A 42186-nucleotide genomic window follows, 5' to 3' on the forward strand; every position below is an offset into this window, starting at 1 on the left:
CCGGCCTGGGAGCCGGGGTGGCAGCGGCCACGAAGGCACCCCGCGGGTTGTCCAGGTCCATCAGCTGCGTAGTGTCGCGGCCGGCGAAGAAGGCGATGATCCAGTTCAGGACCACGCGGAACTTGCGCTCGAACGTGGGCATCGCCATGCCGTGGTAGCCACGGTGGGCCAACCAGGCCAGCGGGCCCTTGAGCCCGATGCGGCCCAGGAGGTTGATGTTGGCGACACCCTTCCATTCGCCGAAGCCGGCCACTGCGCCAAGGTTCTTGTGCTTGTAGTCCTTCATCGGCTTGTCCCAGCGGGATGCCCACAGGTTCTTGGCAAGGCGCTTGGCCTGGCGCAGCGCATGCTGGGCGTTGGGAACGCAGGTGCCGTCCGGGAGGCCCTTGCCCGTGAGGTCGGGAACGGCGGCGATGTCGCCGGCTGCCCAGGCGTTCTCCACGATGCCTTCATCGCCGCCGATGCGCAGGTCCGGAAGGACGCGGACGCGGCCGCGGGGCTCCAGCGGGAAGTCGGTGGAACGGACCATCGGGTTGGCCTGCACGCCGGCAGTCCAGACGAGGGTGTCCGCTTCGAATTCCTGCGCGGGGGTCTTGTCCGGCAGGTTGATGAGCTTGAGGGAGCCCTCGGCGCTGTCCAGGGAGGTGTTCAGCAGCACCTCGATGCCGCGGCTGCGCAGGTGCTCCACCACCCAGTCGGCCTGGGAAGCGGTGACCTCAGGCATGATGCGGCCCATGGCCTCGACCAGTACGAAACGGACTTCCTCCTGCTTGATGCGGGGGTTGTTGCGGACCGCGGCGCGGGCCAGGTCCTCCATCTCGGTGATGCACTCGATGCCGGCGAAGCCGCCACCTACCACCACGAAGGTGAGCGCCTTGGCGCGCGCGGCGGCGTCGGTCATGGTGGACGCAACCTCAATGCGCTCCAGCACCTTGTTGCGCAGCGCAACGGCTTCCTCGATGGTCTTCAGGCCAATGCCCTTGTCCGCGAGGCCCTTGATGGGGAAGGTACGGGTGATGGCGCCGGCTGCAAGGACGACGTCGAAGTACGGAACCTCGAAGTGCCCGCCGCCGTCAGCGGGGGCCACGACGGCGGTGCGGTTCGCGTGGTCGATCGAGGTCACGCGGCCCTGGATCAGTTCGGTCTGCTTGAGGTGCTGGCGGTGGGAGACCACGGCGTGGCGGGCCTCGATGTTGCCGCCTGCAACCTCGGGGAGGAAGGGCTGGTAGGTCATGTAGGGCAGTGGATCCACGAGGGTGACGATGCCACCGGCATTCGCGATCTTCTTCTGCAGTTTGAGTGCTACGTACAGGCCGACGTACCCGCCGCCTACGACGAGTACCCTGGGACGGTCCTGGAGCTCTGGGGTGGTTGCCATGCGTCTAACGATACAGCAGTTTGTGAAAATCTTCACTAGCGTGCATCGCGCCTGGGACAGGGCCGGGACCACCTACGGTTTGCCCGGTGAATCCACCTTCTCCACGGCTCCGGTCAAAGGTTCCTCGCGCGCCAGCGACGGGTCCCTGGCCGCGCGGCGGAGCTTGACGGCCGCTGCCGCGATGATCGCCGCGAACAGCACCGAAAAACCGATTACGACGGCGGCGCCCACGGCCGAGTCCCGCGGCGAGGGTGCCTTGGCGGCAGGCACCGTCGCCTCAGGCAGGGTGGGGACGGCGCTGGGCACTTCGGCGGTGGGCAGCGGGACGGGTGTGGAAAGGTTGCCCCGCCGGTGTACCCGGATCCACTCGGCGATGCTTCCCAGCGGGTTGGCAGAAACCTCGGGAACGTCATCCTTCAGTGCCGCGGCCGCGTCCAGCACGCCAAAGCCATAGAGCGGGTCCTTGCCGGCCGGGCCGGCGTCGTCGGCAGTGGAAACGATCCTGTTGATGACCTGCTCCGCGCTCATCTCCGGCCACTTGGACCTGATGAGGGCGGCCACTCCGGCCACCATGGGAGCGGAGCCGGAGGTGCCGGCCCATTCAGCGTAGTCACCGCCCGGGACTCCGCCCACCAAATCCTCCGCCGGAGCAGCCACGCCGATGCTGATCCCCTGTGAGGAGGCGTCCACGCTTGCGACACCCTTGCGGTCCACCCCGGCCACGGTCAGCACGCCCGGAATCGTGGCGGGCGCGCCCACCTGGATGTTTCCGCCCACGCGGTTTCCGGCCGCGGCCACGATGACCACGTCCTTCTGCTCGGCGTAAAGGAACGCGGCATCCCAGCTTTGCGGCCATTGCGGCGTGGTGCTGCCCAGCGAGATATTGATGACGGTGGCACCGTTGTCCACGGCCCAGCGCACGGCCTCCGGGATCTGGTCCTGGTCGCTCTTGCCCGACGGGTTGGGCGACCCCAGCCAGGTGGAGACCGACAGTATCTCGGCTTCAGGAGCAACCCCTGCCATGCCGTCCGGGCCGGTCGCGCCGGTGCTTTTCGGGACGGGGCTGGGCGAGGCATCCTTGGGCTGGTGGCCGCGCCCGGCAAGGATGGTGGCCACCAGCGTGCCGTGTTCCGGCTTGGCCCCGATGCTCTTTTGGCCGTTTGCGTCGCCGGAGCCGGACGCATCGAATCCGCCTGCCACAGCACCTTTGAGATCCGGATGCCCGGCGTCCACGCCGCTGTCGATCACAGCCACCTTCACCCCGGCGCCCTTGGACACATTCCAGGCCTCGGTGATGCCGGATTCCTTGAGCCAGTACTGCTTGTCCCGCCAGTCGTCCGCCTGTGCTGCCGGTGCGTTGATAACACCGGCGGCCACGAAAAGGCCGGACAGCAGCAGCACCGGCAGCGTTGCGGCCGCCTGGCCAAACGCGGCGGTCACGCCCTTGAAAGCTCCCATGGTTCAGCCGATGCTCAGCGCAATGCCGTCGAGAATGTCGTGCTCGCTGGCTGTTGCGGTGGTGATCCGGCCCCCGGTCAGGGCACCAAGCTGTTCCAGGATGCGCCGCCACACCAGTCCCCCGGCGCCGATAACGTCAACCCGGCCCGGATGCATGTAGGGCAGGGCGGCCCTGGCGGCGCGGGGCATCCGCAGCAGCTCCGCGGCAGCTTCCTGTACAGCGGCTATGGGGAGTTCGGCACCGTGGATGGCGTCCGGGGAGTATTCCGCCAGCCGCAGGGCGTGCGCGGTGATGGTGGTAACTGAGCCGGCAACGCCTACGACGGCGGTGGCCTGGTCCAGTGGGACGTCTTCGCGTGCGCGGGCAATGGCGGTGTCCACGTCGGCTTCCGCGGCGGCGATCTGTTCCGCGGTGGGCGGATCGCCGGCCAGGTGCCGCTCGGTCAGCCGCACGCAGCCGATGTCCACGGACTTCGCCGCGGTGACGCCGGCAGCGGTTCCCAGCACGAATTCCGTGCTGCCGCCACCGAGATCCACAACCAGGACCTGATGTCCGTCCAGGATGGGCAGCACGCTGCTGGCCCCGGCGAAGGACAGGGCGGCTTCCTCGGCCCCCGAGATCACCTCGGGCTCCACGCCCAGAAGATCACGGATGCCGTCCACGAAGACCTGCCGGTTGCGGGCGTCACGGCTTGCCGACGTTGCGGTGAAGCGGACTTTCTCCGCGCCGTGATCCTTGATCAGCTGCGCATAGGAGGCGGTGGCGGCGAAAGTACGCTCCAGCGCCTCGGGGGCAAGTTCGCCGGTGGCATCCACGCCCTGGCCCAGCCGGACCACCCGCATCTCGCGGACCACGTCGGTGAGGACTGGCGTGCCGCTGCTGCGGTCGATGTCCGCGATAAGCAGGCGGATGGAGTTGGTGCCGCAGTCGATCGCGGCAACGCGGGTCATTCGGCGGCTCCGCCGGGGCCGGCCGCTTTGCGGACCGGCGCGGGCCGGCCCACAATGTCCGGCAGTCCCTGGGGGCCGTGGCGGCTTAGATCCCGGGAGGGGGCTTCGCCCGTGGTGTCCCAGGCGCCGTCGCAATAGCAGCGTTCTTTGCTCCACCATTCGCTGATGAGGTGCAGGGCTTCGTCGCCCAGCGGGTTTACGCCCGGGCCGGCAGCGAGTGAATGGCCCACCAGGACATGGAGGCATTTGACACGGGTGGGCATTCCGCCGGCGGAGATGCCGTCGATCTCTGGAACGTCTCCTGTACCGCAGCGATCGCCGATGGCCTGCCGCGCGGCCAGGTAGGCGTCGTGGGCGGCGCGGTAGGCCGCTGACAGTTCCCCGTCTTCGGCAAGGCGTCCGTTCATCTCGTTCATGACGCCTGCGGCTTCAAGCCGGGACACGGCGGAGGTGATCACGGGATGGGTGAGGTAGAAGGTGGTGGGGAACGGGGTGCCGTTGCCGAGCCGCGGTGCCGTAGCGGCCACGAGAGGGTTGCCGCAGACGCAGCGTGCCGGAATCTCCACCACATCCCGCACCGGCCGTCCGAGCTGCCGGCTCAGGACTTCAAGATCGCGTGCAGATGGTTGGCGGGAGTCTTCCCGGGCGGCTGCCGTGGTGGGTTCCATCGTCGCGGGCCGTCCTTCCTGTTGCGGTTCAGTCTGTGGCCGCGCGCCGGATGGACTCCCACAGGGAATCCACCCACGGCAGGTCGGCGGGGTCTTGTGCTGCTGCTGCGCCGGGCTGGCTACTGCTTTCTCCGGCAGGCAGGTCGCTGCCGAAAACCCAGTAACCGGTTTCTCCCGGCATAACCATGTTAATGCGGTCGCGGGCCTGCTGTTTCACGTAGTTGGGGTCCTGCCACCGCGAAACCTGCCGGCGCAGGGCGTCGCCCTCGGCCTCGCGGGCCGCGATGTCCGCGTTCAGGGCCTCGATTTCGGCCCGTTTATCGAAGAACACCTTCACGGTGGGCGCCAGCATGATGGTGATCGCAATCATCACGACGGCGAGGGCCAGCATGCGTCCGGAGAACGCCTTGGCGGGCACGGGCTGCGTAACTTCCTCAGGCGGGGCGGGCTGCGTGGCACGGCTGCTGCCGCTGCTCCCCTCATGAGCCCTCTCCTGCGTCTCCTCCGGCGCTTTCCCTGCCCCGAAGTCTGCCCGGATGACGTCGGCGCCGTCCGGGGAGCCCCCGGCGGGACGGGCCGGGGCGACCTTGGGGACTTTGGGACGGCGGGTAGCCATGACACTCCTGAAACACGCGGCTGGAACACGCGGCCCTGCGGTGGCAGCCACAGGCCGGGCCGGAACTGGGTGGAACTCGTTGGCGGACGGGACTTGTTGGGCAGTGCTGCCGGAAAACGGCAACGGTGGCTATGGTCTTTCAACCATAGCCACCGTTGCGGTGCAGGTGCGGCTACTAGCCCTTGAAACGCGGGAAGGCGCTGCGGCCGGCGTAGCGTGCGGCGTCGTCGAGCTCTTCTTCGATGCGCAGCAGCTGGTTGTACTTGGCTACGCGTTCGGAGCGTGCCGGGGCACCGGTCTTGATCTGGCCGGCGTTGGTGGCAACCGAGATGTCGGCGATGGTGGTGTCCTCGGTCTCGCCGGAGCGGTGCGAGGTGATGGTGGTGTAGCCGGCGCGCTGGGCCAGGCTGACGGCGTCGAGGGTTTCCGTGAGCGAGCCGATCTGGTTCACCTTGACCAGCAGGGAGTTGGCGGTCTTGGTGTCGATCCCGCGCTGCAGGATCGACGGGTTGGTGACGAAGAGGTCGTCACCCACCAGCTGGACCTTGTCGCCGATGGTGTCGGTGAGGGTCTTCCAGCCTTCCCAGTCGTTCTCGTCCAGCGGGTCCTCGATGGACACCAGCGGGTAGTCTGCCACGAGCCCGGCGTAGTAGGCGCTCATCTCGCTCGCGGACAGGGACTTGCCTTCGAACTGGTAGGCGCCGTCCTTGAAGAACTCGGAGGAGGCAACGTCCAGCGCCAGGGCGATGTCCTTGCCGGGGGTGTAGCCGGCGTTCTTGATGGCTTCCTGGATCAGGTCCAGTGCCGCACGGTTGGAGGGCAGGTTCGGGGCGAAGCCGCCCTCGTCGCCCAGGCCGGTGGACAGGCCCTTTTCCTTCAGGACGGACTTGAGGTTGTGGTAGACCTCAACGCCCCAGCGCAGGCCTTCGGAGAAGGTCTCGGCGCCGATGGGGGCGATCATGAATTCCTGGATGTCAACGTCGGAGTCCGCGTGCGATCCGCCGTTGAGGATGTTCATCAGGGGCACGGGCAGAACGTGCGCGTTGGGGCCGCCGAGGTACTTGTACAGCGGCAGGTCCGCGGAGGCGGCAGCGGCGTTGGCCACGGCCAGGGACACGCCCAGGATGGCGTTGGCGCCCAGCTTGCCCTTGTTGGGGGTGCCGTCCAGGTCCAGCATGGCCTGGTCGATGCTGCGCTGGTCGGTGGCGTCGAAGCCGGTGAGGGCCGGAGCGATCTGGTCGATGATGGCGTCAACGGCTTTCTGGACGCCCTTGCCGAGGTAGCGGCCCTTGTCGCCGTCGCGCAGTTCCACGGCTTCGTGCTCGCCGGTGGAGGCGCCGGAGGGGACGGCTGCGCGGCCGATCTGGCCGTCAGAGAGCAGGACCTCGACTTCTACGGTGGGGTTGCCGCGGGAATCGAGGATCTCGCGGGCGTGGATGGCATCGATAAGCGCCATGAATTTTGCTCCTTATGGGCGATTAACCAGGGGGACTGTGGCAGAAAAATTCGACGTCCTCGTCAGGGACCAGCGTAGTCGAGAGTGGTTCAGGTTACGGAAACCTATCCAGCCTCCGGACGTCATGATGGCGCGTGTCCGGCCTTCGCGGCGTCCTCCTGGTACCGCCGCACCGCCCCGCGCAGTGCACGCTCGGCATCCAGTCCGGCAGCCTGCGCCGAACGCACGACGCCGAACAGCAGCTCCCCGAGCGCTTCCTCCGTTGCGGGGGCAGGGTCTGCGGGCGGCAGCCCCAGGCCGGCGCGGGCGGCCCGGTCCAGCGACTTCTGTGCCCTGGCCAGGGCCGGCAGGGCGAGCGGAATACCGTCGAAGGGGCCGCGGCCGGCCGGCCGTTCGGCGCGTTTGACCGCGTCCCACTTCTGCTCGATCTCCGCCACGGTGGCCGGGAAGGTGTCCTGCAGTGAGCCGTCGGGGCGGAACACGTGAGGGTTGCGCCGGACCATTTTGGCATCCAGGCCGCGGGCCACGTCGTCGAACGTGAACGCGCCGCGTTCCTCCGCGAGGCGGGCATGCAGCACTACCTGGAGCAGGACGTCGCCCAGCTCCCCCCGGAGCTCGGCGTCGGGGTGTCCCGCCTCGATGGTCTCTGCCACCTCGTAGGCCTCCTCGAGGAGGTACTCCACCAGGGAGGCATGCGTCAGCGCGCCCATCCACGGGCAGTGCTCCCGCAGCCTGGCAATGACCGTCAGGAGCCTTTCGACGGGCGCTTCCTCAGCCAAGATTGGCGTAGGCGTCGTTGATGTACTCCACCAGCGCTTCCTTTTCCTCAAGGGGCAGGAAGGAGGCCTCGGCGGCGTTGAGCGTCAGCTCCAGCAGGTCGTCCAGGTCGTAGTCGAACGTCTCCACCAGGAGGTCGAACTCGTCGGTGAGGGTTACACCGCTCATTAGCCGGTTGTCCGTGTTGATGGTGACGTTGAAGCCCAGCTGGTAGAGCATGTCCAGCGGGTGGCTCTCGATGCCTTCGCCGAAGCCGGCAATGGCACCCGTCTGGAGGTTGGAGGACGGGCAGATTTCCAGCGCTATGCCGCGGTCCCGCACCCAGCTGGAGAGGTCCCCGAGGGTAACCAGGCCGATGCTGCCCTCGCCGTCGCCCTCGTCGGTGGCGTCGTCGTCGAACTCCACCATGATGTCTTCGGCGATACGGACGCCGTGGCCCAGGCGCAGCGCGCGGCCGTCCACCAGGGCGGACTGGATGCTTTCGAGGCCGGCCGCCTCGCCCGCGTGGACGGTGGCCGGGAAGTTGTGCTGGGCGAGGTAGGTGAAGGCATCCCGGAAGCGGGCAGGCAGGAAGCCGTCCTCGGCCCCGGCGATATCGAAGCCCACGGCACCCCTGTTGCGGTGGCGGACGGCGAGCTCGGCGATTTCCTGGCCGCGGTCCGCGTGGCGCATGGCGGTGATGAGCTGGCCCACCTGGATTTCCCGGCCGGAGTCGCTGACGGCTTCAACGCCGGCTTCCAGTCCCTCCTGGACGGCCTCGACGGCCTCGTCCAGGGTCAGGCCCTTCTGCAGGTGCTGCTCCGGGGCCCAGCGGACTTCGCCGTAGACCACGCCGTCGTCTGCCAGGTCCTCCACGAACTCCTTCGCTACCCTGTACAGGCCCTCGTGGGTCTGCATGACGGCGATGGTGTGGTCGAACGTCTCGAGGTAGCGGACCAGGGAGCCGGAATCCGCGGATTCGCGGAACCACTCGCCAAGGGCCACGGGATCGGTGGACGGCAGGGTGTGTCCCACGGCGGCTGCCAGTTCAATGATGGTGGCCGGGCGGAGTCCCCCGTCCAGGTGGTCGTGCAGGGAAACCTTCGGCAGGGTCTTCAGGTCGAACTCGATGGCGGGGGCGGGGTCAGCAATAGGCTCAGTCACGTACCCACCTTAGGGTGGGTGCAGGCGCAATGCCAGCGCCTATTCCGGTGCCGGCCTGCTCTCGCGCGGAACCCGGGCCAGGAAATCGTCGGGTTCCGGATTCAGCGTGCCTGAAGGGCCGCCGTCGAGCCATTGGTCCACCTCTGCCGCATCCTTGCGGGACAGGTGGCGGTGCCACCACCGCAGCAGGTGGTCCATGACGATGCCCAGGACAACGGCGAACACCACGGCGATTCCGGCGCTGAGCAGCGGGCTGTCGTGCAGCCAGTGGAACGAGCTTGCCAGCAGGCCGATGCCGATGGAGTAGCCCACCCACGTCAGGCAGGCGAACGCGTCCAGCAGGAAGAACCTGCGGTGCCCGAACCCGGTGCTTCCTGCCACGTAGTTGACGGCCACCCTGCCCCAGGGGATGTAGCGCGCGGTGAAGATCAGCACCGCTCCGCGCTTGTCCAGCTCACCGCGGGCCCAGTCGAAGGCCCGGCGCACCTTGGGCCTTCGCATCCACCGCCAGCGGTCCAGGCCGATCCGCCGGCCCAGCATGAAAGCCATGTTGTCGCCCGCAATGGCACCGACCAGCGCCGTGCCGCCCAGGATCCAGAGGTTCGGCTCCCCGCTCTGCCGGGAAAAGGCCGCCAGAGCCACGATGAGTGTTTCGCTGGGGACCACCATGGCGAAGCCGTCCACGAAAAAGAACAGCAGGAGGACCGGATAGATCCACCATTGGCCCGCCGCATGGAGCACGGCCTCACTTATAAAATCCACGCGGTCCTGCTTCTCGGAAAAACGCCGTCAACGTGACGGAAATCGCTCCCTAAGTGTCCCACGGGCTCGGCGGATTCGCTACGCTTCCGGTTCCTTCATGCGTTCCACGATGGGCGGCTTGTGCCGGAAACGGTTGACGGCCACGTCCACCACGATGCCCAGGGCCACGGCGCACACAATGGCGATGGCAGCGCCAAGGAGGTGGTTATCCTCGAACCACTGGCCAAAAAACAGGCCGATGCCCACCGAGTATGCCGCCCACAGCGTGGCGGACAACACCGTGAGCCCTACGAACCTGGCGTGCGGATAGCCGGTGACACCGGCGGTGAGGTTGACGGCGACGCGCCCGATGGGGACGAACCTGGCCACGAGGATCAGGGCTGCCGGGCGCTTGCGCAACTCCCGGCCGGCCCAGCGGAACGCCCCCTGCATTCGGGGACCGCGCATCCATGACCAGCGGGTGGTGCCCACCCGGCGGCCGATCAGGTAGGCGATGTTGTCCCCGGAAAACGCCCCCGCCGCGGCCACCAGCATCAGGACCCCGGGGTTGGGAACCTGCGCGGTGGCCGCAACGGCGGCCAGGCCCACCACCACCGACTCGCTCGGGATGGGCGGGAAGAAGCCGTCAATGATGCAGCACGCCAGGACCAGGACCAGCACCCAGGGCTGGCCGGCTGCTGCGAGAATGAAGTCATTGACGGCCTGCATCGGTTTCCTAGGCGATGCGGTCGATGATCAACTGCTGGGCGGGACGTGAGCCTTCGGGGGCGATAACCACGGCGCCCTCCAGGGCTTCCCTGGCCCGCTCAAACCGCTCCGGCGTGTCGGTGAGCAGGGTCATCAGGGGTTCCCCTGCACGGACCACGGCGCCGGGCTTGGCGTGCATCCTAACCCCTGCCCCGGCCTGCACCGCGTCCTCCTTGCGGGCACGGCCGGCGCCAAGGCGCCACGCAGCCACACCGACGGAGAGGGCGTCGAGCTCCACCAGCACGCCGTCAGCCGGGGCGTAGACCACCTCTGACTCGCGGGCGACGGGAAGCGTGGCGCGCGGATCGCCGCCCTGGGCCTCGATCATGCGGTTCCACACGTCCATGGCACGGCCGTCCCGCAGCGCTGCGGCGGGATCGGCGTCGTGCACACCTGCGCACGCGAGCATCTCCTCGGCGAGCCGGACCGTCAGCTCCACCACGTCTGCAGGCCCGCCGCCGGCCAGCACCTCGACGGATTCCTCCACCTCGATGGCATTGCCCGCGGTGAGGCCCAACGGAGTGTCCATGTTGGTGAGCAGGGCAACAGTGTTGACCCCGGCGTCCTTGCCCAGCGCCACCATGGTCTCGGCCAGCTCCCGCGCCTTGGCCTGGTCTTTCATGAATGCACCGCTGCCCACCTTCACGTCAAGGACCAGGGAACCGGTGCCTTCGGCGATCTTCTTGCTCATGATGGAGGAGGCGATCAGCGGGATGGCCTCCACGGTTCCTGTGACATCGCGGAGGGCATAGAGCTTCTTGTCCGCGGGTGCCAGCCCCGCGCCGGCGGCACAGATCACGGCTCCCACGTCCTGGAGCTGGGCCAGCATTTCCTCGTTGGTCAGGGACGCGCGCCAGCCCGGAATGGACTCAAGCTTGTCCAGCGTGCCGCCGGTGTGGCCCAGGCCGCGGCCGGACAGCTGGGGCACGGCCACTCCGAACACGGCCACCAGGGGCGCCAGCGGCAAGGTGATCTTGTCTCCCACGCCACCGGTGGAGTGCTTGTCCGAGGTGTACTTCAGGCCGCCGTCCGGCCGGCGGAGGCTGGTGAAGTCCATGGTCTCGCCGGAGGCGATCATCGCTGCGGTCCACCGGGCAATCTCCGCGCGGTCCATGCCGTTGAGCAGGATGGCCATGTTCAGGGCCGCCATCTGTTCATCGGCGATCGCCCCGCGGGTATAGGCGTCGATGGTCCAGTCGATCTGTTCCGGGCTCAGCGCGCCCTTGTCGCGCTTGATCCGGATGATGTCCACGGCGTCGAACGCCTCAGCATGGGTCTGGGTCATCGGGTTCCCTCCAGGTGTTCGGGACCGAAGGCGTCCGGGAGGACCTGGTCCATGGTCTTGATTCCTTGGGTGGTCATGAGTTCCATGTCCGGGGCGCGGAATTCGTACAGCAGCTGCCGGCAACGGCCGCAGGGCATGAGGATGTTACCCCCGCCGTCCACGCAGTAGAAGGCACGCAACCGGCCGCCGCCGGTCATGTGGAGGTTGCCCACCAGGGCGCACTCTGCGCAGAGGGTCAGACCGTAGCTGGCATTTTCCACATTGCAGCCGCTGACGATCCGGCCGTCGGCGGTGAGGGCAGCGGCCCCCACCGGAAAACGGGAATAAGGTGCGTACGCGTTGCGCATGGCGGCGGTGGCCGCCTCTGCCAACGCGGACCAATCCACCGCCTGCGGCGCTGTTTCCACGGCGCTCATCCCTTGACGTACGGAATGCCGCTGGCCGCGGGACCCCGGGACCTGCCCACCAGCCCCGCCACCGCCAGCACGGTGACCAGGTACGGCAGCATGGCCATGAACTGGCTGGGTACGGGGGTTCCGATGATGGTCACGATGCTCTGCAGGTTGTCGGCGAAACCGAACAGCAGCGCGGCAAAGAACGCGCCGATGGGGTTCCAGCGGCCAAAGATCAGTGCGGCGAGGGCGATGAAGCCGCGCCCGCCGGAGATCTCCTTGGTGAAGCTGTCAATGGCCACGAGCGTGAAGAAGGAACCGCCGATGCCGGCCACGGCACCACCCAGGGTGACGTTCCAGAAGCGGGTGAGGTTCACATTGATGCCCAGGGTGTCAGCCGCCTGCGGGTGCTCGCCCACGGCGCGGACCCGGAGGCCCCATCGGGTCTTGAACAGTCCGATCCAGACAGCGATCACGGCCACGTACATCAGGTAGCCCACCAGGGACTGCCGGAACAGGATGGGTCCGATGATCGGAATGCCGGACAGGACGGGGATCGCAATGACTTCCAGGCCGGGGGGCGCGTTGAACTTTGCCTTGTCCGCCTGCATCACTGTGCTGAAGAGGAAGCCCGTCACGCCGGATACCAGGACGTTCAGGACCACGCCCACAATGATCTGGTTCACCAGGTACTTGATGCTGAACACGGCCAGCACCATGGATACCAGCGCACCGGCCACCGCCGCCGCGAGCAGTCCAATGAAGGGGTTCTGCGTCACGGTGGCCACGATGGCCGCAGTGAAGGCACCGCCGAGCAACTGGCCTTCGATGGCGATGTTGACCACCCCGACCCGCTCACAGAGCACGCCGGACAGGGAGCCGAACACCAAGGGAACGGCCAGGGTCACGGAACCGGCGATGAGGCCGGCCAGGGAGATGTTCGGGGTGCGGGCGCCGCCCACCACCCAGATGAGGAACGCGGCCACGAACAGGACCGTGAACACGATTGCCGCCCAGCCCGGGGTGGGACGGCCCTTGGTCTTCAGGTATACCGAGTAGGCGGCCAGGCCCGCCATGATGGTGGCCAGAACCAGCCCGGCAACGAAGGCGTCCACCTGCAGCGCGGGCAACTGGAAGAAATCGCTGCCGGTGGAAATGCCGAAGCTTGCCGTCTGGCGCGGCCCCATGAAACCGAAGAAAACCAGCGCCACAAGCGCCAGAGCGGACAGCATCACCGGGGTCTTCCAGGTGACCGGCTTGCCCGAAAGGGGTACGGGACCGCCGGCGGGGCCCTCCGGCTGGGGCTTTCCGGCGCGGGGCGGGGAAACTGTCGTGCTCATGCTGCACCTCCGGTGGAAGCTGCCTGACGGGACTTGGTGGCGCGGACGGGCTTGCGGCGGCGGGGATTAAGCCCGAACACCGCACGGACCAGCGGCGGGGCCGCAATCAACAGGACGATCAGCGACTGGACCACCAGGACGATGTCGATGGGGGTGCCTGTCTGGATCTGCATTTGGACCGCCCCGGCGCGGAAGGCACCGAACAGCAGGCCGGCTGCAAAAGTTCCCCACGGCGTCGAACGTCCCAGCAGCGCGACGGTGATCGCATCAAAACCGTAAGTGGCGGCCACCCCGTCTGTCAGGACCTTTTCGGTGCCGGCCACCTGCGCCACGCCGGACATGCCCGCGAGGGCGCCGGCGATGGCCATGACCAGGATGGTGGATCTGGATACGTTGATGCCGGCCGTGCGGGCGGCGCTGGGGTTGGCGCCCACCGCGCGGAACTCGAAGCCCACGGTGGAGCGGTTGAGCAGCCACCACACCAGCAGCGTGGCACCGATGGCCAGGATGAAGCCCAGGTGCAGCCGGTACTGGCTGCCCAGGATCTGCGGGTATACCGCCGTGGGGTCCAGGACAGGGGAAATGGGGTTGGTCTCACCCGGGCGCTGGAAGGCGGGTGTACTCATCAGGAAGCGCAGGAAATACAGCGCGATGTAGTTGAACATGATGGTCAGGATGACCTCGTGGGCGCCGGTGCGGGCCTTAAGTACGCCCACCAGCCCGCCCCACAGGGCACCGCCGGCGATGCCGGCCACCAGGACCAGCAGCAGGTGCAGGCCAAGAGGCAGGTGGAGCGCGAACCCCACCCAGGCAGCCAGGATGCCGCCCATGATGATCTGGCCCTGGGCACCAATGTTGAACAGGCCCGCACGGAACGCCAGCGCGACGCCCAGGCCCGCGGTGATCAGCGGGGTGGCGATGGTCAGCGTCTCCATGAACGGCGCGAACTGCGCCGCGGCGCTGGCGCCGCGCGGGTTGAAAACCGCCCCCTGGAACAGCGCGATATAGGAGCCCGTGGCCGCGTTCCAGACCGCCGCCAGGAAGTCCGTGGGGCGGGCAAGGAAGTATCCGCCGGTGGTTGCGACCTGCTTGTCCGTGCTGGCAATCAGCAGGCCGCCGATAATCAGCGCCAGGAGTACGGCCAGAACGGAGACCATCCCGCTGCCGGTGAAGATCCGCCGCAGGAGTGTGTCAGGCTGGCCGGGCAGGAGGCCGCTTTGCGCGGTGGCGGGGACGGCCGACGGTTCCATGGCGCCGCCGGCAGTATCGACGGAGACGACGGCGGCGGTCTCCTCCTCCGCCGGGCTCGGATGGTGCGGGGCGGCGGGTTCTCCGCCGGCCACGTGCTTGGGTTCGTGCTTGTCAGTCATGGTCGCCTCCTTCGGCGTCCTCGGAGGTTGCGGGGCGCTGGACCGGGGGGTGGTCTTCGGGGCGGATGCCGGCCATCATGAGGCCCAGCACGTCGCGGCCGGTGCCGGCGGGGACGATGCCCACAAGCTTGCCCTTGTAGATCACCGCGATCCGGTCCGCGAGTTCCATGACCTCGTCCAGCTCCGTGGAGATGATCATGACGGGTGTGCCCTGGTCCCGCTCGGCCACGATCCGGCGGTGCAGGAACTCGATGGACCCCACGTCCACGCCGCGGGTGGGCTGGCTGGCAATGAAGAGGCGCAGCGGGCGGGACAGCTCGCGGGCCATCACCACTTTCTGCTGGTTGCCGCCGGACAGCGTTCCGGCCGCCGCGGCGGCGGATGGGGTGCGGACGTCGAACTCGTCGATCCGGGCCTTGGCATTATCCAAGACCTTTGCCGGGCTCATGCTGATGCCCTTGGCGTACGGGGGTTTGTCGTACAGGTCCAGCACCAGGTTCTCGGCCACGGAGAAGGTCCCCACCAGCCCGTCCACCTTGCGGTCTTCGGGAACAAACCCAACGCCGGCGTTCAGCACTTCCTTGACGGAACGGCCCAGGAGCTCCCTGCCGTCCAGCCGAATGGATCCGGTGACCCGGTCCTGGAGGCCCAGGATGGCCTCCGTCAGCTCGGTCTGGCCGTTGCCCTGGACCCCCGCCACTGCGAGGATCTCGCCCCGGGCGATGTGGAAGCTGAGCCCGTCCACCACGTGCTGGCCGTTCGGGGCCACCACCGTGAGGTCCTCGATTTGGAAGGTTGTCTCCTGCGGGCGTGCGGGCGCCTTGTCAAGAGTCAGGCTGACCGCGCGGCCCACCATCATGGAGGCCAGGTCTGTGGTGGACGCCGTCGGCTCGGCCGTGCCCACCACCTTCCCGCGCCGGATCACGGTGATGGTGTCCGACACTTCCTTGACCTCGCGCAGCTTGTGCGAGATGAAGACGATGGAGGTGCCGCCGGCCTTCAGCTGGCGCATGATGTCCAGCAGCTGGTCAGTCTCCTGCGGGGTGAGCACGGCAGTGGGCTCATCCAGGATCAGGACCTTCGCGTTGCGGACCAGGGCCTTGATGATTTCCACCCGCTGCTGGACACCGACGGGCAGGTCTTCCACCAGTGCGTCCGGATCCACGTCAAAGCCGTACTGGTCAGAGATCTCCCTGATCCTGCGGCGGGTCTCGTCCAGGTTGAGGAAGCCTGCGGCCTTGGTCGGCTCCGCCCCCAGGGCCACGTTTTCGGCCACGGTAAAGACGGGGACCAGCATGAAGTGCTGGTGCACCATGCCGATGCCTGCGGCCATGGCATCGCCGGGTCCGCGGAACGATACGGCCTTCCCGTCCACCAGGATCTCGCCCTCGGTGGGCTCGTACAACCCGTACAGCACGTTCATCAGCGTGGATTTGCCGGCACCGTTTTCACCCAGGAGGCAGTGGATCTGCCCGGGTTCCACCACAACGTCAATGTGATCGTTGGCGAGCAGGGTACCGAAGCGTTTTGTGATCCCTCTGAGTTCAAGTTTCAAAACTCTGACCAATCTCGAAGCGTCCAGTGATCGACCGGACGGGGTAAGCGGCTGCACCACCAGCCTAGTGGGTGCAGCCGTTGGATGAGCCGGCGCGCCCCCGGAAAGGCGGGCAGCCAGCAAAAAGCGCCACCGCCCGGCCAGTCTGTAACCAGCCGGGGGTGGCGCTCAGGGCAGGGATCAGGCCTTGGGGCTCGCTGCGGATTCGACCTTCAGCTTGCCGTCCACAATGTCCTTCTTGATCTGGTCAAGCTCGGACTTGAGCTCGGCCGGAACCTCGGAGTCGAAATCGTGGAACGGAGCCAGCTGGACGCCTTCGTTCTCCAGGGTGCCCACGTAAGGAGTGTTATCGAAGTTGCCCTCGACATCGTCCTTGATCACGGTCTCCACGGCGTCGCCCATCAGCTTCATGACCGAGGACAGCATGATGTCCTTGTAATCCGGGGCGGTGAGGTAGCCATCGGAGTCGACCCAGATGAGCTTGACGTCCTTGCCGGCAGCCTTCGCTTCCTTCAGCGCCGCTCCGGCGCCCTTGCCCACGGGGCCTGCAACGGGCATGACGATGTCAGCGCCCTGGTCAAGGAAGTTCCGGGTGAGCTGCTTGCCCACGTCCTGCTTCTCGAAGTCGCCGGTGAAGCTGCCGTCCTGGGCTTCTTTGTTCCAGCCCAGGAGCTTGACGCTCTTGTTCTTCTGTTCGTTGTAGTACTTCACGCCGTCCGCGAAGCCGTCCATGAAGATGGTGACGGTGGGGATCTTGATCCCGCCGAAGGTGGCCACCGTACCGGTCTTGCTGGTGCCGGCCGCCAGATAGCCGGCGAGGAACGCCGCCTGGGCCGTGTCGTAGATGATCGGCTTGACGTTCTCGATGGGGGTTTCGTAGCCGAAGTCGACGATCGCGAAGTGGCTGTCCGGGTTGGCTTCGGCCTGCGCCTTGGTGGCGTCGCCCAGCAGGAAGCCCACCGTGACGGTCAGGTCGCAGCCTGCCGTCACCATGGCGCGAAGGTTGGGCTCGAAGTCGTTGTTCGTCTTTGACTCCACCTGGTTGACCTTGATGCCCAGGTCAGCTTCCGCCTTCTTGAGGCCCTCATAGGAGGACTGGTTGAAGGACTGGTCGTCGAACCCGCCGGAGTCCGAGACGATGCAGCCGGTGTAGTCGCTGGCGGCTTCGGTGGATCCGCCGCCGGCTTCCGGGGCCGCACCGCAGGCCGTCAGCAGGAGCGCCGAAGCGCCAACGGCAGCCACGCCGGCCATTGAACCGCGCTTAAGGCGTGCACGCAGTGATGTCTTCAATATTCCTCCAGGAGAGAGTGGCGCTACGGCTCGAATTCAGTGAGTGTCCGTTTCTACACTGAAATTCTGTTTTCACTGAGGGCACGCAGCACTGCGCCGGAGCGCACTGATGCCAACTACTGTAGTGGCCTGCGCCACCGGCCCCTAGCACACGCCGGTTGCCGGAGGGAGATTGTTTACAAGTTGTTACCAAGTGGTAGCGCAGGACGGCGCCAGCAGCTTTGCGTCAGAGGTCGCGGATGGTGCGCAGTGCCGCTCCGGTGAGTACCCGGATGCCCAGGCCCAGGGCCCGCTCGTCCAGGATGTAATCGCCGCGGTGCAGGTCGTATTCCTCACCGCCCGGAGTCTTGGTGCCCAGCCGCATCATGGCTCCTGGGAGATCTGCCAGGAACCATGCGAAGTCCTCCCCGCCCATGGACTGCGGAGTCAGCACCACTGCGCCCTCCCCGATTTCCGCGCGGGCGGAGGCTTCAATGAGCGCGGTTTCGTGTTCGGAGTTCACTACCGGCGGCACTCCCCTGGTGTGCTCCAGGCGGACGTCCACTCCGTAGGGCGCGGCAACCTGGTGGACCACCTCGTCCAGCAGCTCGCCGGCAGCGTGCCAGGCATCGCGGTCCAGGCAGCGCATAGTGCCTGCCATATAACCCACACCGGGAATGGCGTTGGGCGCGGACCCTGCTGAAATCTGCCCCCACACCACGGATACACCGCTGCGGACATCCACACGACGGGACAGGACAGCGGGCACGTTCACGGCGATCTGCGCCAGGGCGAACACCAGGTCCTCAGTGAGGTGCGGGCGGGAGGTGTGTCCGCCGCGGCCGGAGAGTTCAATGCGGATGGTGTCCGAGGCGGAGGTGATGGCCCCGATGCGGGTACCGATCCTGCCCACCTCGATGCGGGGGTCGCAGTGCAGCGCCAGGATCCGCGGCACTCCTTCGAGGACCCCCTGTTCGATGCAGGCGTGCGCGCCGCCGGGCATCGTTTCCTCGGCCGGCTGGAAGATCAGCCGGACGGTGCCGCCCAGCGGCTGCTCCAGGTGCATCCGCTGGAGCACCAGGGCGATGCCCAGCATGGTGGTGGTGTGCACGTCATGCCCGCAGGCGTGGGTCACGCCGTGGTTCCTAGAAGCGAACGGAAGGCCGGTTTCCTCGATGATGGGCAGCGCGTCAATGTCGCCGCGGAGTGCCGTGGCGATGGGTCCTTCGCCCACGTCCACCGTCAGGCCGGTGCCTTCGAGGCGGCGCGGGGCCAGCCCGGCAGCTTCGAGCCGCTCGGCGAGTTTGTCTGTGGTGCGGAACTCTTTGAAGGACAGTTCGGGATGCGCGTGGAGGTCCCGGCGGAATTCGATCAGTTCCGGCAGGAGCGGGTCCAGCCAAGGGGCCACCAGGGCTGTGGGCTGGGCTTCTGTAGTGTAATTGCGCACTGTTTCACTCTAGCCATGGTGGCCGAAAATGGGGGTCATCCCGGTCGCTGCGTTACATCCCGGGCCCTTTGGGGCGCCGGAACGCAACGCGGCGCAGGGCGTCACAGGACGTCCGTGTCCCCACTGGCCTTGAGGGCGTCCACGGCCGCCTTGACCCGCTGCGAATTGGCCTTGGTGGTCACCAGCAGCGCGTCCGGTGTATCCACGATGACCACGTCCTCGATGCCGATCAGGGCGATGACGCGCTTGGTGTCGGAGACCACCACGCCGCTGGAGTTCTCGGTGAAGACGCGCGCGCCTTCACCCAGCACCGTGACGTCATCCACTTCCCGGGCGCTGTTAAGCCTGCCTACCGAGGCGAAGTCCCCGACGTCGTCCCACCGGAAAGTACCGGGTACGACGGCGACGTCCCCGGCTTCGGCGGCAGGTTCCGCTACCGCGTAGTCGATGGCGATCTTCGGCAGCGTGGGCCATACGCGGGCCGTGACTTCGTCACGCTGCGGGGTGTCCCAGGCCGCCGCGATCTCCTGCAGGCCCTGGAAAAGTCCGGGCTGGTTTGCTTCGAGGTGCTTGAGCATCAGGGCCACCGGGGCCACGAACATGCCGGCGTTCCAGACGTAGTTGCCGCTTTCCACGTATTGCCGGGCCACCGCCTCGTCCGGCTTTTCGACGAACTCCACGACGTCCTGCGCACTCGGAGCGCCCTCAATCCGGAGGTCCTGGCCGGAGCGGATGTAGCCGAAGCCGGTGGACGGGTGGGTGGGCTTGATGCCGATCGTGACAATCTTCCCTGCGGCGGCAGTGTGGATGGCCTCGCGGACCGCCTCCTGGAAGAGGCCGTCGGGGCTGATCACGTGGTCAGCCGCGAAGGATCCCATGATGGCGTCCGGGTCCCGCTGGTGCAGGATCGCCGCGGCCAGGCCGATGGCGGCAGCGGAGTCCTTCGGCTCGGACTCGAGGACCAGGTCCGAATCCTGCAGTTCCGGGAGCTGCCGGCACACGGCATCCCGGTGAGCCATGCCGGTGACCACCAGGATCCGGCTGCCGGCCAGCGGGTGCAGCCGGTCGTAGGTGGCACGCAGCAGCGTGCTTCCCGAACCCGTGAGGTCGTGGAGGAATTTGGGAGCTGCGGCGCGTGACAGGGGCCAAAGCCGGGTCCCCACGCCGCCAGCCGGGATTACGGCAATAAAGCGGTCAAGTGGTGATGCCGGGCTCGTCACTTTATCTGTAGTCATCACGGCTTACTTTAGCCGAACGGCCTTGGCGCACCTCCGGGACGGCCGCAGGCCGCGCAACACAACCGCAGGCGGTCCGCCGGGCTTGTGGCGTTCGTCTCAAAAAACAGCGAATTCCGCGCCGGTGCTGGTCACCAAGTCTTCCCTAAATTGAATAAGCTGTAAGCGAAGCCTAGATTTAGGCCTGAGCTACGAGTGCTCTCGCAGCAGGCGTTCCCCCCGCGTGGATCTCATGCCAGCGCCGCTGTGTTGCAGGGAGGTTTATCAGTGCCGACAAAACCAGCTGGCACCTTGTACCGCGGCCGTGAAGGCATGTGGTCCTGGGTAGGACACCGTATTACCGGTGTAGTGATCTTTTTCTTCTTGTTGGTCCACGTCCTGGACACCTCATTGGTGCGTGTGTCCCCCGAGGCCTACACGGAAGTGATCGGTGCCTACAAAAATCCGCTCATGGCGCTGGGCGAGACCGGTCTGGTTGCCGCCATCGTTTTCCACGCCTTCAACGGCCTGCGGATCATCGCCGTGGACTTCTGGAAGAAGGGCCCCAAGTACCAGCGGCAGATGCTGTGGGCGGTCCTTGGCCTTTGGGCTGTCACCATGATCGGCTTCTCCATCCGCCACCTGTCCCTCGCCTTCGGAGGTCACTGACCCATGTCTGCAACCATCGAAAGCCCCCGCAGCGGGCGGATCGCTCCCGAGTACCGCCGCCACGGCGGCAGCAAGGGCAACTTCGAGATGATCGCATGGCTCTTCATGCGGCTTTCCGGCGTGGTCCTGGTGGTCCTTATCTTTGGCCACCTCTTTGTGAACCTCCTGGTGGGCGAGGGCATCCACGCCATCGACTTCGGCTTCGTGGCCGGCAAGTGGGCGGATCCGTTCTGGCAGTTCTGGGACCTGGCCATGCTGTGGCTGGCTATGCTGCACGGCACCAACGGCGTACGCACCATCATCAACGACTACGCGGAGAAGGACTCCACCCGCCGCTGGCTGAAGACCGTGCTGTACGCGGCCACGGTGGTCATCGTGGTCCTGGGCACCCTGGTGATCTTCACCTTCGATCCCTGCCCGGTGGTGGACGGTGTCCAGCTGCCCGGCGGATTCTGCCCTGCCTAGCATCAGCACCATCCCGGGCCCGCGGGCTTTACCGCGGGCCCTGTTTTGCGGAGCAGGCAACGCCGCCCCGTTGTTTTATTGCGAATTTTGAGAGAAAGAGCGTCTGGTATGCAGGTCCATAAGTACGACGTCGTCATCGTCGGTGCCGGTGGCGCTGGCATGCGCGCCGCGATCGAATCCGGTCAGCGCGCGCGCACAGCAGTACTGACCAAGCTCTACCCCACCCGCTCGCACACCGGTGCAGCGCAGGGTGGTATGTGTGCGGCCCTTGCCAATGTCGAGGAAGACAACTGGGAATGGCACACCTTCGACACCGTCAAGGGCGGCGACTACCTGGTGGACCAGGACGCCGCGGAGGTCATGGCCAAGGAAGCGATCGACGCCGTCCTGGACCTGGAAAAGATGGGCCTGCCGTTCAACCGCACGCCCGAAGGCCGGATCGACCAGCGCCGCTTCGGCGGACACACGCGCGATCACGGCAAGGCTCCGGTCCGCCGTGCCTGCTACGCCGCGGACCGCACCGGCCACATGATCCTGCAGACGCTGTACCAAAACTGCGTCAAGCACAACGTGGAGTTCTACAACGAGTACTACGTCCTGGACCTGCTGACGGTCGAGGAAGACGCTGTCCGCGAAGACGGCACCCCGTACAAGCAGAAGCGTGTCGCCGGCGTGGTCTCCTACGACCTCGCCTCCGGCGAGCTGCACGTGTTCCAGGCCAAGTCCGTCGTGTTTGCCTCCGGCGGCGCCGGCAAGGTCTTCAAGACCACCTCGAACGCGCACACCCTCACCGGTGACGGCATGGGCATCGCGTTCCGCCGCGGCATCCCGCTGGAGGACATGGAGTTCTTCCAGTTCCACCCGACCGGCCTGGCCGGCCTGGGCATCCTCCTCTCCGAGGCCGCCCGCGGTGAAGGCGCCATCCTCCGGAACTCAGAGGGTGAGCGGTTCATGGAGCGCTACGCCCCCACCATCAAGGACCTCGCCCCGCGTGACATCGTGGCACGTTCCATGGCCAACGAAGTCCGTGAAGGCCGCGGCTGCGGCCCCAACAAGGACTATGTGCTCCTGGACCTGACCCACCTGGAGCCGGCGCACATCGACGCCAAGCTTCCGGACATCACCGAGTTCGCCCGGACCTACCTGGGCGTCGAGCCCTACACCGAGCCCGTCCCGGTGTTCCCTACGGCGCACTACGCCATGGGCGGCATCCCCACGAACATCGAGACCGAGGTCCTCCAGGACAACGACACCGTGGTTCCCGGCCTGTACGCAGCCGGTGAGGTTGCCTGCGTGTCGGTCCACGGATCCAACCGCCTGGGCACCAACTCCCTGCTGGACATCAACGTGTTCGGCAAGCGCGCCGGCATCGCCGCGGCGGAATACGCCAAGACGGCCGACTTCGTGGAACTGCCGGAGAACCCGCTGGCCTACACCACGGAACTGCTGGACATTGCCCGCAACGGCACCGGTGACGAGAAGGTGGCCCAGATCCGCAAGGAACTGCAGGACACGATGGACGCCAACATGCAGGTGTTCCGTACCGCGGACACCCTGAACCAGGTCCTGCGCGACATCGCCTCCTTCGAGGAGCGCTACAAGCGGATCAACGTCCAGGACAAGGGCAAGCGCTTCAACCTGGACCTGCTCGAGGCCGTAGAGCTCGGCTTCCTGCTGGAACTGGCCAAGGTCATGACCGTGGCCGCCCTGCACCGCGAGGAATCCCGCGGCGGACACTTCCGCGAGGACTTCCCGGACCGCGACGACGAGAAATTCATGAAGCACTCCATGGCGTACAAGGACGACCACGCCCCGGCAGACGGATCGGCGGAATCCATCGCCGGCGTCCGCCTGGCCACCAAGCCGGTTGTCTTTACCCGCTACGAGCCGATGGTGAGGAAGTACTAAGATGACCGCTGAAATCGCTGAGCCAGCCTCAAAGATTGAACTGCCTGCCGGCGTCGGCGGGGGCGGCGAGATCCCCACGTTCGACGTGCACCTGCGCGTCCGCCGGTACAATCCGGAGGTCTCCGCGGAAGCCACCTGGGATGACTACCACCTCACCATGTACGGCACGGACCGTGTGCTGGATGCCCTGCACAAGGTCAAGTGGGAGATGGACGGCAGCCTGTCCTTCCGCCGCTCCTGCGCCCACGGCGTCTGCGGTTCGGATGCCATGCGCATCAACGGCCGCAACCGCCTCGCCTGCAAGACGCTCCTGAAGGACCTGGACACGTCCAAGCCCATCACGGTGGAACCCATCAAGGGCCTCCCGGTGGAGAAGGACCTCATCGTGGACATGGAACCGTTCTTCCAGTCCTACCGCGAGGTCATGCCCTTCCTGATCAACAAGGGCCACGAGCCCACCCGGGAGCGCCTGCAGTCCGCCGAGGACCGCGAGCGTTTCGACGACACCACCAAGTGCATCCTGTGCGCCGCGTGCACCTCGTCCTGCCCGGTCTTCTGGACGGACGGGCAGTACTTCGGCCCGGCCGCGATCGTGAACGCCCACCGCTTCATCTTCGACTCCCGTGATGACGCCGGCGACATGCGCCTGGAGATCCTGAACGACAAGGAAGGCGTGTGGCGTTGCCGCACCACCTTCAACTGCTCGGAAGCGTGCCCCCGCGGCATCCAGGTCACCCAGGCCATCGCCGAGGTCAAGCAGGCCATCCTGTCCCGCAGGATCTAGCAGCACCAGAACTAAAGAAGTACGACGACGGCGCCTCTCACCTTCAAGGTGGGGGCGCCGTCGTCGATTCAGCAGCCCACCCTGGACGAACGGAAGGTCCCCCATGTCCCGCTCCGAAAAAGTCACCTTCGAAGGCTCCACCGGGGAGACGCTCTCCGGCATCATCGACACTCCGGAAGGCCACGTGAAGGGTTGGGGCGTCTTTTCGCACGGCTTCACCCTGGGCAAGGACAGCCCGTCCGCCTCGAGGATATGCAAGGCGCTGGCGGACTCCGGCGTGGGCATGCTGCGCTTCGACAACCTCGGCCTGGGCGAATCGGCCGGCGAATGGTCCGCCGGGTCGTTCAGTCACAAAGTGGCCGACACCGTGAAGGCGGCAGAGTTCATGCGCCGCGGGGGAAAGCAGATTTCCCTGCTCGTGGGGCATTCCTTCGGGGGTGCCGCGGTCCTCGCCGCGGCCCGGGAAATACCGGAGCTCGACGCCGTGGCAACAGTCGGAGCGCCGTTCTCACCCAGGCATGTGGCCCACGTCTTCGACGCGGCACTGGACAAGATCCTCAGCGAGGGAAGCGCCGAGGTGGACCTGGGCGGAAAGCGGGTGGAGATCAGGAAGCACTTCGTGGAGGATCTGGAAAACGCTGACCTCACGGACTGCATCAAGCAGCTGCACAAACCCCTCATGGTGCTGCACTCCCCCACGGACAACACGGTGGGGATCGAGAACGCCAGCAGCATCTTCCAGGCCGCCCGGCATCCGCGGAACTTTGTTTCGCTGGAGGGAAGCGATCACCTGCTCACGGGCAAGGGCCAGGCTGCCCGCGCTGCCCGGATTATTGCTGCCTGGGCCGACCAGTACCTCGACGCCGCGCCGTAGCGGTGGCGGCCGCGCCGCCGTGCCCCGGAACCTTGCCCGGCTGCACCTGCCTCGAACCCCATGCTGCCCTTGCCTGTGTGCTGTGGAGGGCGTGAAGGTCAGCTTCTCGGACGGCTGACCATCCTGCGGAGACCAGGTAGACCTGGCTGACCAGGTTGAACCAGATCAGCAGCCCGATAATGATGGCGAACGGCGCCAGGATGGGGTTCCTCCCGGCCCCCGCCAGCAGTTCGGTGCTGAAGATCTGCAGGACCGCGGTCCCCACGGCCGCCAGCACCGTTCCCTCCAGCAGGGCGCGCCGGGACAGCTTCAGCCCGCCTGCCAGCCGGAACATGACAAGAGCGGTGAACCAGTTCAATACCAGCGGAACACCTATTTTTATGGAAGTGGTCAGGGGGCCGGCTACAACGGGATCGAGCTTCAGGAAGTCCGCTACCCAGCCGGCGGCGGTGCCGAAGATCAGCGACGCACCCGCGCTGATCACCAATGCCACGCCGAGCAGCAGCAGGGTTCCGGCGTCCCGCAGCTTCATCAGGACGGGGTTCAGTTCCAGCGGCGGCAACTCAAGCACGCCGCGGAGGCCGTCCCGCAGGCCGGCTATCCAGCCCAGCGAAGTGATGACGGTGACGACTGCGGCCACCAGTGCCGTCCAGCCCAGGCCTCCGGGGTCCAGCAGGTCATCCGGGTCCACCAGCCCCTGGCCCCCATTCACCTTGAGCAGGCCGGGGGCGCTTTGCGCAACGCTTTCGATCACCACGTCCAGAAGCGCGGGTTGGCCGCGGAGCACTAATCCGGCCACCGAAAACCCGGTGGTCAGGAGGCCTGTGATGGAGAAGAACATATTGAAGCCAATGCCGGCGCTCATCAGCGGGCCGTGCTGGAGGCTGTAGTGCTTGAAGGCCCGCATGGGGCGGAAGGCGTTCAGCCGCGCCAGCAGCCACTGCACCATGCCCATGGCGTTTGCCACCAGGCCGCCTCCGGCCCGGCGCGACTTGCCCCACTCCATCCGTTTCCGGATCACGGCAAGCTTGAGCCGGGCCTGCTCGGTGGGAAGGGGCGGCCGCTCAGGCCCTCCGGGACGGGCTGCCTGGGACAGCGCTGTCTGTGGCCCGCTCCGCCCGGGAGGCGCCGCCGTCGTCGTCGATTTCTCTGCCAAAGTCCAGCTCTTCCCGTAGCTGCCAGATGCCGTCCGCACCATGCTCGTAGAGTCCCATGCTAACCACGGGGAAGGTGGCCCTATAGTCGCGCAACACGGCTTCGGCCTCATCGAGGCTTTCGGGTGCGACATCGTGCGCGATGGTCACGTGAGGGTGGTACGCGAACGGGAGGTTGCGCTCCAGCGGGCCCTGCTGCAGCTTTCGGTGCAGCTCGACGCACTCTCCGAAGCCCTCCTCCACATTGATGAAGACCACCGGCGACACGGGCCGGAAGGTCCCCGTGCCGGCGATGGTGATCGTGAAAGGACTCTGGCGGCGGGCCACCTCGCGCACGTGCTCTCGGGTGGCCTCCCAGTCGTCGGTGGGGGTGGTGGTCACCAGCGTGATATGGGCGGGGACCACCGTTGCCAGCGGATCCCCAAAGGAGGCCCGCCAGCGCTGCAGCTCCTCCGCGATGTCACGCGGGAACCCCAGGATGACGCCTACGCTGGTGCCCATTGCGCTAGCGGACTCCGGCGAGGCTGAGGGACGGCAGGAAGCCCATGCGCTCATACACCTGGCCGAGGGTTACTGTGGCGATCTCCCGCGCCCGTTCGGCCCCCTTGGCAAGGAGGCGGTCCAGTTCCGCGGGGTCTGTCATCAGCGCGTTGGTCCGGTCCCGCAGCGGAGTGATGAAGTCAACCACGACCTCTGCCAGGTCCACCTTGAGGTGGCCGTACATCTTGCCCTGGTACTCCGCCTCCAGGTCGGCCACGGACTTGCCGGTGAGGGACGAGTAGATGGTGAGCAGGTTGGAGACGCCCGGCTTTTCCTCGGCGTCGAAGCGGATGTCCGTACCGGCGTCGGTTACGGCGGACTTGATGCGCTTGGCCGCCACCTTGGGGTCCTCCAGCAGCTGGATCGCGCCGTTGGGCGACTCCCCCGTCTTGGACATCTTGGCGCTGGGGTTCTGCAGGTCGTAGATCTTCGCGCGTTCCTTGACGATGGTGGCCTCGGGAACCGTGAAGGTCTGCCCGAACCGGGTGTTGAACCGCTGCGCCAGGTTGCGGGTCAGTTCCAGGTGCTGGCGCTGGTCCTCGCCCACCGGGACCAGGTCCGTCTGGTAGAGCAGGATGTCAGCCGCCATCAGGGTGGGGTACGCGAAGAGGCCAAGAGTTGCCGCATCCGCCCCGGATTTCTGCGTCTTGTCCTTGAACTGGGTCATGCGGGACGCTTCGCCGAAGCCGGTGATGCAGTTCAGCGCCCAGGCGAGCTGTGCGTGTTCAGGCACGTGGGACTGGACAAAGAAGATGCTTCGGTCCGGGTCGATGCCGGCCGCGATGTACTGCGCGGCAACGATCCGGGTGCGCTTGGCCAGCTCCGCGGGGTCGAAGTCCACCGTGACTGCGTGCAGGTCCGGAATGAAGAAGACGGCGTCGTACTCAGCCTGCATGTCCACCCAGTTGCGCACCGCACCGATGTAGTTGCCCAGGTGGAGGGAGTCCGCGGTGGGCTTGGCGCCCGAGAGGATACGCTTCTTGGCAGTAGGGGAAGTCTGGCTAGTCATGGGGGAGGAAACCTTTGGGGATGGTTTGGAGCTGGGGGAGGTTAGAGCAGGTAGTCCACTACCAGCGGGGCGTGGTCTGAGAATCGGGTGTCCCACGAGGCAGCGCGGTCCACCACGGCCGAGATTGCGGCGGAGGCCAGGGCCGGGGTGGCCAGGTGGTAGTCAATGCGCCAGCCGGTGTCGTTGTCGAACGCCTTGCCGCGCTGGGACCACCAGGTGTAGGGGCCGTCCATCTCCCCGGAAAGGTTGCGGTGGACGTCCTGCCAGCCGATCTCCCCGCCGAGGAACCGGTCGAAGTAGGCCCGTTCTTCGGGCAGGAAGCCTGCCTTCTTGACGTTGCCCTTGGCGTTGCGGATGTCCCGGGCAGTGTGGGCCACGTTCAGGTCCCCCACCACCAGGGCATGGTCGCTGTGTTTGGCCAGTTCGGGAAGACGGGTGCTCATGACATCAAGGAACCGGAACTTGTCATCCTGCTTGGGAGTGCCGGCCTCACCGGAGTGCACATAGGCGCTTGCCACGGTGAGCTGGACCGGGTTTCCCGCGGCGTCGCGCAGCCGGAAATCAGCTTCCACCCAGCGGCCTGCGGTGGCGAAGTAATCGTCGCCGATGCCGTTCCTGGTTTCCAGCGGCTCTTCCCGGGAGGCGATGGCGACGCCGGCCCGGCCTTTCGCTTCCGCCTCGGCGTGCAGGATATGCCAGCCGTCGCCGAGCAGCTGCCGCACGATGGCGTCCGGGGCCCGGACTTCCTGGAGGCAGAGGATGTCCACTTCGCGGGGCTCCAGCCATGCAGCCATTCCATTGCGGAACGCAGCCCGCAGGCCGTTGACGTTCACGGATGCGACGCGCAGGTGGTCCTTGTTCAATGCCGAGCTCACCCGTTCCACTCTAGTCGATGACGGTTCCGGTGACCGGCTCGCCGCTGCCGCCGGAGGACTTGATCATGTCGCGGGCATTAGTGGCGGTGATTTCGATGGTTTCAAGGGCGCGGTTGATGGTGTCCTGGTTCGCGGCAGCACCCTTGGCGCGCTCGTCCTCCACCACCCGGACCTGCACCTGGACGATCTTGAAAGAATGGTCCAGCTTGAGGTCGCGGACCTCATCGGCCTCGGTGCGTTCGTAGATAACCCGGGTCCCGCCTTGGTCGGCGGCGGCGTGGGGGCCGCGGCCGGCAGCCGTGCTGAAGGCGTTCTGGGCTTCCGTCAGTTTCGCTCCGGCCTTTTTGGCCGCCTTCTGGATGCTGAACACTACAAAGGAAGCAAGGGCGAGCCAGAAGAAGGCGATGACGGCCACCACCCATCCCACCACGTCGTTCTGGTTGGCCGCGAAGATCACGGCCACCACGAACGCGGTCACCAGGACCATCAGGCCCGGACCGCTGATCCGGAACATGGAAAATCCGGGCTTGCCGGACTTGGAGGATGAGGAGGGGTTGCCCAAAGATCGCATGACCCCATTCTCTCAAATTCCTGCGGGTGCTCCGGCCGCCTTCCACCGGCGGCGAACAGCCTCCCGGAAGCCGAAACCCCTTGTCCGCCGGTAAGACCAGGAGTAGCTTGGCTCGGGCCGGGGATGCCCAGGAATCAAAGCAAAGGACAAGACCATGACCCGTTCTGCACTAAGGTCCGCGGCAGCCGCCGCGGGTGTCGTTTTCCTTCTCGGTTCAGGCAGTGCTGCCGTGGCCAAGCCGGGGGGCACACCTGCCATCCCGCTGAATACTGCCCAGGAGGTCACGGGTGCCAATACCGGCGCCAGCGGCTTCTTCAGCTATTCCATCTCCGGCGACCAGTTCTGCTACACGCTTGAGGCCCGCGACCTCTCCGTGTCCGCCGCTGCCGCGCACATCCACTTCGCCCCCCGCAACCAGGCAGGCGGGGTTGTTGTTCCGCTCACGGTAGGCGCGGGCACCGACTGGGTGGTGGCAGGCTGCGCCACGGCAGATCCCGCCCTGCTGGCGGCGATCGCGGAAAGCCCACGCAGTTACTACGTGAACGTCCACACCGCCACTTTCCCCGGCGGCGAGATCCGCGGCCAGCTTAAGTAGGCAGCCTGAACCACGACGGCGGCGCGGTTCTCTCCCTGGGGAGGGTGCCGCGCCGCCGTCGTACTTGAGGACGGGCCTGTTAAGCCGCGCCCGCCTGCCGCTCTGCCGCTTCAACCACGTTGGTCATCAGCAGCGCCACGGTCATGGGCCCCACTCCCCCGGGGTTCGGCGAAATCCAGCCGGCCACCTCTGCGGCGGCAGGATCAATGTCGCCGTGGACCTGGCTCTTGCCGGTTTCGGGGTCCGTTTCACGGGTAACGCCAACGTCCAGCAGGGCGGCGCCCGGCTTCACGTCCGCAGCCTTGACGATGTGTTTGACGCCCGCCGCACCGACGATGACGTCCGCCTGCCGGAGCAGCTCCGACAGGTTGGCAGTGCCGGTATGGGTCAGCGTGACGGTGGCGTTGACGTTCCGGCGGGTCAGCAGCAGCCCGATGGAACGTCCGATCGTCACGCCGCGGCCAACCACCACCACGTGCTTGCCCGCGAGGCTGTAGCCGTTGCGCTCCAGGAGTTCGATGACGCCGCGGGGCGTGCACGGCAGCGGGGTGGTGATCTCGCCGTTGACGTTCAGCACCAGCCGGCCGAGGTTGGTCGGGTGGAGCCCGTCAGCGTCCTTGGCGGGGTCGATGCGCTCAAGGATGGCGTCGGTGTCCAGGTGCTTCGGCAGCGGCAGCTGCACGATGTAGCCGTGGCAGGCAGGATCCGCATTGAGTTCGTCTATGAGGGCCTCCACCTGGGCCTGCGTGGCGTCCGCGGGCAGTTCGCGCTGGATCGAGTTCATTCCGATCTGCACGGACTGCTTGTGTTTCATCGACACGTACAGCTGCGAGGCCGGGTCCGCGCCCACCAGCACAGTGGCGATGCCGGGTGTGATGCCCTTGGCCTTGAGCGCGGCCACGCGTTCGGTCAACTCGGACTTGATGGCAGCGGCGGTGGCCCTGCCGTCAAGGATCTGCGCGGTTCTGGTGTCAGTCATTGGTTACCACTGCTCGTGCTGCGGGTAGAGCGGGAAGTCGGCGGCGAGCTTGTCCACGCGGGACTGCAGGGCGTCGATGTCCGCGCCGGTGCCGGCCTTCAGTGCGGTGGCGATGATCTCGGCAACCTCGGTGAACTCGGCGGCGCCGAACCCCCGGGTGGCCAGCGCAGGGGTGCCGATGCGCAGGCCGGAGGTGACCATCGGCGGGCGGGGGTCGAACGGCACGGCGTTGCGGTTGACCGTGATGCCCACCGAGTGCAGGAGGTCTTCGGCCTGCTGGCCGTCCAGCTGCGAGTTGCGCAGGTCAACGAGCATAAGGTGCACGTCGGTACCGCCGGTGAGTACGGAGACGCCGGCTTCGGCGACGTCGGCCTGGTTCAGGCGGTCCGCGATGATGCGGGCACCTTCGAGCACGCGCTCCTGGCGCTCCTTGAACTCCTCGGTGCCGGCGATCTTGAAGGCCACGGCCTTGGCGGCGATGACGTGCATCAGGGGCCCGCCCTGCTGGCCGGGGAAGACGCTCGAGTTCAGCTTTTTGGCCCACTGTTCCTTGGCCAGGATGACGCCGGAACGGGGGCCGGCCAGGGTCTTGTGCACCGTGGAGGTGACGACGTCGGAGTGCGGCACCGGGCTCGGATGCAGTCCTGCTGCGACCAGGCCCGCGAAGTGCGCCATGTCGGTCCAGAGCAGCGCGCCCACCTCATCCGCGATGGAACGGAAGGCGGCGAAGTCCAGGTGGCGGGGGTAGGCGGACCAGCCGGCGATGATCACCTGCGGCTTTTCGGCGATGGCCTGCTCGCGGAGCTTGTCCATGTCGATGCGGAAGTTGTCCTCTTCCACCTGGTAAGCCGCAACGTTGTACAGCTTGCCGGAGAAGTTCAGCTTCATGCCGTGGGTCAGGTGGCCGCCGTGCGCCAGGGACAGGCCCAGGATCTTGTCGCCGGGGGTGATCATGGCGGACAGAGCCGCGGCGTTGGCCTGCGCACCGGAGTGCGGCTGGACGTTGGCGTATTCGGCGCCGAAGAGGGCCTTGACGCGGTCGATGGCCAACTGCTCGGCAACATCAACGTACTCGCAGCCGCCATAGTAGCGACGTCCCGGATATCCCTCGGCGTACTTGTTGGTCAGGACGGAACCCTGCGCTTCCATCACCGCCCGCGGTGCGAAGTTTTCGGAGGCGATCATTTCCAGGGTGCCGCGCTGGCGGCCCAGTTCCTGGTCCAGGACTGCGGCGATTTCGGGGTCGAGCTCAGCCAGGGGCTGGTTGCTGACGGCGGTGGTTGTGGTGGCTGGTGTAGTCACGGAAAACTCCTCGCTAGGCGTAAAGGCACTGCTAAGGTCAGGCTACCGGCCGGCGCGCTTCCGCAGCCTGTCGATGACAGGTGTGACAGCGCACGTCATGGTGCTGCGGTACTGACGGGGTGCAGCCCATTTCCGGCAAAACATGACCCTCGGCCCAGGCGTACGATCCGTGGTCTTCGTGATTGCCGCTCCCTGGTGGTTAGCCACCCAACGCCAGTTGCGACGCTTCCAGCCTACCAAATCCAGGGGTTCACCCGCGGGTAGGCTTGTACGCGTGAGTGAAGAGCACCTGACCCAAGCACATGTAGTAACCCTGTCCTGCCCGGACCGCCCCGGGATTGTCCACGCGGTGGCCGGAGCCCTGCTGGTGGCGGGGTGCAATATTACGGACTCACAGCAATACGGCAGCCCCGCGACCGGGAACTTCTTCATGCGGGTGGAGGTGACGACGGCGGCTCCCAAAGCTGAGCTTCGGGCCGCCCTGGACCCGGTGGCCGAGGCGTTCGGAATGCAGTGGAGCCTGGACACGGTGGGCGACAAGGTGCGCACCCTGGTCATGGCCAGCACGTCGGCCCACTGCCTGAACGACCTCCTGTTCCACCAGCGCAGCGGGACCCTGCCCATCGAAATCCCCGCCATCGTGTCCAACCACCGCGACCTGGCCGGACTTGCCGAGTTCTACGGCATCCCGTTCCACTACATTCCCGTCACCCCGGACACCAAGACGGAGGCCGAGGACAAGCTCCGCGCCATTATGGTCGAACAGCGCATCGAACTGACCGTGCTGGCCCGGTACATGCAGATCCTCTCCGACGAACTGTGCACCGAGCTGACCGGACAGGCCATCAACATCCACCACTCGTTCCTGCCGTCCTTCAAAGGCGCCCGCCCGTACCACCAGGCCCACGCCCGCGGCGTTAAGCTCATCGGCGCCACCGCCCATTACGTCACGGCCGCCCTGGACGAGGGGCCCATCATTGAACAGGAAGTCATCCGGGTGGACCACGCGCGCACGCCGGAGCAGTTTGTGCAGATGGGCCGGGACGTCGAAGGCCGCACCCTGGTACAGGCCGTACAGTGGCATGCCGAACACCGGGTCCTCCTGGACGGCAACCGGACCGTGGTGTTCAACTAGCCCCGGACCAGCCGCCCGGCCTTATGCTGAAGCCATGGTTGACGCACCACAGAACGCGGACCATGAGGCGGACCTCGCACTGTTCTACGACCGGCAGGCCCCGGCCGTTAATACCCGGGCCGGAACTCCACAGCGCGTCGCATGCCGGGAGTGGTTTATCCGGCTGCTCAAGAGCGAGCACCGGCGCTCCGTCTTCGAACTCGGATGCGGCACCGGGGTGGAAGGCCTTGAATTTGTCCGTGCGGGTCTGCATTACTGCGGCGTGGACCTCTCCGGCGAAAGCGTCCGCCTGGCCATAGCCAAAGGCCTGAACGCCAGCGTCGCCAGCGGGCGGAGCCTGCCGTTCCTGGACGGCTCCTTCTCTGCCGGGTGGACCATGAGTACCCTGCTGCACGTGCCCAACAGCCTGATCGACGGCGTCGTCAGCGAATTGGTGCGGGTGTGCGCACCAGGCTCGCCCATTGCCGTCGGACTCTGGTCCGGAGATGATGAGGAAGTCCTGAACCCGGAGGACGACCAGGAGCCGCGCCGGTTCTTCAGCCGCCGGAGCGACGCGGCGGTCATGCGGACCTTCGGCGCGCATGGCGAGGTGGAGCACTTCCGCACCTGGCCGGAGGGTACCGGGGATGAGTCAGGGCCGGGGCGGGGCGCATGGATGCAGCACTACCAGTTCCTGGTCCTCCGCACTCCGGATCCCACAGCCGGCCCAGCGGACACATCGGCCCGGGAGCAGCGGCCGCACCCCCGAGTGACCTAGGGTGAATCCATGGCTCCTCTCCATCCTTTTGCCGGCGTTTCACCGGCCGTCCATGACTCCGTTTTCGTCGCCCCCACCGCGTCCATCATCGGCAGCGCCACGCTCGCAGCAGAGTCCAGCGCGTTCTACGGAGTTTCCGTGCGTGCTGACACGGCCACCATCTCCGTCGGCGAAGGCACCAACCTGCAGGACAACGTGGTGCTGCATGCCGACCCCGGATTCCCCTGCACAGTGGGCGCCCGGGTCAGCGTGGGGCACGCCGCCGTCGTCCATGGCTGCACCGTGGAGGACGACTGCCTCATCGGCATGGGCGCCACCATCCTGAACGGTGCAGTGATCGGCACCGGCTCGCTGGTCGCCGCCGGCGCCGTGGTGCTTGAGGGCACCGTCATTCCGCCGCGTTCCCTGGTGGCCGGCGTGCCGGCCAAGGTGCGGCGCGAACTCACCGAGGAAGAGTACGACGGCGTTCGCCGGAACGCGGCGCACTACCGGGAGCTGGCACGCGCCCACCGGGAACAGCACGCGTCATAGTCCCTACCCGCCCCTCACCTCGCAGGCCCGGCCGGGGAACGCACTATGCGTTAACTTCTTGACGCCAAGACCCCGCATAGGGCAATCTTCTTAGCATGCCCGCAACCCCGCGCTCAACGAGGAGCAAACCAACAAATCCCGGCTCCCAGTCGGCGCTGCGCCAATTGAACCAGCAACGGATTATCGAGACCCTGATGGGCGGGCCCTCCACGCAGGCGGAACTCGCCAGGCAGACCGGCCTTTCCACCGCCACCGTCTCGAACATCGTCAAGATCATGCTCGACTCGGGGCTGGCCTCCACGGAGCCGATCACCAGCTCCGGACGGCGCGCCCTCAATGTCCGGCTGAACAGCAACGGCGCCGTCGCGGTGGGCATCGACTTCGGCCGACGGCACCTCAGGGTGGTCCTGGCCTCACTGAGCTACCACGTCATCGCAGAGGAATCGGTTCTCCTCCCCCTGGGGCACCAGGCCGAGGAAGGCATTCAGGCCGCTGTGGCGCTGCTGGAGAAACTGCTGCACGACAGCGGCGTGGAGCGGACCGCCGTAGTGGGGGCCGGCGTCGGAATTCCCGGGCCTATCGACAGGCGCACTGGTACCGTCGCACAAGGTGCCATCCTTCCGGAATGGGTGGGGATCAACATCCTTCAACACCTCGAAGAAACCCTAGAAATGCCCGTCTTTGTTGACAACGACGCGAACCTGGGAGCGTGGTCCGAGGTGACGTGGGGGCAGCACACGGGTGTCAGCAACCTGCTGTTCCTGAAGATCGGCTCGGGCATCGGCGCGGGCCTCATACTCAACGGCGCTCCCTATTACGGCAACGTCGGAATTACCGGCGAAATTGGCCACGCGACCATACACGAACAGGGCTTGGTGTGCCGATGCGGAAACCGCGGATGCCTCGAAACCATCGCCTCCACCACGACCATGATCGAACTCCTCAGCCGCGGCGAGGACAGGCCCCTGACGCCGGCCGATATTGTGCGCAAGGCTCTGGCCCGCGACCCGGCCACGCTGCGGGTGGTGGATGACGCGGGACTGTCGGTGGGGCGTGCCCTGGGAAACGTCGCCAACCTGATCAACCCTGAAGTGATCGTGGTGGGCGGCCCCCTGGCCGGCCTCGGGGACCTTCTGCTGGACCCCATCCGGCGCGGCCTCATCCGGCATGCCGTGCCCGTGATCGGCGAAAGCACCACCTTGACCATGTCTTCCCTTGGCGACCGTGCGGAAGCACTCGGCGCCGCCGCCCTGGTGTTCCAGCACGCCGGCATCAGGAAGACCTAGACCGCATCGTTATCCCGCAGTTGCGTTAAATACTTGACGACAACGCGGGTGATCCAGTTTACTTTTTCATCAGACGGCCCTGCGCTTTGCCTGGCCGGACAAAGAAGTCATTGCATTGGAGGGCTAGGGCACATGACGTCCCAGACCACGCACACCGAACCCGTCATCCTGGAGATGCGGTCCATCACCAAGGAATTCCCCGGCGTCAAAGCCCTGGCGGACGTGAACCTCCGGGTGAAGGCGGGCGAAATCCACGCCATCTGCGGTGAAAACGGAGCCGGCAAGTCCACGCTGATGAAGGTACTCTCCGGCGTCTACCCCCACGGCAGCTACGACGGCGACATTGTGTACCAGGGGCAGGTCCAGCACTTCAAGGACATCCGCGCCAGCGAACACGCGGGCATCGTGATCATCCACCAGGAACTGGCGCTGATCCCGGAGCTGTCCATCATGGAGAACATCTTCCTGGGCAACGAACCCACCAAACGGGGCGTCATCGACTGGGCGGAAGCGCGGACCCGCTCCACCGAACTGCTGGCGAGGGTGGGCCTTCGCGAGGACCCGGATACCCCCATCAAGGAAATCGGCGTCGGCAAGCAGCAGCTCGTTGAAATCGCCAAGGCGCTGAACAAGTCCGTCAAGATCCTCATCCTGGACGAACCCACCGCGGCGCTGAACGAATCCGACTCGCAGCACCTGCTGGACTTGATCCTGGGCCTCAAGGGCCGCGGCATTACCTCCATCATCATTTCCCACAAGCTCAACGAGATCGAGCAGATCGCGGATTCCATCACCATCATCCGTGACGGCAAGTCGATCGAGACGCTCGACGTCAAGGCCGACGGCGTGGACGAGGACCGCATCATCAAAGGCATGGTGGGGCGCACCCTGGAGTCCCGTTTCCCGGAACACACACCCCGCATCGGCGAGGTGTTCTTTGAGGTCAAGAACTGGACCGTGGCCCACCCGACCGTTCAGGACCGGTTGGTCTGCAAAGACTCCAGCTTCTTTGTCCGCCGCGGCGAAATCGTTGGGTTCGCCGGCCTGATGGGGGCGGGCCGCACGGAGTTGGCCCGCTCGGTATTCGGCCGCTCCTACGGGCGGTTCATTGACGGCAATATCTACCTGGACGGCAAGGAAGTGGTCCTCAAATCGGTCCGGCAGGCCATTGATGCCGGATTGGGTTACGTGACCGAAGACCGCAAGTCCCTGGGCCTCAACCTGTTGGACGACATCAAGACCACCACGGTCGCCGCCAACCTCAGGAAGATCAGCCGGCATTCCGTCGTGGATGCCAACCAGGAATTTACGGTTGCCGAGCAGTACCGCAAATCGCTGCGCACCAAGACCCCGTCCGTGGAGGAGGGCGTGGCCAAGCTCTCCGGCGGCAACCAGCAGAAGGTTGTCCTGGCCAAATGGATGTTCACGGACCCGGAGCTGCTGATCCTGGACGAACCCACCCGCGGCATCGATGTAGGTGCCAAATACGAGATTTACGGCATCATCCAGCAGCTGGCCAACCAGGGCAAGGGAGTGATCGTCATTTCCTCTGAACTTCCTGAACTGCTGGGCCTCTCCGACCGCATCTACACCATCTTTGAAGGCGCCATCACCGGTGTCCTGGACAAAGAAGAGGCCACGCAGGAAAGCCTGATGAAGCTGATGACCTCAAACCGCAAAGCCGCCTGACCCCTGGACCACCCAGAACTTCCGGACAAGGACTGACACCATGAACGCCCTTAAAAAGCTGTTTGGCGGCAACACCCGCCAATTCGGCATGATCTTTGCCCTGGTGGCCTTGATCATCTTCTTCCAGATCGCCACGGAGGGCCGGACCCTCACCTCCGGCAACGTCATCAACCTCTTCAACGGCAACTCCTACATCCTGATCCTCGCGATCGGCATGGTCCTGGTCATCATCGCCGGGCACATCGACCTGTCCGTGGGTTCCGTGGCGGCCTTCGTCGGGGTCACCGTCGCCCTGACCATCCGTGACTGGGGGCTGCCCTGGTATGCCGGCGTCCTGCTGGGCCTGCTGCTCGGGGCGCTGATTGGAGCGTGGCAGGGCTGGTGGACCGCCTACGTCGGGATTCCCGCCTTCATCGTCACCCTGGCCGGCATGCTGCTATTCCGCGGGCTGAACCAGTTCGTGGGCAAGTCCAACACCATCCCCGTTCCGGAGAGCTTCCAGTACCTCGGTGCCGGGTACCTTCCCGAGGTGGGTCCGGATACCGGTTACAACAACCTCACCCTCCTCATCGGCGTTGCCGCCGCCGCGTTCGTGATCTTCGGCGAACTGCGGTCCCGGGCCCGAGCCAAGGCTCTTGGCGCGGACGTCCCGGAAATGTGGGTCACGGTGCTGAAGCTGGTGCTGATCAGCGGCGCCATCCTCTACGCGACGTACCTCTTCGCCACCGGCCGTCCGGGTACCTCCTTCCCCATCCCGGGCCTCATCCTGGCCGTCCTGGTGCTGCTCTACGGCTTCATCTCCTCGCGTACCGTCCTGGGCCGCCACGTCTACGCCGTGGGTGGCAACCGGCACGCCGCTGAGCTCTCCGGTGTCCAGTCCAAGAAGGTCAATTTCCTGGTCATGATGAACATGTCCATCCTGGCCGGCCTGGCCGGCATGATCTTCGTGGGACGCTCCACCGCATCGGGCCCCTTCGACGGCGTGGGCTGGGAACTGGACGCCATCGCGGCCGTCTTCATCGGCGGCGCTGCAGTGACCGGCGGCGTGGGCACCGTCGTCGGGTCGATCATCGGCGGCCTGGTGATGGCAGTGCTGAACAACGGCCTGCAGCTCCTGGGGGTCGGCGCGGACCTCACCCAGATCATCAAGGGCCTGGTCCTCCTGATCGCCGTCGCGTTCGACGTCTACAACAAGAGCCAGGGCAAGAAGTCGATTATCGGCATGCTGACCCGGAACATGAACCGGCCCACCGGCGGACCGAACAACCCGCTCCAGCCGGACGAAACAACCTCCACGAAGGAAGCGATCGCCAGGGAAGCCTGAGCCCGCGGCCTGAACATCGTCACAACACCAAAAGGAAAGAGAACCAACAATGCGAATGATTGGTAAAGCAGGAAAGGCAGCAGCGGTCGCTGCCATCGCAGCACTGGCGCTGACGGGTTGCGGCCGGTCGGAATCAACCGGCGGTTCCACCGAAGGCGCCTCCGGATTCCCGCAGGACTCCGCTATCGGCGTCGCGCTTCCGCAGAAGACCAGTGAGAACTGGGTCCTGGCGGAAAAGCTGTTCAACGACGGCCTCAACGGCGCCGGCTTCAAGGCTGACGTACAGTTCGCCAACGGCGGCGTCTCCGAACAGCAGAGCCAGATCAGCGCCATGGTCACCAAGGGCGCCAAGGTCATCATCGTCGGTGCCATCGACGGTTCGCAGCTGGGCACCCAGCTGAAGCAGGCGAAGGACGCCGGCGCTACCGTTATCGCCTATGACCGCCTGCTCCTGAACACGGAGAACGTGGACTACTACGTGGCCTACGACAACTTCAAGGTCGGCGAACTCCAGGGCCAGGCCCTGCTTGAGGGCCTCAAGGCCAAGAAGCCTTCCGGCCCCTACAACATCGAACTGTTCGCCGGTTCCCCGGATGACGCCAACGCGAAGGTCTTCTTCGACGGCGCCATGAGTGTCCTCCAGCCGAAGATCGACGACGGAACCCTGAAGGTCCTCTCCGGCCAGACCAAGTTCGAACAGGCCGTGACCCAGGGCTGGAAGGCGGAGAACGCACAGCGCCGCGCCGACACCCTGCTCACCGGCAGCTACGGCAGCGCCTCCCTGGACGGCGTCCTGTCCCCGAACGACACGCTGGCCCGCGCTGTCCTGACCGCCGTCAAGGGCGCCGGCAAGCCGCTGCCCGTCGTGACGGGCCAGGACTCCGAGGTTGAATCCGTCAAGTCCATCATGGCCGGCGAGCAGTACTCCACCATCAACAAGGACACCCGCAAGCTCGTGGAGCACGCCATCACCATGGTGAAGGACCTCCAGGCGGGCAAGGAGCCCGAGATCAACGACGACAAGTCCTACGAGAACGGCGTCAAGACCGTTCCGGCCTACTTGCTGGAGCCGGTCATCGTCACCAAGGAAAACGTCAAGACCGCTTACACCGACGACCCGGTCCTCGGCCCGATCACCAAGTAGTCAGTTAAGGGAAGGCCCGGCTCCCCGCGATATTCTCGCGGTGGAGCCGGGCTTTCGCGTTCCTGTGGCAGGATGGCTCCATGCCCGCCCCCATCGCCACGCCATGGCTCTCCGCACAGACCGACCAGGACCCCCGCTCCGCCACCGGCAAGACCTTGCGCTGGGGCATCGTCGCCACCGGCTCAATCGCAGGCCTGATGGCCCGGGACCTGTCGCTCCTGGCGGACGCCGAGCTGTACGCCGTCAGCTCCCGGCAGCAGTCTAAAGCCGACGCCTTCGCCGCCGAATACGGGGCGGCCAGGACGTACGTGGACGACGGCGGTGTCCCCGGCTACCAGCGGCTGCTGGCCGATGACCAAGTGGACGTGGTCTACGTTGCAACACCCCACGCGCAGCACCACGAGGTGGTCCTCGCCGCCCTCAACGCCGGTAAGCACGTGCTTTGCGAAAAGGCCTTCACCGTCAACGCCCGGGAAGCCGCGGAGCTGATCGACACCGCGCGGTCCCGGAACCTCTTCCTCATGGAAGCGATGTGGAGCCGCTTCCTCCCCAGCATGCAGCGGGCATTCGAAATCGCCGCCTCGGGCGAGCTGGGTGAAATCCACTGGGTCACGGCCGACCTCGGCTTCCCCGCCCCGTACTCCCCCGGATCCCGGCTCTGGGCTCCGCGGGACGGTGGCGGCGCCCTGCTCGACATCACTGTCTACCCCCTGTTATGGGCGCTGGGAACGCTTGGATTCCCGCAGACGGTAAGTGCCACGGGATTCGTCACCGACGACGGCGTCGACTCCCAGAACGCCCTTACCCTCGGCTACCATCATGCAGCCCAGGTCCAGCTCACCTCGTCGCTCCTGTCGCACGGGCCGCGGACCGCCACGGTTGCCGGAAGCAAAGGCTTCCTGCAAAGCGTCGGATCCATCAACAACCCGCGCGAACTGGTGATCACCAAGGACCGCAACGACCCCCGCACGGAGAAGTTCGACGTCGTTGGCAAGGGGTATACGTACGAGCTGCGGGAGGCGACCCGGTGCATACAGCAGGGCCTGACCGAGAGCCCGGTCATGCCGTTGGAAGACTCCCTTAACACCATGCGCCTTTTTGACGGTGTCCGTGCCCAGCTGGGCGTCAGCTACCCAAACGACCGGCACTGATTTTCCCGGAACCCTCGACGCGGACCCGGCCGGAGTCGTAAGCTGACTTATTATTGGTCGCACCGCTGCTGGGGGTGGTATGCATGGCTCGAGTCCGCTCGCCTTGGCATGCCCTGCGCCCCGTCTTCCTCGCCGGTGCCGCTACGTTCGCCTGGCTGACCTTCTCATCCTCTCCTGCCTCGGCTGATCTTCTGCCGGAACCCACCCCGGCAGTGAATGAGATCCTGATCGATTCACCGACCACCGACATGTTGGCCCCGGTCGTCGACGCGGTCCGGGGAACCGAGCCGGCGGCGCCTGTCACCGCAGTCGTGGATGACACCGTAGGCGTGGTGGAACAGGTCGTCGTTCCCCCCGCAGCCGGGATCGTCGCAGCCACCGAACCACTCATCGATCCGGTATTGGAATCCGTGGAGCCCGTCCTCGTTCCGGTGCAACCGGTCCTGGATCCTGTCGTGGCGCCCGTGGTAGCCCCGGTCACTGAACTTGTGCCGGCTCTGGAACCTCTGGTGGAGCTGGCTCCCGAGGGCCCTGCCCTCGCCATCGCCGGGCTCCTTCCGGATGGGGCTAACGAGCCCGCCGCAACCGGCCCTGCCTTGAACCCCGGCCCTGCCACGGAACCAGCGCCCGCCAGCACAGAACCGACGCAGGCCCTGGAGGCGGGCCCTCCACTTTCCGCTCCGCTGACCGCTGTGGCCGTACCGCTGTGGGCTGGTCCTACCGCGTACGCGGAGAGCCCTGAGCCGGCGCCCGTTCCGCCGTCGTCCCCGCCCGCGCCCGTTCCCGTGGCACCTGGCTCGGGCGGTCCGGGTTCCGGCGGACCGTCGCCGGGCCCAGCCGCCTGGCTGAGCCCTGTCGCCTTTGTTCTTCCCTTCCTTGGCGCGGCCAGCGCCCCGGAGTTCGTGCTTCATGCTCCGGAACCGGTGTCCTTCGACCCCGGTTCGTCTCCTGACTAGTTGAGCCATGCCTGCCTTTTGTCGGCAGGACACGGCAACCGGGCTGCTTACCGCCCACCATCAACTTCTCAGGAGACATCATCATGCGTACCACCCTTCGCCGGGGCCTTCTCGGCACCTTCATGGCCGGCGGGCTCCTCGCCCTCGGCTGCACCGCTGCCAGTGCAGCGGACCACACGGACGGAGCGGACCTGTCCGCTTCAGCCCTCATTTCGGCGGCGGCGTCTGCTGATACGGCGTCATCGGGCCTGCTGGGTGACCCGACGGCGTCCCAGACCATGGACGTCGCCGCTGCTGTCAACCTCACGGCTGACGCCGCCGCCACCACCGGGGCGGACAGCACCACCGCTGACAGCAACCTCGCCGCAGCCGCCGCGGCCGACCTCACCCTCGGCCTCACCACCGGCAGCGACATCGCTGGCGGTGACATCACCGGCACCGACGGCACCGCAACCAACGGGACCACCGACGCGGCACTGACCGCCGACGCAACCCTGGCAGCAACGCTCCACGCCGCCACCACCGGGGCGGACAGCACCACCGCTGACAGCAACCTCGCCACCGCCGCCGCGGCCGACCTCACCCTCGGCCTCACCACCGGCAGCGACATCGCTGGCGGTGACATCACCGGCACCGACGGCACCGCAACCAACGGGACCA

Annotated in this window: 40 protein-coding genes and 1 pseudogene (1 of these 41 running past the window's edge); 16 read left to right on the forward strand and 25 right to left on the reverse strand. The window is 66.3% G+C overall.

Features of this window, described 5'->3' with window-relative positions; all coding sequences use genetic code 11:
• From ACIQCM_RS09620 to ACIQCM_RS09705, 18 genes are all read right to left on the reverse strand, one after another.
• On the reverse strand, window positions 1–1378 hold the 5' portion of the coding sequence (locus tag ACIQCM_RS09620) for an NAD(P)/FAD-dependent oxidoreductase (protein WP_400605804.1). The gene continues 68 nt to the left of window position 1, outside the view; 1378 of the gene's 1446 nt are visible here — the first part of the coding sequence; it begins with the start codon at window positions 1376–1378; the stop codon falls past the left edge of the window.
• A 72-nt stretch (window positions 1379–1450) separates the two neighbouring features.
• On the reverse strand, window positions 1451–2836 hold the full coding sequence (locus tag ACIQCM_RS09625) for a S8 family serine peptidase (RefSeq protein WP_400605802.1): 1386 nt from the start codon (window positions 2834–2836) through the stop codon (window positions 1451–1453).
• 3 nt (window positions 2837–2839) lie between these two features.
• A complete protein-coding gene (locus ACIQCM_RS09630) occupies window positions 2840–3787 on the reverse strand; it encodes an exopolyphosphatase (RefSeq protein WP_400605800.1) in 948 nt (315 codons plus the stop codon).
• The gene (locus tag ACIQCM_RS09635) at window positions 3784–4455 is read right to left on the reverse strand and encodes a DUF501 domain-containing protein (protein ID WP_400605798.1); all 672 of its coding nucleotides are present in this window, start codon (window positions 4453–4455) and stop codon (window positions 3784–3786) included. Before ACIQCM_RS09635 ends, ACIQCM_RS09630 begins: the two co-directional genes overlap by 4 nt.
• A 28-nt stretch (window positions 4456–4483) precedes the next feature.
• On the reverse strand, window positions 4484–5071 hold the full coding sequence (locus tag ACIQCM_RS09640) for a septum formation initiator family protein (protein WP_400605797.1): 588 nt from the start codon (window positions 5069–5071) through the stop codon (window positions 4484–4486).
• Between the two features lie 175 nt (window positions 5072–5246).
• Window positions 5247–6527: a phosphopyruvate hydratase gene (gene eno, locus ACIQCM_RS09645; RefSeq protein WP_400605795.1), complete on the reverse strand. Its 1281-nt coding sequence runs from the start codon at window positions 6525–6527 to the stop codon at window positions 5247–5249.
• Between the two features lie 122 nt (window positions 6528–6649).
• Window positions 6650–7237: a MazG nucleotide pyrophosphohydrolase domain-containing protein gene (locus ACIQCM_RS09650; protein ID WP_400606402.1), complete on the reverse strand. Its 588-nt coding sequence runs from the start codon at window positions 7235–7237 to the stop codon at window positions 6650–6652.
• Window positions 7238–7298: 61 nt separating this feature from the next.
• Complete coding sequence (locus tag ACIQCM_RS09655; protein WP_400605793.1) at window positions 7299–8447, reverse strand: adenosine deaminase; 1149 nt, start codon at window positions 8445–8447, stop codon at window positions 7299–7301.
• A 39-nt stretch (window positions 8448–8486) separates the two neighbouring features.
• Window positions 8487–9209, reverse strand: coding sequence for a DedA family protein (locus ACIQCM_RS09660; protein WP_400605791.1), 723 nt, complete (start codon window positions 9207–9209; stop codon window positions 8487–8489).
• Between the two features lie 78 nt (window positions 9210–9287).
• A complete protein-coding gene (locus tag ACIQCM_RS09665) occupies window positions 9288–9917 on the reverse strand; it encodes a DedA family protein (RefSeq protein WP_400605788.1) in 630 nt (209 codons plus the stop codon).
• A 7-nt stretch (window positions 9918–9924) separates the two neighbouring features.
• Window positions 9925–11241: a thymidine phosphorylase gene (locus ACIQCM_RS09670; protein WP_400605786.1), complete on the reverse strand. Its 1317-nt coding sequence runs from the start codon at window positions 11239–11241 to the stop codon at window positions 9925–9927.
• Entirely contained in the window at window positions 11238–11648 is a 411-nt protein-coding gene (locus tag ACIQCM_RS09675; RefSeq protein ID WP_400605783.1) for a cytidine deaminase, read from the reverse strand. The genes ACIQCM_RS09670 and ACIQCM_RS09675 overlap by 4 nt, the downstream gene beginning before the upstream one ends.
• Before the next feature lie 5 nt (window positions 11649–11653).
• Entirely contained in the window at window positions 11654–12973 is a 1320-nt protein-coding gene (locus ACIQCM_RS09680) for an ABC transporter permease (protein ID WP_400605780.1), read from the reverse strand.
• Window positions 12970–14343, reverse strand: coding sequence for an ABC transporter permease (locus ACIQCM_RS09685; RefSeq protein WP_400605778.1), 1374 nt, complete (start codon window positions 14341–14343; stop codon window positions 12970–12972). Before ACIQCM_RS09685 ends, ACIQCM_RS09680 begins: the two co-directional genes overlap by 4 nt.
• Window positions 14336–15898, reverse strand: a complete 1563-nt coding sequence (locus tag ACIQCM_RS09690) for an ABC transporter ATP-binding protein (RefSeq protein WP_400605777.1) — start codon at window positions 15896–15898, stop codon at window positions 14336–14338. Before ACIQCM_RS09690 ends, ACIQCM_RS09685 begins: the two co-directional genes overlap by 8 nt.
• 180 nt (window positions 15899–16078) lie before the next feature.
• On the reverse strand, window positions 16079–17149 hold the full coding sequence (locus ACIQCM_RS09695; protein WP_400606400.1) for a BMP family protein: 1071 nt from the start codon (window positions 17147–17149) through the stop codon (window positions 16079–16081).
• 265 nt (window positions 17150–17414) lie between these two features.
• A complete protein-coding gene (locus tag ACIQCM_RS09700; protein ID WP_400605775.1) occupies window positions 17415–18614 on the reverse strand; it encodes an amidohydrolase in 1200 nt (399 codons plus the stop codon).
• A gap of 101 nt (window positions 18615–18715) precedes the next feature.
• Complete coding sequence (locus ACIQCM_RS09705; RefSeq protein WP_400605774.1) at window positions 18716–19849, reverse strand: mannose-1-phosphate guanylyltransferase; 1134 nt, start codon at window positions 19847–19849, stop codon at window positions 18716–18718.
• A gap of 267 nt (window positions 19850–20116) precedes the next feature.
• Between ACIQCM_RS09705 and sdhC the strand changes: the two genes are divergently transcribed.
• The 5 genes from sdhC to ACIQCM_RS09730 all read left to right on the forward strand — a co-directional run bounded on the left by sdhC (window position 20117) and on the right by ACIQCM_RS09730 (window position 24528).
• Window positions 20117–20497 carry a succinate dehydrogenase, cytochrome b556 subunit gene (gene sdhC / locus ACIQCM_RS09710; RefSeq protein ID WP_377215273.1) on the forward strand — a complete coding sequence of 127 codons (381 nt, stop codon included), beginning with the start codon at window positions 20117–20119 and terminating at the stop codon, window positions 20495–20497.
• Between the two features lie 3 nt (window positions 20498–20500).
• Window positions 20501–20962 (forward strand): succinate dehydrogenase hydrophobic membrane anchor subunit, encoded by a 462-nt coding sequence (locus ACIQCM_RS09715; protein WP_377215272.1) that lies wholly within the window; start codon window positions 20501–20503, stop codon window positions 20960–20962.
• 108 nt (window positions 20963–21070) lie between these two features.
• Window positions 21071–22870: a succinate dehydrogenase flavoprotein subunit gene (gene sdhA / locus ACIQCM_RS09720; RefSeq protein ID WP_400605772.1), complete on the forward strand. Its 1800-nt coding sequence runs from the start codon at window positions 21071–21073 to the stop codon at window positions 22868–22870.
• Between the two features lies 1 nt (window position 22871).
• Complete coding sequence (locus ACIQCM_RS09725) at window positions 22872–23654, forward strand: succinate dehydrogenase iron-sulfur subunit (RefSeq protein ID WP_400605770.1); 783 nt, start codon at window positions 22872–22874, stop codon at window positions 23652–23654.
• A gap of 103 nt (window positions 23655–23757) precedes the next feature.
• Complete coding sequence (locus tag ACIQCM_RS09730) at window positions 23758–24528, forward strand: alpha/beta hydrolase family protein (protein ID WP_400605769.1); 771 nt, start codon at window positions 23758–23760, stop codon at window positions 24526–24528.
• Here ACIQCM_RS09730 and ACIQCM_RS09735 read toward each other — a convergent pair.
• The 5 genes from ACIQCM_RS09735 to ACIQCM_RS09755 are packed head-to-tail and all read right to left on the reverse strand — an operon-like array spanning window position 24485 to window position 28677.
• Window positions 24485–25534, reverse strand: coding sequence for a YihY/virulence factor BrkB family protein (locus ACIQCM_RS09735; protein ID WP_400606398.1), 1050 nt, complete (start codon window positions 25532–25534; stop codon window positions 24485–24487). The genes ACIQCM_RS09730 and ACIQCM_RS09735 overlap by 44 nt on opposite strands.
• A 58-nt stretch (window positions 25535–25592) precedes the next feature.
• Window positions 25593–26183, reverse strand: a complete 591-nt coding sequence (locus tag ACIQCM_RS09740; protein ID WP_400605766.1) for a 2'-5' RNA ligase family protein — start codon at window positions 26181–26183, stop codon at window positions 25593–25595.
• Window positions 26184–26187: 4 nt separating this feature from the next.
• Window positions 26188–27231 carry a tryptophan--tRNA ligase gene (gene trpS / locus ACIQCM_RS09745; protein ID WP_400605764.1) on the reverse strand — a complete coding sequence of 348 codons (1044 nt, stop codon included), beginning with the start codon at window positions 27229–27231 and terminating at the stop codon, window positions 26188–26190.
• A 41-nt stretch (window positions 27232–27272) separates the two neighbouring features.
• Window positions 27273–28106 carry an exodeoxyribonuclease III gene (locus ACIQCM_RS09750; protein WP_400605762.1) on the reverse strand — a complete coding sequence of 278 codons (834 nt, stop codon included), beginning with the start codon at window positions 28104–28106 and terminating at the stop codon, window positions 27273–27275.
• Window positions 28107–28116: 10 nt separating this feature from the next.
• Entirely contained in the window at window positions 28117–28677 is a 561-nt protein-coding gene (locus tag ACIQCM_RS09755) for a hypothetical protein (protein ID WP_400605760.1), read from the reverse strand.
• 154 nt (window positions 28678–28831) lie between these two features.
• On the opposite strand from ACIQCM_RS09755, the gene ACIQCM_RS09760 reads away from it, so the two are divergent.
• Complete coding sequence (locus ACIQCM_RS09760; protein WP_400605758.1) at window positions 28832–29272, forward strand: CHRD domain-containing protein; 441 nt, start codon at window positions 28832–28834, stop codon at window positions 29270–29272.
• Between the two features lie 79 nt (window positions 29273–29351).
• On the opposite strand, the gene ACIQCM_RS09765 is transcribed toward ACIQCM_RS09760, so the two are convergent.
• Window positions 29352–30251 carry a bifunctional methylenetetrahydrofolate dehydrogenase/methenyltetrahydrofolate cyclohydrolase gene (locus ACIQCM_RS09765; protein ID WP_400605757.1) on the reverse strand — a complete coding sequence of 300 codons (900 nt, stop codon included), beginning with the start codon at window positions 30249–30251 and terminating at the stop codon, window positions 29352–29354.
• Between the two features lie 3 nt (window positions 30252–30254).
• Window positions 30255–31553 (reverse strand): serine hydroxymethyltransferase, encoded by a 1299-nt coding sequence (glyA, locus tag ACIQCM_RS09770; protein WP_400605755.1) that lies wholly within the window; start codon window positions 31551–31553, stop codon window positions 30255–30257.
• Between the two features lie 274 nt (window positions 31554–31827).
• On the opposite strand from glyA, the gene purU reads away from it, so the two are divergent.
• The 10 genes and pseudogenes from purU to ACIQCM_RS09820 all read left to right on the forward strand — a co-directional run.
• Window positions 31828–32688 (forward strand): formyltetrahydrofolate deformylase, encoded by an 861-nt coding sequence (gene purU, locus ACIQCM_RS09775; RefSeq protein ID WP_400605752.1) that lies wholly within the window; start codon window positions 31828–31830, stop codon window positions 32686–32688.
• 34 nt (window positions 32689–32722) lie between these two features.
• The gene (locus ACIQCM_RS09780) at window positions 32723–33445 is read left to right on the forward strand and encodes a class I SAM-dependent methyltransferase (protein WP_400605750.1); all 723 of its coding nucleotides are present in this window, start codon (window positions 32723–32725) and stop codon (window positions 33443–33445) included.
• Between the two features lie 9 nt (window positions 33446–33454).
• Window positions 33455–33976 (forward strand): gamma carbonic anhydrase family protein, encoded by a 522-nt coding sequence (locus ACIQCM_RS09785; protein WP_400605747.1) that lies wholly within the window; start codon window positions 33455–33457, stop codon window positions 33974–33976.
• A gap of 95 nt (window positions 33977–34071) precedes the next feature.
• Complete coding sequence (locus ACIQCM_RS09790; protein WP_400605745.1) at window positions 34072–35262, forward strand: ROK family transcriptional regulator; 1191 nt, start codon at window positions 34072–34074, stop codon at window positions 35260–35262.
• A gap of 132 nt (window positions 35263–35394) precedes the next feature.
• Complete coding sequence (mmsA, locus tag ACIQCM_RS09795; protein ID WP_400605743.1) at window positions 35395–36951, forward strand: multiple monosaccharide ABC transporter ATP-binding protein; 1557 nt, start codon at window positions 35395–35397, stop codon at window positions 36949–36951.
• 40 nt (window positions 36952–36991) lie between these two features.
• Window positions 36992–38275, forward strand: a complete 1284-nt coding sequence (gene mmsB / locus ACIQCM_RS09800) for a multiple monosaccharide ABC transporter permease (RefSeq protein ID WP_400605741.1) — start codon at window positions 36992–36994, stop codon at window positions 38273–38275.
• 49 nt (window positions 38276–38324) lie between these two features.
• The gene (locus ACIQCM_RS09805) at window positions 38325–39419 is read left to right on the forward strand and encodes a substrate-binding domain-containing protein (protein ID WP_400605739.1); all 1095 of its coding nucleotides are present in this window, start codon (window positions 38325–38327) and stop codon (window positions 39417–39419) included.
• Window positions 39420–39499: 80 nt separating this feature from the next.
• A complete protein-coding gene (locus ACIQCM_RS09810; protein ID WP_400605737.1) occupies window positions 39500–40570 on the forward strand; it encodes a Gfo/Idh/MocA family protein in 1071 nt (356 codons plus the stop codon).
• An 83-nt stretch (window positions 40571–40653) separates the two neighbouring features.
• Window positions 40654–41526 (forward strand): hypothetical protein, encoded by an 873-nt coding sequence (locus ACIQCM_RS09815; RefSeq protein WP_400605735.1) that lies wholly within the window; start codon window positions 40654–40656, stop codon window positions 41524–41526.
• Between the two features lie 83 nt (window positions 41527–41609).
• Window positions 41610–42186: pseudogene (locus ACIQCM_RS09820) on the forward strand (hypothetical protein); the annotation flags it as partial.

It is taken from the genome of Pseudarthrobacter sp. NPDC092439 (genome assembly GCF_044754945.1).
Lineage (GTDB): Bacteria > Actinomycetota > Actinomycetes > Actinomycetales > Micrococcaceae > Arthrobacter.

What these genes read in the sequence shown, in the direction of transcription:
- ACIQCM_RS09695 (WP_400606400.1), bottom strand. Translation starts at nt 17,149, where the DNA reads ATGGCCGGCGTGGCTGCCGTTGGCGCTTCGGCGCTCCTGCTGACGGCC.
- ACIQCM_RS09805 (WP_400605739.1), top strand. Translation starts at nt 38,325, where the DNA reads ATGCGAATGATTGGTAAAGCAGGAAAGGCAGCAGCGGTCGCTGCCATC.
- ACIQCM_RS09780 (WP_400605750.1), top strand. Translation starts at nt 32,723, where the DNA reads ATGGTTGACGCACCACAGAACGCGGACCATGAGGCGGACCTCGCACTG.
- ACIQCM_RS09740 (WP_400605766.1), bottom strand. Translation starts at nt 26,183, where the DNA reads ATGGGCACCAGCGTAGGCGTCATCCTGGGGTTCCCGCGTGACATCGCG.
- ACIQCM_RS09815 (WP_400605735.1), top strand. Translation starts at nt 40,654, where the DNA reads ATGGCTCGAGTCCGCTCGCCTTGGCATGCCCTGCGCCCCGTCTTCCTC.
- ACIQCM_RS09635 (WP_400605798.1), bottom strand. Translation starts at nt 4,455, where the DNA reads ATGGAACCCACCACGGCAGCCGCCCGGGAAGACTCCCGCCAACCATCT.
- ACIQCM_RS09760 (WP_400605758.1), top strand. Translation starts at nt 28,832, where the DNA reads ATGACCCGTTCTGCACTAAGGTCCGCGGCAGCCGCCGCGGGTGTCGTT.
- trpS (WP_400605764.1), bottom strand. Translation starts at nt 27,231, where the DNA reads ATGACTAGCCAGACTTCCCCTACTGCCAAGAAGCGTATCCTCTCGGGC.
- ACIQCM_RS09715 (WP_377215272.1), top strand. Translation starts at nt 20,501, where the DNA reads ATGTCTGCAACCATCGAAAGCCCCCGCAGCGGGCGGATCGCTCCCGAG.
- ACIQCM_RS09755 (WP_400605760.1), bottom strand. Translation starts at nt 28,677, where the DNA reads ATGCGATCTTTGGGCAACCCCTCCTCATCCTCCAAGTCCGGCAAGCCC.
- ACIQCM_RS09785 (WP_400605747.1), top strand. Translation starts at nt 33,455, where the DNA reads ATGGCTCCTCTCCATCCTTTTGCCGGCGTTTCACCGGCCGTCCATGAC.
- ACIQCM_RS09810 (WP_400605737.1), top strand. Translation starts at nt 39,500, where the DNA reads ATGCCCGCCCCCATCGCCACGCCATGGCTCTCCGCACAGACCGACCAG.
- ACIQCM_RS09640 (WP_400605797.1), bottom strand. Translation starts at nt 5,071, where the DNA reads ATGGCTACCCGCCGTCCCAAAGTCCCCAAGGTCGCCCCGGCCCGTCCC.
- ACIQCM_RS09685 (WP_400605778.1), bottom strand. Translation starts at nt 14,343, where the DNA reads ATGACTGACAAGCACGAACCCAAGCACGTGGCCGGCGGAGAACCCGCC.
- ACIQCM_RS09630 (WP_400605800.1), bottom strand. Translation starts at nt 3,787, where the DNA reads ATGACCCGCGTTGCCGCGATCGACTGCGGCACCAACTCCATCCGCCTG.
- ACIQCM_RS09665 (WP_400605788.1), bottom strand. Translation starts at nt 9,917, where the DNA reads ATGCAGGCCGTCAATGACTTCATTCTCGCAGCAGCCGGCCAGCCCTGG.
- eno (WP_400605795.1), bottom strand. Translation starts at nt 6,527, where the DNA reads ATGGCGCTTATCGATGCCATCCACGCCCGCGAGATCCTCGATTCCCGC.
- mmsA (WP_400605743.1), top strand. Translation starts at nt 35,395, where the DNA reads ATGACGTCCCAGACCACGCACACCGAACCCGTCATCCTGGAGATGCGG.
- sdhA (WP_400605772.1), top strand. Translation starts at nt 21,071, where the DNA reads ATGCAGGTCCATAAGTACGACGTCGTCATCGTCGGTGCCGGTGGCGCT.
- ACIQCM_RS09650 (WP_400606402.1), bottom strand. Translation starts at nt 7,237, where the DNA reads ATGGGCGCGCTGACGCATGCCTCCCTGGTGGAGTACCTCCTCGAGGAG.
- ACIQCM_RS09735 (WP_400606398.1), bottom strand. Translation starts at nt 25,534, where the DNA reads ATGGAGTGGGGCAAGTCGCGCCGGGCCGGAGGCGGCCTGGTGGCAAAC.
- ACIQCM_RS09725 (WP_400605770.1), top strand. Translation starts at nt 22,872, where the DNA reads ATGACCGCTGAAATCGCTGAGCCAGCCTCAAAGATTGAACTGCCTGCC.
- ACIQCM_RS09680 (WP_400605780.1), bottom strand. Translation starts at nt 12,973, where the DNA reads ATGAGCACGACAGTTTCCCCGCCCCGCGCCGGAAAGCCCCAGCCGGAG.
- mmsB (WP_400605741.1), top strand. Translation starts at nt 36,992, where the DNA reads ATGAACGCCCTTAAAAAGCTGTTTGGCGGCAACACCCGCCAATTCGGC.
- ACIQCM_RS09625 (WP_400605802.1), bottom strand. Translation starts at nt 2,836, where the DNA reads ATGGGAGCTTTCAAGGGCGTGACCGCCGCGTTTGGCCAGGCGGCCGCA.
- ACIQCM_RS09670 (WP_400605786.1), bottom strand. Translation starts at nt 11,241, where the DNA reads ATGACCCAGACCCATGCTGAGGCGTTCGACGCCGTGGACATCATCCGG.
- ACIQCM_RS09705 (WP_400605774.1), bottom strand. Translation starts at nt 19,849, where the DNA reads ATGACTACAGATAAAGTGACGAGCCCGGCATCACCACTTGACCGCTTT.
- ACIQCM_RS09790 (WP_400605745.1), top strand. Translation starts at nt 34,072, where the DNA reads ATGCCCGCAACCCCGCGCTCAACGAGGAGCAAACCAACAAATCCCGGC.
- ACIQCM_RS09730 (WP_400605769.1), top strand. Translation starts at nt 23,758, where the DNA reads ATGTCCCGCTCCGAAAAAGTCACCTTCGAAGGCTCCACCGGGGAGACG.
- ACIQCM_RS09765 (WP_400605757.1), bottom strand. Translation starts at nt 30,251, where the DNA reads ATGACTGACACCAGAACCGCGCAGATCCTTGACGGCAGGGCCACCGCC.